Origin of the sequence: Bradyrhizobium sp. (genome assembly GCF_047605465.1) — a bacterium.
Taxonomy (GTDB): Bacteria; Pseudomonadota; Alphaproteobacteria; order Rhizobiales; family Xanthobacteraceae; genus Bradyrhizobium.
Genome location: NZ_JASGFS010000061.1, coordinates 1 through 40,671, shown reverse-complemented (window position 1 = coordinate 40,671; position 40,671 = coordinate 1). Strand labels below are relative to the sequence as shown.

The following is a 40,671-nucleotide window of genomic DNA, read 5'->3' as shown; positions in this document are numbered from 1 at the left end:
CTCGGCGGCATCGGCGCCTTGCCCTGCTGGATCAGCGCGGCACGTTGCGCCACCGCCTGCGGCACCGCCGGACCGGCCGGCGTCGCACGCCCGGCGACGGCCGGTGCCAGGCTTCCCGGCGCAACGGCCGCAGCGGGTGCAGGCGGACGGTTGATGACGTTGTTGATCACCGTGGTGTTGTGGATGTTCTGGTAGATGATGTTGTTCGGCGGCGGCGCGACATAGACCGGCGGCCTGAAGAACACCGGGATTGGCACGAACACCGGCTGCGGCAGCACGAACAGGCCGACCACGGGAAGCGGCGGCGGCAGCACGACGAAGTCCGGCGGCGGCGGCGGCAGATAGTAGATCGGCGGCGGCGGTGGCGGCGCGAAACCGAACACGGGATCGCTGAACATCAGCACGGGACGATCGACATAGACCACCTCGTCCGGCGGCGGCGGCGGCACGTCGTAGTCGATCATCGCGAAAGTCGGCGGCGGCTCGACCGGCGCAGTCAGGATCGCGAGGCGGCGGCGCGCATCGCCCGCATGAGGTCCGCGCGGATAGCGACGCAGATACGACCAATAGGCCTCGGGCGTGTCGGTGCGATAGGTCCGCCGCCAAGTGATGGCCTCGCGCCGCGCCGCCACGATCGCCATCACGCGCTTGGAGAGCGGGTCGCCGGGATAGGCGGCGAGAAACTCCTCATAGGCGGGCAGCGTGTCGCGCTCGAGCGCAGCGGCATAGGCGTCCTGCACGCCGAGATCGCGGATCGGCTTGTTGCGGAGCGCGGCGACCTGGTCCGGGCCCGCCTCGGGCGGCGGCGCGTCCGGGCCTCGCTCGAAGAAGCTGAACTGCGCGCTGATCTTCTGCTCGTCCCAGGGCACCTGCGCACCCTTGCTGTTCTCGTTGACACGCAGGCGAACGCGGTCGAAGACCTCCGGCAGCGACAGGCCGCCGGTGCGGATCATTTCGGCCAGAGACTGTGCGTAGATGCCGTAGGGGCCGGGCTCCTCGGGAGCCACCGTGCCGGGCGCCGCGTTGAAGGCGACCAGCATGTTCGGCTCCGGCTCGACCAGCGCGAGTCCGCTGGCGATCGACTGGCCACCCTCGACGAAGGGCTGCGCCCGGGCAGCGTCGAGCACCACGATGTTGGCCTTGAGCGGAATCGCGGCCAGCTGGCGGACATAGTCGCTGACGCGCAGGCCTTCGGTCGGAACGTCGGTGTCGCGCGCGATGTTGGAATCGACCGGGATGAAATAGTTCTCGCCGGCAAGCTGGATCCCGTAGCCGGCCAGGTAGATCATCGCGACGGTGCCCGGGCCGGAGGCCTGCGCCTTCTGGATGAAGTCGCGCAGGCTCTTGCGCAGCGTATCGCCGTCGAGATCGCGCGCGCCGACCACATCGAATCCCGCTGCCTGCAGCGTTTGCGCGATCAGGCCGGCATCGTTCGCGGTCGTCGCCAGCGGCGACTTGGCGTAGGCGCCGTTGCCGACGACGAGCGCGATGCGCTTTTCCTGCTGCTGCGCATGAGCCGCTTCCGGCGAGCCGGCGGCAACGAACAGGATCGGCAGGAGAAGGCAAATGAAGGTCTTGAGAGTCCCACGCATGGCTTGCTTGCCCGCAATTGTTGTTGAAACGCCAGCTCGCATGAGACGCACGGCCGGCTGAACGGCAGTTGAACGAAAGGCTGGGATTGAGGCGGCGGCATGGCGCCGGGCTCCGGCGTCAGCCCCGCGTCAGCTTCAGGATCACGACGGCGGCGCGCAGTTCACCCCTGCGCGACCAGCTCCACCGTTCCCGTCGCGAGCCGGTAGATGCCGCCCACGACCTTCAGCTTGCCCTGCTCCACGGCGGCATTGAGAATCGGCGCGGCCGATTTGAGCTTGGCGACGTTGTCCACGACGTTCTGCCGGATCGCACTGTCGAGCACCTCCCCGCCCTGCTGCATCGCCACCTTGGCCGACGGCGCGATCGCGTCGACCAGCGAGGGAATATGACCCGGGGGCGACTTGCCATCCTTGAGCGCCTTCAGCGTCGCATCGACCGCACCGCAACTGTCGTGCCCGAGCACGAGGATCAGCGGCGTGCTCAGCACCGCGACCGCATATTCCATGCTGGCGACGGTCTCGGTGCCGGCGAAATTCCCGGCGACGCGGCAGACGAAGAGATCGCCTCGGCCGGTATCGAAGGCGTATTCCGGCGCGATGCGAGAATCGGCGCAGCTCAGCACGGCCGCGAACGGATTCTGTCCGCCGGCCAGCGCCTCGCGCTCATGCTTGAAATCGTGTCGGCGCGACACGCCGCTGACATAGCGCGCGTTGCCTTCGATCAGGCGCTTCAGCGCCGCATCGGGCGCCACCACGTTCTGCGGCTTGGGGGGCGCCTTGGCTTCCTTCGCGAGCGCGCGACCAGTGAAGGCCACGCCGAGCGCGGAGGCGGCAAACAGCATCGCCGTTCGCCGCGATGGCGTCTTCCAGGTCCAATCGGATTCACGGCACGTGTCGCACATGTCCCGCCTCCTCCCAGCGCCACCGCTCGCTTCCGCGGCGGACGACCTGCATTCTCGCGATCATAGCTGCGATGGCCCGGCGAAACCAGACCGCCGCGCACGGCATGCGCCATGCGGCCGATCGTCGGTCAGAGCTGTTGCACGTCCACGACGCCGGCAACCGCCTTGATGGCGCCGGCGATCTGCGGCGACACCTTGAAACGGCCGGGCAGCTTCATCTCGACCTCGGTCTCGAGGTCGAGCATCATCACCAGCGAGACCTCGCCGTCGCCATTGGAGCGCGGCGCGATGCCGGGACTGCCGACCTTCGGCGCAGCGCCGTTGGCCGGAGCCATGTCGGGACCGGCGAGGCGCCTGGCGATCGACTCCAGAGGCTTGGTGTCGCGCAGGAAAATGCGCAGCCCCTTCTGGGTCTTGGCGGCCGCGTCGTCCAGCGGCTCGGCATGCAGCACGCGTGCGCGGACGTCTTCGCCCTGCAGCTCGGCCCCGAGCTGTAGCAGCACGGCGGCACCCGGCTCCAGCACGTCGCGATATTGCGCGAGGCCCTCGGAGAACAGCACCGCCTCGAAATGGCCGGTCGGATCGGACAGGCCCATGATGCCCATCTTGTTGCCGGTCTTGGTGCGCCGCTCCATGCGCGAGACCACGGTGGCCGCGACCTTGCCCGCGGTCGCCCCGGTCTTCACCGCGCGCGAGAATTCGGCCCAGCTCTGCACCCGCAGCCGTTTCAGGACGGTGGCGTAATCGTCGAGCGGATGGCCGGACAGGAAGAAGCCGATCGCGTCGTATTCGCGGCGCAGCCGCTCGGCCGGCAGCCAGGGCTCGACCTGCGGCAGCATGATGCTCGGCGCATCGGCGGAGCTGCCGAACATGTCGTTCTGGCCGATGGTCTCGGCCTGATGCGCGCGCTGGCAGGCGGCGAGGATCGAGTCCGCGCCGGCGAAGACGCGGGCCCGGTTCGCATCCAGCGTGTCGAAGGCGCCGGCAGCGGCGAGACTTTCGATGATGCGCTTGTTGATCGCACGCGGATTGACCCGCGCGGCGAAGTCGGCGAGCGAAGTGAACAGCCCGCGCTTGGTGCGCTCCTCGATGATCTGCTCGATCGCCTGGATGCCGACGCCCTTCAGCGCCGCCAGCGCATAATAGATGACCTTGTCGCCGACCTCGAAGGTCGCCCCGGACCGGTTGATGTTCGGCGGCTCGACCTTGATGCCGAGGCGCTGCGCCTCGGAGCGGAATTCGGAGAGCTTGTCCGTGTTGTTCAGATCGAGCGTCATCGACGCCGCGATGAACTCCACCGGGTAATGCGCCTTCATGTAGGCGGTGTGGTAGGACACCAGCGCATAGGCCGCCGCGTGGCTCTTGTTGAAGCCGTAGTCGGCGAATTTCGCCAGCAGCTCGAAGATGGTCTCGGCCTGCCCCTTCGGCACGCCGTTCTTCACCGCACCCGCGACGAAGATGTCGCGCTGCTTGTCCATCTCGGCGCGGATCTTCTTGCCCATGGCGCGGCGCAGCAGGTCGGCGTCGCCGAGCGAATAGCCCGACATCACCTGCGCGATCTGCATCACCTGTTCCTGGTAGATGATGACGCCGAAGGTCTCCTTCAGGATCGGCTCCAGCACGGGATGGAGATATTCGGGCTCCTCGTCGCCGTGCTTGCGCGAACAATAGGTGGGGATGTTCGCCATCGGACCCGGGCGATAGAGCGCCACCAGCGCGATGATGTCCTCGAAGCGGTCGGGGCGCATGTCGACGAGCGCACGCCGCATGCCCTGGCTTTCCACCTGGAACACGCCGACCACTTCGCCCCGCGCCAGCATCTGGTAGCTTTCGGCATCGTCGATCGGCAGCGTTGCGAGATCGATGTGGATGTCGCGCGGCTTGAGCAGCTTGCACGCGACGTCGAGCACGGTCAGCGTCTTCAGGCCGAGGAAGTCGAATTTCACGAGGCCGGCCGGCTCGACCCATTTCATGTTGAACTGGGTCACCGGCATGTCCGACTTGGGATCGCGGTACATCGGCACGAGTTCGCTCAGGGGGCGATCGCCGATCACGATGCCGGCCGCGTGCGTCGAGGCGTGGCGGGTCAGGCCCTCGAGACGCTGGGCGATGTCGAAGGCGCGCGCCACCACAGGGTCTTCGTCGCGGAAGGCCTGGAGCTTGGGCTCGCTCTCGATCGCGGCGGCGAGCGTCACCGGCGCGGCCGGGTTCTGCGGCACGAGCTTGGTGAGCTTGTCGACCTGGCCGTACGGCATCTGCAGCACGCGGCCGACGTCGCGCAGCACGCCGCGCGCCTGCAGCGTACCGAAGGTGATGATCTGCGCGACCTGGTCGCGGCCGTAGCGCTGCTGCACGTACTGGATCACCTCGCCGCGGCGGTCCTGGCAGAAGTCGATGTCGAAGTCCGGCATCGAGACACGTTCCGGATTGAGGAAGCGCTCGAACAGCAGGCCGAACTTGATCGGATCGAGATCGGTGATGGTCAGCGCCCAGGCGACCAGCGAGCCGGCGCCGGAGCCGCGGCCCGGTCCGACCGGGATGCCCTGCGACTTCGCCCATTTGATGAAGTCGGACACGATCAGGAAGTAGCCCGCGTACTTCATGCGCATGATGACGTCGAGCTCGAACGCCAGGCGCTTGTTGTAGTCCTCCTCGCTCGTGCCCTGCGACAGGCCATGGACGCGCAGGCGATTGGCGAGCCCCTCCTCCGCCTGCCGCTTCAATTCGGCGGCCTCGACCGCGGCCGCATCGGAGCTGCCGGCGGCGCCGACCGTGAAGAACGGCAGAATCGGCTTGCGCGTCATGGGGCGGAACGAGCAGCGCTCGGCGATCTCCACCGTCGAGGCCAGCGCCTCCGGAATGTCGGCGAACAGCACCGCCATCTCGGCGCGCGTCTTGAAGCGGTGATCCGGCGTGAGCTGCACGCGATCGGTCTCCGCGATGAGCCGGCCGCCGGCGATGCAGAGCAGCGCGTCATGCGCCTCGTAGTCGTCGGTCGCGGCGAAATACGGCTCGTTGGTGGCGACCAGTGGCAGGCCCTTGCCGTAGGCGATGTCGATCAGCGCGCTCTCGATGCGCCGCTCCTTGTCCAGACCATGGCGCTGCAGCTCGATGTAGAGGCGATCACCGAACAGGCCGGCGAGACGTTCGCAGCGCAGGGCCGCGACCTCGGCCTGCCCCGAGGCGAGCGCCAGCGAGATCGGCCCGTCCGGCCCGCCCGTCAGCACGATCAGGCCTTCGGTCTCGCCTTCGAGCCAGTCGAACTTGATGTGCGAAGCGTGGGTGTCGGGCGTCTCCAGGAACGCGCGCGAATTGAGCCGCATCAGGCTGCGATAGCCGCGCTCCTGCGCCGCCAGCAGCACCACGCGCGCAGGCGGCAGCGCGTTGCGCGCGTTGGGATCCTGATCGCCGAAATCGATCGCCAGCTCGCAGCCGACGATGGGCTGGATGCCGGAGCCCGCCATCTTGTCGGAGAATTCCAGCGCACCGAACATGTTGTCGGTGTCGGTCAGCGCCAGCGCCGGCTGATGGTCCTTCTTGGCGAGCTCCGCGAGCTTGGCGATCTTGATCGAGCCCTTGAGCAGCGAATACGCCGAGTGAACGTGAAGGTGGACAAATCCGGCGCTCGGCATGGTCGCGTAACGGCCTCTTGCAGGTGGGATGAAGCGGTCGCCGGCATCATGCGCTGGTCCGGCCGACTCGCATCACAATGGTGGGGTGTCGCAGCGGCAGAGTCCACGCCGGAGCGGCCGATCCGGCACGCCGTCCTGCTTTTCCCCAACAGCCCCCATCCCAACGGCACCCACGATGAGATCCCGGGAGGTCCCGACCATCGGTTTTGTAAACCGCAGGTCTAGAGCTGGGGAATCACCTGCGCCCAGATCGCGATCATCCCGACGAACAGCGTGATCGACGCCAGGGCGGCCGCTTCTTCCACGAAAATCCTGAACATGGCTTGCTCCATCGCTAGAACGTATGAAGAACATTGTTCTCATTTCGTTCTCGGGAGTCAAGCCGTCGCGGACATCGCCGAGGAGAATGGTTAACCCGCTGGATTCAAACAACAAAAAAGCCCCGGCCGGGGCCGGGGCTTTCGAGGCGCGCTTCCTGCGAAGCGGCTTATTTCAGTACTGGATCTCAGTACTTGGCGACGATCGGGCCACCGAACTTGTAGTTCAGGCGGACGAGGCCCATGTCGACGTCCTGGCTGACGTGAACCGGCAGAACGCCGACGCCGCCGGTCAGGTTCTGGTCGTTGCCGCCCAGGAAGATGTGGTTGTACTCAGCGCCGATCGACCAGTTCGGAGCGAAGCCGAACTCGATGCCCGCGCCGACCGTGCCGCCCCAACGGGTGTCGTTGGCCGAAGCCAGCGTCACGCCAGCGAGCGAGGCGTTGTACTTGGTGCCGACCACAGCCGCACCGCCCTTGACGTAGAGCAGGACGTTGTTCCAGGCGTAGCCGACCTGACCGGTGATCAGACCGAACGAATCGATCTTGGTGCTGTTGGTGAAGCCGGAGATCGCGCCGACGCTGCTGCCCGAGAAGTCAGCCCAGTTGCCCTGGCCTTCGAGGCCGAACACGAACTGACCGGACTGCCAGCGATAGCCGACCTGGCCGCCGACGGTGCCGCCGGTCGCGTTGTGCGAGCTGTCACGGCCAAAGCCGACGAGGTCCCAGCTCGCGTGCGACGAGCCGCCACCACCGTTGATACCGATGTAGAAACCGCTCCAGTCGTAGATCGCGGCAACCATCGCAGGCGCCTTGGTGTAAGGCCGCGCCGCGAGATCAGCAGCCACCGCCGGAGCAGCCGCGCTGAGCGCGACGAGGCTGGCAGTGACAAGCAACAAATTCTTCTTCATTTGAATCCCGTTCCAGTTTCTTTCAGAAGGCCCCCGGGCCATCGCGTTCTCTTAGCAGCGCTCGCTGGAATTGCTGTAACCTCGACGCAACAGTTGAGCCCAAAGGCCCTCGCTTCATTAATGAAAATTTAGTTCCGCGCGCGGGAAACCCTTTGAAACAAGAGTTTTCTGCAGTTCCAATGTGCTCGACGCATTTTGCGTGGCACATGTGCGTCGATCATCATCGCGCACATTCGCGTGAACGGAGAATCCTTGATGCGTGGATCTGTTGCATTCCCAATTGTCGCCACATTTGCACTCGCGTTCGGCGCAATTTCGCCGGCGCACGCCGTCGGAATCAATCATCCGTTCTGCCTGACGGGAGATGAATGGCCGGGTCTGAGCAATTGCCGATTCGACAGCTACGCGCAGTGCCAGGCCAGTGCATCGGGACGCGCGCTGAGCTGCATCGCGAATCCCTATTTCGCCGGACAGAGCGACGACCCCTACGCCTACCCGAATCGCCCGCGTCCGCAGCTCGGGCCGTTCTCGCCGCCCAATGCCGCATGGCCGCGATGACGATGCGCAGCGCCCTCCTCGGATTCGTCGCAGCCGGCCTGATCCTCGCGAGCGGACACGCCCGCGCCCAGACCTACGATCCCGACTATCCGGTCTGCATGCAGATCTACGGCCCGGTCGGCTATCTCGACTGCCGCTACGCATCGCTGCAGCAATGCCGGTTTCTCGCCGTCGGCCGCTCCGCCAGCTGCCTCGAGAACCCGTATTTCGCCGCGCGCAGGAAGGGCCGTCCCCTTCCCTCCGGCCGCGACGATCGGCGGCGCGCACCCCAGTAGCGGCCAAACCCAAATCGGAAGGCTGATATGCGCCCCGCCTCGCACCGAGGCTCCGGTGTTGACGCGGGCCGATCCGGGTCTAAGTACAGCGGACAAAGTCTGCAGGGGTGGCGACGTTCGCTGGGCTGGTTCCCGTTGACGCCACCAATGCAGGACACATGACGCCCTCGCCCCACGCGACCGCCGCCGCGCCCCCTCCCCATCTCGGAATCGTCCTCTTCTCGCTCGCGATGGGCGGGTTTGCGATCGGAACCACCGAATTCGCATCGATGAGTCTGCTGCCGTTCTTCGCAGCCGACCTCCGAATCGACGAGCCGACCGCGGGCTACGCGATCAGCGCCTACGCGCTCGGCGTGGTGCTGGGCGCCCCCATGATCGCCGTGCTCGGCGCGCGTTTCGCCAGGCGCACGCAGTTGCTGGTGTTGATGGCCGTGTTCGCGCTCGGCAACGGGCTCACGGCACTCGCGCCGAGCTACGGCTGGATGATCGCGGCGCGTTTTCTGTCGGGATTGCCGCACGGCGCCTATTTCGGCATTGCCGCGCTCGTCGCCGCCTCGCTCGTCCCGTACGATCGCCGCTCCCAGGCGGTCGGCCGCCTCATGCTCGGCCTGACCTGCGCCACGATCATCGGCGTCCCGCTGGCCAATCTGGTTGGGCAGGCGATCGGCTGGCGCGCGAGCTTCGGCCTCGTTTCGCTGCTGGCGCTGCTCACGGTGCTGCTCTGCGCGCTGTTCGCGCCGCGCGACCAGGCCGGCAGGTCGGATCCGTTGCGGGAACTCGGCGCCCTGAAGAGCGGCCGCGTCTGGATCACACTGGCGATCGGCGCGATCGGCTTCGGCGGCATGTTCGCGGTCTATACCTATCTCGCGACGACACTGATCGAGGTCACCGGTGTCAGCACCGCCGCCATTCCGTTCTTCCTGGCGATCTTCGGCATCGGGGCCACGCTCGGCAATCTGTTCGTGCCGCGCTTCGCCGACCGCGCGCTGATGCCGACGGCGGGCTGCATCCTGTTGTTTTCGGCGGTCGCGCTTCTGGTGTTTCCGCTCGCCGCCCGCAATCCCTGGCTGCTCGGCATCGACGTCTTCGCGATCGGCGCGGGCGTCTCGCTTGGAGCCGTCCTGCAGACGCGCCTCATGGACGTCGCGGGCGACGCCCAGGCACTCGCGGCCGCGCTCAACCATTCGGCGTTCAACACCGCCAACGCGCTCGGCCCGTTCCTCGGAGGACTCGCCATCCGCGAGGGGCTGGGCTGGACGTCGACCGGTCCCGTCGGCGCGGGCCTCGCGCTGCTCGGCTTCCTGATCTGGATCGTCGCCGCGCGCGATGCCGGATCCGCTCCAGCCAAGGGAAGCAGCACGGCTCCGCCGGACAACGCGCCCGTGCGGCCGGCACCGCCACTCGCACCGGCGCGCCACAGCCGATCGGATCGCCCCAAACATCCGGTGGCCTGAGGTCCGCCATCTGATCCAGAGCCCGTCGCCAGGCGTATATACGGAGAAGCAATTTCCGGAGAGCGCGATGGCCTATGTCGCCGGCTATTTCACCACGCTGATCGTCTTTGGCGCAGTCGACGCCGTCTGGCTGACCTTGATGGGGCCAGCGCTCTACCGTCCGACACTGGGAGACATTCTCCTGACCGACCTCCGGATCGGGCCGGCGATCGCGTTCTATCTGATCTATCCGGTGGGATTGCTCGTCTTCGCCGTTCTGCCCGGGCTGAGATCGGGTTCTGCGATGGCGGCCGCCGGATCGGCGGCGCTGTTCGGCGCGATCGCCTACGCCACCTACGACCTCACCAATTTCGCCACCCTGCGCAACTGGACGCTGCAGATCACCGTGCTCGACATCGCCTACGGCGCGGCCGCCTCGGCTCTTGCGGCCTATGTCGGCCTTCTGGTCGTTCGCGCCGTTTCCAATGCCTGACGGCTCACGCCGGTCGTGACGGCGTCAGCAGATAATGGCTGACGCCCCATTCCCGACCGGACGCATGACCGAACAGGCCCATCGTGGCGAGGAAGAACAGGCGCCATCGCCGCTGCCAAAGACGTGCGTCGTTGCCGTAAACCTGTTTCAGCACCTCGAAGATCTCGGTCCGGTTCCGATCGTAATTGGCCAGCCAGTCCCGGGCGGTCCTTTCATAGTGCCGGCCGTTCCATTGCCACTCGGCGCTCACGTCGAAGATGTCGTGATACTGCCGGATCAGCCGGTGGCTCGGCATGATCCCGCCGGTGAAGAAATGCTGCGCGATCCAGTCCGCGCGGTTCTCGGCGGAGAAACGGTAAGAGCCGGATTTGTGCGTGAAGACGTGCAGGAACAGCCGGCCATCGGAGCGCAGCGCAGCTCGCATGCGGGTCAGCAGCGGCCGCCAGTTGACCATGTGCTCGAACATCTCCACGGAGACCACGCGGTCGAATTCTCCGCGCGGCACGAATTCGTTCATGTCGGCCGTGACGACGGAGAGATTGCGGATGTTCGCCGCATCGGCCTGACGAAGGATGAAGTCGCGCTGCGATGCCGAATTGGAAACCGACGTGATGCGAGCACCCGGATAACGCCGCGCCATCCAGAGCGACAACGAGCCCCAACCGCAGCCGAGTTCAAGGATATCCTGCCCATCCGCCAGCCCGGCGTGCCCGGCGGTGACGTCGAGCGCACGTTCCTCAGCCTGCGCCAGCGTATCGCGATCGTCGTCGTAAAGGCAGCAGGAGTATTTGCGCTGCGGACCGAGGATCAGTTCGAAGAACCGCGCCGGAATCTCGTAATGCTGCGTGTTGGCCTCGGCGGTATTGATCGCAATCGGCAGCGCCGCCATCGCGCGCGAGAAGCTTGCATCCGACCCGCCCGGAGATTGCGCCAGATGGCGCCGGGTACGTTCGACCATGCGGTTGATGACCGCAGCGCTGACGCTGTCGGGCCACGGCAGCGTTTCGCCGAGCCGGATCGCGGTTTCCGTCAGTGTCAAACTAGCCTCCTGCAGGCGCTTTCGGTGGCCCCGGAAAGAATACGTTCGTGCTCATCTGGTATCTGCGAAAGGCCTCACCGCGAGCCGCCAGCATGTGCTCTTCCAACGGCGGAATGCCCGACACATGGACGAGAAGCCAATACATGCAGAGCGGCGCTCCAAGCGCGAAATACCCCCAGGGGTTGTTTCCCGCGAGGTCGATGGCCAGGACGGGATAGGCCAGCCACCCCAGCCATTCGAAGAAGTAATTGGGATGACGCGACCATCGCCAGAGCCCCGCGTCGCAGACCTTTGCCTTGTCCGCCGTAACCTGACGAAACCGCCGAAGCTGCTCGTCGGCGATCGCCTCGCCGGCAATCGCCACGACGGAGATCAGGATCGCGATCGCGGTCTGCGGCAGCGGCATCGAGGCGGGAGCATTGGCCGCGAGCCACATCGAAAGCGCGAGTGGAATGCTGACGATCGCCTGCTTCTGCAGCAGCCAGAACATGCGCGGTGACGCCTCCGCGCCCCACTCCCGGATGAGCTTGGCATAGCGGGGATCATCCGTGATGCCGCGCGTGCGGCGCGCGATGTGCGACCCCAGCCGAAGCGACCAGATCGCAGCCATGGCGGCGACCAGGTAGGCATGAAGATGCATGGGCCACGTCGTCACTGCGCCGACAAGGCCGACGCAGCCGAGCCCGAACGTCCAGATGGTATCGACCCATCCCGAGTTTCTCGACCCGCGCCAGACCAGCCAGGCCATCGCCATGATGATCGAAAGCGCCGCCGAGAGACCGATCAGGCCGAGGATGAATTTGGAAGCCGTCATTCGTTGTCCCGGGGCGGATGGTTTCTACAGCCGTTGGCTTGCTTCACAAACGAACGAAAGGCTGCAACAGCTTGCCGAGCCAGCCACGCAGCTCGAGATCGCCCTGCATGGCCACGAGGCAGATGCACTGGTCTCCCTGCTCGACAAACGGAGTGTGATCGACGGTGTCGTCCGCCTCGTCGAAGTCACCCGGACCGTACCGTCCGAAATCGTGACGGAAGGCGCCTTGCAGCACGCAGGTCCACTCGATCCCGGAATGACCGTGATGGGGCAGCGATGATCCCGGCGCGGCCTTCAGCATGAACACGCGCGTTCCCTCGCTCTGAGGAACCTCAACCTTCCTCCAGTAGACGCCAGGGCCGATCCATCGCCATGGTCCGACGTCGTAGGGCGCGAGCACGCCGGGGCAATCCGGTCGCGCTTCGCGGATGACTGGCGCCGGCGGAGCGGCCTCGTCCAACCGCGCGAGCGCGTCGTCCAGCGCGCCGGACCGCGAAGCGGCCGGCAACGTTCGCTCGACCAGTGTGCCCGCGACCTGTTCGAACGCCGCGACCTTCGCACGGCAATTCGGGCAGAGCGCAACGTGAGCGGCGACCACGACGCTGCGCGGCTCGTCAAGAGTCCCCGCTGCGAAGGCAGCCAGCGTTTCGTCACCCGGGTGATGCGTGATCGTCATGAGTTCTCACCAAGGAAATCGCGCAAGCGCGCCATGGCCAACCGCAACCGGGATTTGACTGTCCCAAGCGGGATGCCGAGCTTCCTGGCGATATCGCCATGGGCGTTGCCTTCAAAGAACGACAGTTCGACCACCCGGACCTGTTCTTCCGGCAGACCGTCCAGCGCCGCCCGCACGCGGCTTTCGCGTTCGACGGCCTCGAGCGGCACGTCGGGCGGCGCGGTCTCGGCCGGCAGCATCAGCTCGTACACCTGATGAAGCTGGGCGCGCTGATCCCTGCGAAACCGGTCGATGCGAAGGTTCCGGGCGATGGTGAAGATCCACGCGGACACGGTGGCACGCCCGGGATCATAGCTGTCGGCCTTCCGCCAGACGGTGATCAGCGTTTCCTGCGCCAGATCCTCGGCCATCTCGCCGGTCGCACCACCCTTGATCAGCACCGCCTTGATCCGGGGCGCGTAGAAATTGAACAGCTCCTTGAAGGCCTCGCGGTCGCGACGCGTCGCAATGGCCCGAACGAGGTTGGCGGCCTCCTGCGACGCGATCGGTTCAGCCTCGTAACGCATGGTGGCCTTCGGCCGACTGTCCCATCGTCGCCGTCTCTCCCGTGGTACCGGCCGACAATCGCCGTACCCTAGCCTAGCTGCTGCACCGGTGGTTTGCATACACCCCGATACGTTCGCCATTCGGCTTTGGATCACCGCCGCAGACGTGATCCAAAGCCGCGTCTCATCCGTATCTGTCATCGGCCGCGGGAATCAGCGGATCGAAGGGCATGACCACGAGGACGGCGCGGATGCAAAGCGAGCGCGGAGCGCGAAAGCGGATTGCGGTTGTTGGAACCGGCATATCCGGGATGTCTGCGGCGTGGCTCCTGAGCCAGCGGCACGACGTGACCGTCTACGAACGGGACGCGCGGCTGGGCGGCCACTCCAATACCGTCGAGGTCGACACGCCTGACGGGGTCGTTCCGGTCGATACCGGCTTCATCGTCTACAACGAGAAGACCTATCCCAATCTCACGGCGCTGCTCGCCCATCTCGGCGTGCCGACGCACCCGTCCGACATGTCGTTCGCGGTCTCCCTCGAAGAAGGCGAGCTGGAATATTCAGGAAGCAGTCTCAATGGGCTGTTCGCCCAGCGCAGGAACGTGTTTCGTCCGCGCTTCTGGTCGATGCTCAACGATCTCTGGCGCTTCTATCGCGAAGCGCCGCGGGATCTGTCGTCCCTCGACGATCTCTCCTCGTTGGAGCAATATCTCGACGCCGGCTATTACGGCGAAGTTTTCCGGAGCGACCATCTCCTGCCCATGGCCGCCGCGATCTGGTCGGCGTCGCCGAGCCTCATGCTGCAATATCCGGCGGCGTCGTTCATTCGTTTCCACGACAATCATGGGCTGCTGCGCCTGCGCAATCGACCGCAATGGCGGACGGTGATCGGGGGTAGCCGCGTCTATGTCGGCGCGCTGACCCGCCGCTTCGGCGACGCGGTCCGTCTCGCGCGAGGCATCCTGGCGATCCGGCGCCTGCCCGACAGTGTCGAGGTCATGGACTACGACGGTCACACCGACCATTTCGACGACGTCGTCATCGCCACGCATGCCGACCAGGCTCTGGCCTTGCTGGAGGAGCCGACGGCACGGGAGCGGAGCCTGTTGGGGGCGTTCCGCTACAGCCGGAATCGCGCCGTCCTCCACAGCGACACCGCCCTGATGCCCCAGCGCAAGGCAGCCTGGGCAAGTTGGAATTACATCGGCGGCAGAGGCACCACGGAGCAACCCACCGTGACCTACTGGATGAACGCCCTCCAGCATCTGCCGACAGCACAAAACCTGTTCGTGACCCTGAACCCCCTGGTCGAACCCAGGCAGATCCTGCACGAGGAATATTACGACCATCCGATCTTCGACACCGCGGCGATGAGCGCGCAGCGTGGATTGTGGTCCCTGCAGGGGCAGGACCGCCTGTGGTTCTGCGGTTCGTATTCCGGCGCCGGCTTCCATGAAGACGGCCTGCAATCGGGCCTCGCCGTCGCCGAGGCACTCGGCGGCGTCCGGCGGCCATGGCAGGTGGAAAACGAGTCCGGCCGCATCTACATCGACAATGCCATCCGTCACCAAAACGGACAGATCGCCGCATGACGTCGACTGCGTGTCTCTACACCGGCCAGGTGGTTCACCGCCGTTTCGAGCCCAGGCAGCATCGCTTGCGCTTCCGGGCATTCTGGATGTTGCTCGACCTCAACGACATCGACAGCCCTTCGCGACATCTCAGATTCTTCTCGCGCAACCGCTTCAATCTCACCAGCTTCTTCGATTCCGACCATGGCGACGGCAGCGACCTTCCGCTATCGCAGCAGGCTCAAGCCCTCCTCAGACGCGCCGGGTGCCAGACGGACCAGCTCACGATCAGGCTGCTCTGCATGCCGCGGATCCTGGGCTACGGCTTCAATCCGCTGAGCGTCTATTTCTGCCACAGGCCCGACGCTTCGCTCGAAGCCATCATCTACGAGGTCCACAACACCTTCGGCGAGCGGCACAGCTACGTGATACCCGTCCGCGGCGACGCGACCGATATCGTCGAACAGCATTGCCTCAAGGAGTTCTATGTCTCGCCGTTTCTCGGCATGGACATGTCGTATGGATTTCGTGTCAGGCCTCCGGCCGCGGAGGTGAGGGTCGCCATTCAAGGCAAGGAAGACGGCAAGACCGTCATCGCGGCATCGCTGCAGGGAACGCGGCAGGATCTGACCGACCGCGTCCTGATCTCGGCTCTGGCCCGCCACCCCCTGCTGACGCTGAAGGTCATTGCCGGAATCCACTGGCATGCGCTGCGGATGGTGCTCAAGGGATTTCGCTTTCACGGGCGCGCGCAGGCCGTGCCGGGCATGGCGAAACAATCCACGGCGGACAAGTGAGACCATGACGGGTGGCGCCCCCGGACATGGTGACGTCGCCCTCGCATGTGCACCGGCGCGTCCGGTCCGCTCCCCGATCTGGTGTCAGGCATCGAGAACGCCAGCCGGCTTGCGGCCGGGCTCGCACCGACCGACAGGATATGACGGTCAGGCGCCCTTGACCGGCGTGTAGATCACAAGCTTCAGCGCCGGATCGTCGTTCGCCTGGAAGCTCGTGTGCTCGAAATGCAGCACGCCCAAGGTGGGATGAGACATCGTCTTCAGCCCCGATGCGGTGCTGCGGATTTCGTGTGCTTCCCACCATTTGACGAATTCCGGACTGCCCTGCCGCAACCGCGTCAGCAGTTCGGCGAATGCGGGATCACCGGCCCAGACGTCGTGGGTGGCGCGGAACATCGCGACCATGCGTTTGGCGACGTCCGCCCAGCCCGCGCCATAGGCCTTTCGCGTCTGCTTGTTCGTCATCATCAACAGCATCGTGTTGCGGTCTTCCTCGGGCAATCGCCCGAAGGCGAACACCTGCTCGGCGGCACCATTCCAGGCCAGCACGTCCCAGCGCCGGCCGGTCACGTAGGCCGGATGCGGCAGGCTGTCGATCAGCCGCAGGATCGCCGGCGGCACGATCTCGGGCGTGAACGCCCGCCTGTCGCCGTCGCGCGCCAGGGCCTTCAGATGCGCATGCTCGGCCTTGTTGAGACGCAGTGCACGCGCCAGCGCATCGACCGTCGTCACTGACGGGCTGACGGTGCGGCCCTGCTCGAGGCGGATGTACCAGTCGACGCCGATGCCCGCGAGTTGCGCCACCTCCTCGCGGCGCAGGCCCGCGGTACGCCGCCGCCTGCCGGCGGGAAGCCCGACGGTCTTCGGCAGCAGCTTTTCGCGGCGGGACCTGAGAAAGTCGCCGAATTCGACGCGGCGTGGGTCGGCCATGGCTTGCTCCCGCGATGGAGGGTCGATGGAATACTAGGATAATACCAGGCCTTCTTGTCCGCTCCAAGGCGGCGCATATGGGCTTCACCCGACCTTGAGGTGACCATCATGAAAGCTGCCGTTCTCAAATCCTTCGGATCGCCGCTCGCGATCGAGACCGTCCCCGATCCAGTGCCGGGCACCGGCGAGGTGATCGTCGACGTCGTCGCGACGCGCGTGCTGTCCTACGCCAACGAGGTCTTCAGCGGCGCGCGCAAATACGCGCTCGACCTGCCAGTCATCCCCGGCCCCGGCGGCATCGGCAGGGTCCGCGCGATCGGGCCGGATGCGACCAGGCTTGCGGTCGGCGACTGGGTCTTCTGCGATCCCACCGTGCGCGCCCGCGACGACGTGATATCGCCCGACATCACGCTGCAGGCGTGGAGCGCGCGCGACGAAGGTGGCCTACGCCTGCAGAAGCACTTCCGTCACGGCTCCTTCGCCGAGCAGATGATGGTGCCGACGGAGAACGTGAAGCGCCTCGGCACGATCACGTCCGAGCAAGCCACGCAATGGTGCGCGCTCGGGACGCTGCTCGTGCCCTATGGCGGCTTCCTCGCCGCCAGGTTGCAGCCCGGCGAAACCGTGCTGGTGAGCGGAGCCACCGGAAATTTCGGCAGCGCCGCCGTGTCGGTCGCGCTCGCGATGGGCGCCGCCTGCGTGGTCGCGCCCGGCCGCAACGATCGCATCCTCGCCGACCTCGTCCGCCGCTTCGGCGACCGGGTGAAGCCGGTGAAGCTCACGGGCAACGAGAATGACGACCGCGAAAGCATGAAGCGCGCCGCATCAGGTCCGATCGACTGCGTGTTCGACATCATGCCGCCGTCGGTCGGCACGACCGTGGTGCGCGCGGCGATCATGGCGGTGCGTCCCTACGGGCGCGTCGTGCTGATGGGCGGCGTCGGCATGGCCGGCGGCGCGGGCCTCGACCTGCCCTACCCCTGGATCATGCGCAACTGCATCACCATCCACGGCGTCTGGATGTATCCGCCGGATGCCGCAGGCCGCCTGATCGCGCTGGTACGCGCCGGGTTGCTGCGGCTGGAGGAGTACGAGGCCACGGCCTTCGACCTCGACCATGCCAATGACGCGGTGGCTCACGCCGCTGCCAATGCCGGGCCGTTCAAACTGACGGTGCTCAGGCCCTGACACGCGGCAAGCCGCGGCGATGCGCCATTGCCGCGGCTTTGCTCGTCATTTCAGACGGCTGGCGCGCGTCACCCCGATCAGTAGCCGGCAACGGCCGGCTACTGTGCATGGGGTTGTTTTCGCGATTTTAAGTTGGGACAGCCTGGGAAGGCATCGACGCGCACCTCTCCCCGCCGGGGAGCGGTGGACCGAGCCGCAAGAGGCGGTTCGACAAATGCGCCAGTTACTCGAGCTCGATGACCTGGCCGTTGGACAGCGAGACGCGGCGGTCCATGCGGCCGGCGAGCTCCATGTTGTGGGTCGCGATCAGCATCGAGACCCGGGTCGCCTTCACGAGCTGCATCAGCGCCTGGAAGACGTGGTCCGCCGTGTGCGGATCGAGGTTGCCGGTCGGCTCGTCCGCCAGCAGCACACGCGGCGCATTGGCCACCGCACGCGCGATCGCGACACGCTGCTGCTCACCGCCCGACAGCTCTGCGGGACGGTGCGTGATGCGGTCGCCGAGCCCGAGATAACCCAGGATCTCCTTGGCGCGCTTGACGCATTCGGACTTCTTCAGGCCGCGGATCATCTGCGGCAGCATGACGTTCTCCAGCGCCGTGAACTCCGGCAGCAGCCGGTGCGACTGGTAGACGAAGCCGATATCGGTGCGGCGAAGCTGGGTGCGCTCGATGTCGGGGAGCTGCGAGGTCGGGGCGCCCCCGACATAGACCTCGCCGGAATCGGGGGCCTCCAGGAGGCCTGCGATATGCAGCAAAGTCGACTTGCCCGAACCGGACGGTGCCACCAGCGCCACCGACTGCCCGGCCCACAGCGCGAGCTTGGCGCCATCGAGGATGGTCAGCGGCGCTTCGCCTTGAAGGTATTGCCGCTTTATCTCGTGGAGATAAAGAACCGGCACATCTTCCGCCCCCTGCTGCTCCATCAGCCCCTCACTCGTACCGGAGCGCTTCGACGGGATCGAGGCGCGCGGCGCGCCAGGACGGATAGAGCGTCGCAAGGAACGACAGCGTCAGCGCCATGATGACAACCGCCGTGGTTTCGCCGACGTCAATCTCGGCGGGCAGCTTCGACAGGAAATAGAGCTCCGGCGAGAACAGCTCGGTGCTGGTGAGCCAGGACAGGAATTGCCGGATCGATTCGATGTTGAGGCAGATCACAAGCCCGACGAAGAAGCCGACCAGCGTGCCGACCACGCCGATCGAGGCACCCGTGATCAGGAAGATGCGCATGATGGAGCCTTGCGAGGCGCCCATCGTGCGCAGGATCGCGATGTCGCTGCCCTTGTCCTTCACCAGCATGATCAGGCCGGAGACGATGTTCAGCGCCGCGACCAGCACGATCATGGTCAGGATCAGGAACATCACGTTGCGCTCGACCTGGAGCGCGTTGAAGAAGGTGGAATTGCGCTGCCGCCAGTCGACCAGGAACACCGGGCGCCCGGCGGCCTCCGTCACCGCCTTGCGGAACGCGTCGATGCGATCGGGGTTCGTCGTGAACACCTCGATCGAGGTGACGTCGTTGCTGCGATTGAAATAGGCCTGCGCTTCGGCGAGCGGCATGAACACGAAGCCGAGGTCGTATTCGGACATGCCGATCTCGAACACGGCCACGATCTTGTACGGCTTGATCCGCGGCGTCGTGCCCATCGGCGTGACGGCGCCCTTCGGCGCCACCAGCGTGATGCTGTCGCCGGCGTGCAGCGACAGCTGGTCGGCGAGGCGCCGGCCGATCGCGACACCCTGTCCGTCGTCGAAGCCCTCGAGCGAACCCTGCTTGATGTTCTTGGCGATCGAGGTGAGGTTGTTGAGGTCGTCGGAGCGGATGCCGCGCACCAGCACGCCGGAGGCGTTCCACGGCGAGGACGCCAGCGCCTGGCCGTCGACCACGGGCGCGGCAAGCCGGATGCCCTGCACCTGGCTGATGCGGTCGGCAACTTCCTTCCAGTCGGTCAGCGGAGATTCCAGCGGCTGCACCAGGATGTGGCCGTTGAGGCCGAGGATCTTGTCGAGCAGTTCCTTGCGGAAGCCGTTCATGACGGCCATGACGATGATCAGCGTGGCCACGCCCAGCATGATGCCGAGGAACGAGAACCCGGCGATCACCGAGATGAATCCCTCCTTGCGGCGCGCCCGCAAATAGCGCGCCGACAGCATCCACTCGAAGGGCGCGAAAGGCGCGGTGTGTACAGGTTCGGTCATGGCCTCATCCATCGCTCGATAATCCCATGATTCGGGGTCAATTGTGGCCGGATTGGCGGCCTCGATATCGGGCGATGAACAATATTCAGCCGGCGAGGCGCGCGACCACGTCGGCGGGAGACAGATTCTCGCGAGAACCGTCGCTGCGACGTTTGAGCTCGATCTTGCCGTCGGCAAGCCCCTTCGGCCCGATCATGATCTGCCAGGGAATGCCGATCAGGTCGGCTGCGGCGAATTTGGCGCCGGCGCGCTGGTCGGTGTCGTCATAGAGCACGTCGACGCCCTTGGCCGAGAGCTCGGCATAGAGCTTCTCGCAGGCCGCATCGACCGCCGCGTCGCCCTGCTTGAGATTCAGCACCACCGCCCGGAACGGTGCCACCGCTTCCGGCCATTTGATGCCGGCATCGTCATGGCAGGCCTCGATGATGGCACCGAGCAGGCGGGAGACGCCGACGCCGTAGGAGCCGCCGTGGATCGGCACGTCGACGCCGTCGGGGCCCGCCACCAGCGCCTTCATCGCGTCGGAATATTTGGTGCCGAAATAGAAGATCTGGCCGACTTCGATGCCGCGGGTGTTCACGCGCTTGTCGGCGGGCACTTCCTGCTCGAAGCGCGCGGCGTCGTGGACGTCTTCCGTCGCCGCATAGACCGAAGTCCATTGCTTGATGATCGGCGTCAGGTCGCTGTCATAGTCGACGTCCTCGCCCGGCACCGGCAGGCCCAGCACATCGCGGTTGATGAAGACGCCGGATTCGCCGGTCTCGGCGAGCACGATGAATTCGTGGCTGAGATCGCCGCCGATCGGGCCGGTCTCGGCGCGCATCGGGATCGCCTTCAGCCCCATACGCGCGAAGGTGCGCAAATAGGCGACGAACATCTTGTTGTAGGCGATGCGGGCGGCGGCTTCGTTGAGGTCGAAGGAATAAGCGTCCTTCATCAGGAATTCGCGACCGCGCATCACGCCAAAGCGCGGACGCTGCTCATCGCGGAATTTCCATTGGATATGATAGAGATTCAGCGGCAGGTTCTTGTAGGACTTCACATAGGCGCGGAAGATCTCGGTGATCATTTCCTCGTTGGTCGGTCCGTACAGCAGTTCGCGCTTGTGACGGTCCGCGATGCGCAGCATCTCCGGACCGTAAGCATCGTAGCGGCCACTCTCGCGCCAGAGGTCGGCGAGTTGCAGCGTCGGCATCAGCAGTTCGAGCGCACCGGCGCGGTCCTGTTCCTCGCGCACGATCTGCTCGATCTTCTTCAGCACGCGAAAGCCGAGCGGCAACCACGCATAGATGCCGGCGGCCTCCTGCCGGATCATGCCGGCACGCAGCATCAGCCGATGCGAGACGATCTCCGCCTCTTTCGGATTTTCCTTCAGGATGGGCAGAAAGAACCGCGACAACCGCATGGAGACACTCGAGGAATCAGTAAGGGGTTGCAGTGAAACCGGATTGGGAGCGAAAACACAAGACCGGGAATGAGGAAAAGCCGCTAACGCGTCGGAATTCCTGTCATTTTTCCGTCGACTTCAGGTTCCGCTCGAACCTTCGATCTCAGGGCGGCGCGACCTCGAGTTCGTCTTCGAGCGTGATCTTCTCGAAATCGGTCACCAGTGCGTCAATCCGCACATGCCAGCGACCGGCGAAGGGCAGCTCGACGCGGCGCAGATGCCAATAGCCGTCCGGTCCGAGTTCGGCGCTCCGTTCCATCGGCTCGATGCCGCGTTCGGGCAGGCTCAGGGTCAGCGTCACCTCCTTGGCGATCAGCGGCGCCGCGTCAGCTGTCATGAGCTGGAGCACGAAATCGTCGAGGCCGGCCTTGCCCGGCGAGACCAGGACCTGGAACATTGCCTTGTCGGTGTGAATGTGAAGCGCCAGCGGCGTCTCCGGCATGATGGTCCGCGGCGGCGGCGTGAAGCGCCATCCGGCCACGACGGCGAAGATGCCCAGCGCGATTACGCATTCGAACTGGATCGACCGCTTCAAGGCCGGCGCGGCCTTGATATTCCCTGCCAGAGCCGGGGTCAGGCGAAACCGATTGAGCGCAGCGAGCGCGAGCAGCGCGAGGACCAATACGAGCTTGACCACGAGAACGAGGCCATAGCGGGTCTCGATCAATGCCGACCATTTCTCGACCTGGATGATCGCAATGGCAAAACCGCTCAGCGCCAGGACCGCGACCACCGGCATCGCGATGCGCGAAAAACGGTTCACGATCGGCAAGGCCGGCGCCGCCGGTTTCGACACCAGCACGGCGAGCGGCGCGAGTGCGCCGATCCAGAAGGCGACTCCGAGGCCGTGAACGAACATCGCCGGCCGCGTCAGCACCTCAGGGGACGCCGTCGCGGCGTGCCCGGTCATCGCGAGCGACAGGCCGACGCCGACGAAGGCGGCGGCCGCAATGACGCGCGCACGCCATGCGCTGACCAGCGCCAACCCGGCGAGCAGCATCGCGGCGATCGCGACCAGCAATGCCGGGCCGGCACTGGTCGCGAACGCGATCTTCCAGGGAGCGACGGTCGCAAGCGCCGGCAGCGGCAAGCCGAGAAGATCGAGGCCGAGCGCGCCAAGTGAAGCAATGCCACCTGCAAGACCGATGGCGAGCGCTACGCGCGGCACGGTCGTTCCCGCCGTTGAGCCCGCAATCCAGCGAGCGAAGAACGCACCGCCGACGCCGACGAAGAGCCCGAGATAGAGGCCGACCCGCGCCAGCCAGATCAGGCCGTTCACCCCGCCATCTGAAGTAGCCTGCGGCTTCGTGGCGGTCGGCGCGCCGACCGAGAAGATCACCGATCCCGCAACGGGATGGCCATCCTGCGAAATCACACGATAGCTCACCACCGCGGTGCCCTCCGGCAAATCCGATGGCATCGCGATCGAGAGGGTTTCGTTGGCGACGCTGACGCGCGCGTCCGCTCGCGCCCGGCCCGCACCGTCGATCAGCCGGACCGCGCCGGGCGTCACGGCTTCGTTGAAGCGCAGTTCAACCGCCTTCGGCGCACTCTTGAGGATGCTGCCGCTGGCGGGGTCGACCGAGACGAGCGCCGCATGCGCCGACGCACCGGTCGCGAAGCCGACAACGAATAGCAGCGTCGCGAGCGCGGCGAGCAGGCGCATCAGGACTTCGGCAAAAGCTTCACGCCAGGCGCCGGCGATTTGGATTCAGGCGAATGCCCAGCTCCCTCCGGCGGAATTTCGATCCAGCGGCTCACGCCGGTCTCGCATTCCTGAACGACCGGGAAATACAAGGTCGTGTTCGGCTTGAGCGTGTCGGTCAGCACGGTGTGCATGACGAACTCGTCATAGTTCTTGTCCGACAGCTTGCCGCCGGACCAGACCACCTCCTTGGCTCCGGAGGAAAGCTTGTTACCGTGATAGTCGTACTCGCTGGCATATTTGCCTTCGACGACATCAACGTTCCAGCCCGCCTTCGGCATCGGCTTCACCGCGATCACGCCCTCGGGAATCTGCACGCGGACCTTGACCGTGGGCGAACCCGCGCAGCCATGCGGCACGGCGAAAACGGCCTTGTAGGATGCTCCAACCGTAGCCTGCTTGGTCTCGAGCGTGATATGCGCCGCCGCCGGCGAAGCGGCGAAAGCGGCTATCAGGATCAGGCAGGATCGTCTCGACATGTTCGGCCTCTTCGATATCGTCATTTGATCAGGATCGGCGATTCCACGCTGACGTGATCCGCCTCGGAGATCGAAATTCCGAGCCCGAGCATCCAGCGTCCCGGCGTCAACTGCGCCACCTTCACGCGCCAGGCATCATCGCCATCGCGCGCGGCCTCGACCGGGGCGAGCTTCTTGCCGGTCTGCGTGTCCACCAGTGTGACCGAAACGGCTTTTGCCGTGAGCGGCGCCTCATCCGTCGTTTCGAGCTGGATGGTGATCTCGACCGGGCCGGCACGGCCCGGCGACACCGTGACGTTGGCCATCGCCTTCGCGGTATGAAGATGGGTGAAGAAGCTGTCGTCGTCGGTCGCCGCTGCGAGCGGCGCTGCCGACAGCGACAGCAAAGCTGCCGCTCCGAGCGCAAGACCCTTGATGATCCGAGGCGTGGTCATGGGAGACTTGATCGCCTTCATCACATTTTCATTCCCGAGTGATCCGGCGTTTTCTTCATTTCCATGTGACCGGATTGTCCGGCATCGCCCGGCGCCTGCGCGCCGACGCCCTGGACGTCGAGGGAAATCGCGACCTTGCCGGCCTTCTCGAACTGCAACGTGACCGGCACCTTCTCGCCCTGCTTGAACGGGCCCTTCAGCTCCTGGAGCATCAGGTGGTAACCGCCCGGAGCAAGCTTGACCGTCTTGCCGGGTTCGATCACGAGCCCCTTGTCGAGCGCGCGCATTTTCATCACGCCGTTGTCCATCGCCATCTCGTGGACCTCGGCCTTGCCGGCGATGTCGGCGGAAACAGCGACCAGCTTGTCCGCCGCCACCCCCTTGTTCTCGATGGTGAGATAGCCGCCGGCGACTTTCGCACCGCCGGGCGTCGCCCGGCTCCACGCCTGCGAAATGACGAGGTCGCCCGCCTTGACGTCGTCGGCGCGCACCGGCGCGGCTAACATCACAGCCGAGAGCGCTGCGAGTGCGAGGATGTGTGAGAGCTTTTTCATGTCGTTTGCCTTTCTTCTCGTGATCGTCATCGCTCCGCCCGTCAGAACGTGTACTTGCCGGCAAGAACGAAAGTTCGTCCCGGGAACGGGTGGAACAGGAAGTACTGCTCGTTGAAGAGATTATCGATGCCGAAATCGAACGCGAAATTCTTCGTCGCGTTGTAGTGGATCTTCAAGTCCACAACGAAAAAGTTATCGAACGCACCATAGACGTGCGAGACGATGTCGGTGTTGTCCAGCGTGGAATATTGCTTGCCGCTGTAGCGCGCAGCGACCGTGTAGGCCCAGCTGTCGTTCGGCCGATAGGTGACGCCGAACCTGGCGCGCCAATCCGGGACGTAAGGCACGCGCTTGCCGACGACCGTGGTCGGCAGACCGGTGAGCGGATTGGTCCCGGCCCAGCTCGCATCCGCCAGGATCCTGGAATCGACATAGGTCACGCTGCCGAACAGCTGAAGACCGGAGACGAGGACATTGTCCTTCTCCGCCGACAGCTCCACGCCCTGCATCCGGATTGCGTCGAAGTTGCTGATCACCGTGGTCGGCGTCTGCGCCTGCGTCACCGGATTGGTGACGAGGTTGGTTTGAGAGATGATCGCGTTGTTGGTGTGCTCCCGGAACACGGTCAGGCGAACGCGACCGTCGCTCCATTTGCGCTCGATGTTCAACTCGCCGGTGAAATCCTGCTCAGGGAGCAGGTTCGGATTGGCGACCGTCGCCACACCTCCGACCGTCAGGTTTTGATAGAGCTCCATGACGGTGGGATAGCGGTAGGCTTCACCGAAATTCGCGGTGATGTTCCAATCCTTGTTGGGATCGAAGGACAGCGAGGCCTTCGGCGAGAAGTTGGTGGAGGACAGACCCGGCTGCTGGATCGTGGCTACGGACGTGATCGCGCCGGCGCTGCTCGTCGTGGTGCTGATGTTGAACCCGTCCTGCGCCCGCCATGTCTCGAGCCGCCCACCGAGCGTCAGCTTCAGGTTGGGCACGATCTTCCAGGCATCCTGAATCCAGAGTGCGCCGGTGCGGGTCTCGCCCTCACCTTGCGAGTAGAGTGAACCGGTGCCGGTATCGCTCGTCGTATTCCAGACCGATGATGCGTAGACGGGGCTTTCCAGCCGGTAGCGATCGCCGTGCAGGCCGAAGCTGACTTCGTGCGGTCCGTCATAACCGAACGGCCGCCAGATGCCCTTGGCGTCTGCGTTCTGCCAGTTGGTACCGTCCATCCGCGTGATCTTTCCATTCAGGGAATAGCCGACGCCGGTCGGCGTGACCGTGAACGGATTGAGCTGGATGTCCTGCAGATAGTTGTAGCTCGAGGCCGACAGGTCGAAATCGTAGGTGCCCTTGGTATCGCTCTTGACCGACACGGCGTTGCTGATGTGGGTCTGATCCCAGACATATTTGCCGGACGCAAAGCCGGACAGGCCCGCGAATGTGGCAGCACCGGTTGCCGAAGACTTCAGATAGGTCTGGGGATCGGAGACCTGATGGTTGTTCCAGACCCCGAACGAATAAGTCGCCTGCACCTGCGCCGTCACGTCATAGGCAAGGCGGATGTTGCCGGAGGTCTGCTGCGAATGGGCGAGAATACCGGTCCCCACCACATTGGCCGCAACACCCTGCTTGTTCAGCGCGGGAAACGCGCCGGTGGTGCCCGCCGGAATCGTTCCGTTGGTGGTGTAGGTCAGCGGCTGCTGGTAGCTGTCGAGATAATTGGCGCTGACCAGCCATGACAGGGCACCGTCGCGGTTGCCCGCGGCCGCGCTGGTCTGGCTCGTCACATAGGTATCCTTGGTGCCGTATTGATTCCACGGCATCACCGAGACCGTCTCCTTGGCGACGGCAAACGGCTTGTCCGGCATCTTGGACGAAATCAGCAATACGCCGCCGATCGAATTTCCCGGATAGGCCGCGGCGAAGGGGCCGTTGAGGAAATCGATACGGCCGATCGCTTCGGGGGAAATCAGGTTCCACTTCGGCGAGGCGCTGGTGTTGTTGTTGCCGATCAGCGCGGAGATCAGGAGATCGTCGTAGTAGATCAGCGTCCGGGAGCTGGAATTGACGCCCCAACTGCGGGTGGCCAGCACCGCCATGTTGTCGCCGTCGTTGCGCTTCCGCACGAACAAACTCGGCATGTATTTGATGGCATCCTCGGGGTCCTTGAGATTGATCGTCTCGTCGACCTCCTTGGCGGTGATGCTGAAGGATCGTTGCGGCAGTTGATAGCGCGCCACGGCCGCCGGGGCGTCGAGCGAAGGATGTGCGCCGCCCGCCCCTTCCCCGCCGACGGCAACGGGAGCTGCGCGCTCCGCCATGTTGGCCGGCTTTGCAGACGGATTCCTGGCACCGGCCGCCTGCACCACGGGCTTGCGGGTTTTGGGCTTGGCTGCAGCGGGAGCCTCGACGGTCACCGCGGGCAACGCCCTTTCGCTGCTCTGGGCAAGGACTCCGCTGCTGGACGACGCAAGCAGCGCGGCCTGAATGGCAACGATGCTCACGCCACGGCGGGCATGACAAGGTAACATGGGCACTTCCTGACGCCGGCTTTCTGTCCGGCCATTCGACAGCATCAATCGCCGGCGGACGGCCGCGGCGATCACGAGGGTCGTCAGGAAACTTGCGGAGGTGCGCGTGCCTGGGCGCTCGAGCCCCTGGGGGCCATGACAGCGGACGCATCCGCCGCATGCCACACCACGCGCTCGGCGTGGCGGAAGGGAATGGAGAACGGAAGCTGCGGCGGCGAATCGAGCGACGCGTTGGCTTGCGCCAGGCAACAGAGCGCACACGATCCGGTATGCGCCATCGGCGCGCCGGTCTGGTCGTTCAGTCCACCCTGCTCGCTGATGCTGTGGCAGATGACGCCGGCCTGGAGCGGATCGGCAACGGCCTGCCCTGCCGCCCAGCACGCGGCAATCGGCGCCAGCACCTGCATCACCAATGCGAGCAGGACGATGGGAAGGAATTTTTGCAGCCGTGCGCGCATCCGCCGAACCATTCGTTCGTCTGCTAACTAAACACCGCGTCGCCCCTGAGTCGAGGTCAGTTCCGACGCTTGATCAGCCCGGCGCAAATTTCCCGAAAACTGTGCCCGCCGCGCCCCATCGGGACCGACGTCCGGCTTTTGAGGCAACCGGTCAATCCTGACCCATCCACATATTTCTTATATTTGTCATATGGTTACAAGGTAAACAGCCCGATCATTTCGTCAACTGCTCGAATTTTGAACAATCGTTGCCGAAAATGATGACAAGCGAGAAAAGTTGATCTAGCATCCTCTTGCTCAGGCTGGCCGCGAGGTCGAAGTCTGGTGGTCCAAGTCTCGGGAGGAGCCCCTGACGCGCAGCATGCAGCGTCGCCCCGCCAATCAAGAGCAAATCTTAGAACGGGGATAATAGGGTCGACACAATTTTTGAGCGGGGCCAGGGCCCCGCTCTTTTTTTGCCTCCATGGGCTCTCCGCCGATGAGCGATTCCGCCAATCCGATCGAACTGAGCTTCGAGCTTGCGGCCTCGCGCTGCGCGGATCTCACGCCTTCCGTCTATCAGCGTCTGTTCAGCATGCATCCCGAAGCGCAGGCGATGTTCCGCTCGCAAGGCAGCGGGCTCGTGCAGGGATCGATGCTCGCGCTGACGGTCGAGGCAATCCTCGACTTCGCCGGTCCGCGCAGCGGGCACTTCCGGCTGATTGCCTGCGAAGTCGCCTCGCACGAGGCCTACGGCACGCCGCGCGAGCTGTTCATCGCGTTCTTCATGGTCATCAGGGATACGCTGCGCGATCTGCTCGGCGATGAATGGTCACCCGACATCGCGCGGGCCTGGGACACGCTGCTCGCCGAGATCGACGCTTTCGCCGTCGCTCCGACATAACGCTTTGCGGTGCACCAACGCGCCGCGGGATCAATTCGCGCGATTGCAGATTGAGTGGCGTGAACTCCTCGATTGTGAGACACTTTCCGTATCGGCTGTGCAAGCAATGACGCGCCGACGAAAAAACATATGGGAGCGAGCGATGTCCGGGACGAAAGATTTCTCGACGACGAGGCGCGATCTTCTACAGGCGGTAGCGACCGCCGGCGCCGCGACTGCCATCCTCGGCAGCATGGGCATAAACCCCGCACTTGCAGCCGAAATGGGACGATCCGAGAAGCCGCTGAAGGCGGCGTTCTCCAATGCGGGCCTCCAGGCGACCTGGTGCGCGCAGGGCAAGCAGGCCGCGGAATTCTGGGGCAAGCTGTTCAATGTCGAGGTGACCTGGTTCGACGGCCAGCTCGACGCCGTGAAGCAGCGCGCGGCGATCGACAACATGGCCTCGCAGAAGTGGGACTTCGTCGCGATCCAGGCCTTCGGCATCGGCACCCTCACCCAGCCCGTGCAGAAGATGATCGACGCGGGCACGCCCGTGATCGACATGGACACGCTGATCGCACCGCTCGACCAGATCAACGTCCACTCCTTCCTCGCTCCCGACAACGAGTTCATGGGCGCCTCGGTGACGCAGGCGCTGTGCAACGCCATGGGCGGCAAGGGCAAGATCATCATGACGCAAGGCGCGCTCGGCCACACCGGCGCGCAAGGGCGTGCCAAGGGCTTCAACTCGGTCGTCAAGCAGTTCCCGAACATCGAGGTGCTCGACACCCAGCCGGCCGACTGGGACGTCTCGAAGACCGCCCGGCTCTGGGAAACCTACCTGACGAAATATCCGCAGATCGACGCGGCCTTCTTCCACAATGACGACATGGCGCTCGCGGCCTACAACATCATGAAGGCGCGCAACCGCACCAACATCCTGATCGGCGGCGTCGACGCCATGCCGCCGGCGATCCAGGCCGTCAGCGAAGGCCGGATGTTCGCGACCGTGCGCAATCCGTCCTGCCGCATCCATGGCGGCGCGATCATCGCGGGCGTCGCGGCCGTGGCCGGCGGCGAGAAGAGCGGCCAGGGCATCCCAAAGAACGTCGTCACCGACGGCCCGGTCGTGACCAAGGCCAATGCTCCGGGCATGCAGTGGATGGAAGACCATTTCCTGATCTGATCTTCCATGCCTGAGGGACAACGGCCCATCCTGGAACTGCAGGGCATCACGAAGAGCTTCGGCGGCGTCGAGGCGCTTCGTGGTGTCGACTTCGCGCTCTATCCCGGCGAGATCCACGGTCTCGTCGGCGAGAACGGCGCCGGCAAGAGCACGCTGATGAAGATCATCGCCGGCGTGCACACCGAATTCTCCGGACGCTTCCTGATCGACAGACAGGAGACGCACTTCCGTTCGGCCCGCGATGCGCGTGCCGCCGGCATCGCCATGGTGCATCAGGAACTTAGCGTCGCGCCCGATCTCACGGTCGCGGAGAACGTCTTCCTCGGCAATCAGCCGACCAACCGGCTCGGCCTCGTGCAGTGGCGCCGGATGGCGCGCGAGGCCGGCGAGCAACTCGCCCGCTTCGGCATCGACGTCGATCCGATGTCGCGGCTCGGCGATCTGCCGATCGGGATGCAGCAGCTCATCGAGATCGCGCGTGTGCTGTTCTCCGGCGCACGCATCGTCATCCTGGACGAACCGACCTCCGCGCTCTCCCCGCCCGAGGTCGAACGGCTGTTCGCGACGCTGCGGCGGCTGCGCGAGGAAGGCACCGCCATCGTCTTCATCTCGCACTTCATCGAGGACATTCTGCGGGTGTCCGACACGGTGACCGTGTTCCGCAACGGCCGGAAGGTCGCCGAGACCGCGGCCTCCGCGACCAGCAAGGGCGCGCTGATCGAAGCCATGATCGGCCGCGGCGGCGAGGCGCTGGAGCACAGCTACAGCGACGATCTGATGCTGCCGCAGCCGAGCGCCAGTTCCGTCGTGCTCAGGGCCGACCAGCTTTCGCTCGCGCGAAGCCTGCAGGACGTCTCCTTCGAGGCGCGTGCCGGCGAGGTGCTCGGCATCTACGGCTTCATGGGCTGCGGCCAGCAGGAATTGTCGCGCATCCTCTTCGGCAAGCTGAAGCCGGACGCCGGCACCCTCGCCGTCGAGGGGACGCCGAGGACCTTCGCCAGCACCGCGGCGGCACGGCGCGCGGGCGTGGCGCTGGTGCCCGAGAGCCGGCGCGCCATGCTGTTCCACCAGGAGCCCGTCTACAAGAACATCTCGATCAGCATCCTCGACCGCATCTCGGCACTCCTGCTCAAGCCGGCGCAGGAGCGCGACATCGCCAAGCGCCAGGTCGAGCAACTCCAGATCAGGCCGCCGGTGGTCGGCCTCGACCTCGGCATGCTCTCGGGTGGCAACCAGCAGAAGGTCGCGCTCGCGAAATGGCTGACCTATCCGCCCAAGGTGCTCGTGCTGTGCGAACCGACCCGCGGCATGGACGTCGGTGCCAAGAACGACGTCATCAACATCGTGCGCGATCTCCGCGCCAAGGGCCTCGCCATCATCGTGCTGTCGACCGAGCCGGAAACGGTGCTGTCGCTGGCCGACCGCATCCTGGTGCTCAAGCGCGGTGCGGTCGTGCGCGAATTCAGGAACGAGCCGGTCAGCAAGGACCGCCTGCTGGAGGCGGCGTGACGGAGAAGCACAATGGCGAGCAGTGAGACGGCTCCGGCGGCGGGTCGGCAGGCGGGGGGCCTTGCACCCTTCCTGCGCTCGCAGATGCGCAATATCGCGCCGTTCCTGACGCTGATCTTCCTGTCCGCCTTCTTCGCCTTCGCCAGCCCATCCTTCGCGACGCTGGACAACCTCGGCAACATCCTGACCCAGGTCTCGGTCACCGGCATCATCGCGGTCGGCCTCACCTTCGTGATCCTGTGCGCGGAGATCGACCTGTCGATCGCCAGCATCGCCAACGTCACCGGCATCGCGGTCGCCTACTTCACGCTGCAGGAGTCCTACGTCAACATCGCCAATCTGCCGCTGCCGGGCGCCGTCGCGATCCTGCTCGCCATCCTGCTCTGCGCCCTGCTCGGGCTCGTCAACGCCCTCGGGCTGACCGTGATCGGCATCCCCTCCTTCATCATGACGCTGGCGATGATGCAGATCGCGGCCGGCATCTCCGCGCTGCTGGTGCGCGGCCAGATCGCCTACAAGGTGCCCGACCTGATCGCGACGCTCGGCTCCGGCTCGATCGGCGGCATTCCCTGGATCGTCATCGTCGCCGCGGTGATGCTGCTCGGCGGCCATCTGGTGCTGACCTACACGCGCTTCGGCCGTTACATCTACATGGTCGGCGGCAATCGCGAGGCGGCCGAATATTCCGGCCTCAACGTCAAGCTCATCCTCGGCGCGGTGATGGTGATCTCGGCCGTGTGCTCCGGCATCGGCGGCATGCTCGGCGTCGCCCATTTCGGCAGCGCGCAGCAGAACGAGTTCGACACCTACCTGCTCGACTCCATCGCCGCCGTCGTCGTCGGCGGCACCAGCCTGTTCGGAGGCCGCGGCGGCATCGGCAATACCATCGTCGGCCTGTTCGTGCTCGGCGTGCTCAACAACGGCCTCGACCACGTCAACATCGACAGCTTCCTGAAGATCCTGATCCGCGGCCTGATCCTGCTGGCGGCCCTGATCATCAACGTCTACGCGCAACGGCTGAGGGAGAAAGCGGCGGACTAGGCCCCGTCCGCAAAAATCGCGAAAACAACCCCATGCACAGTAGGAAGCATTGAAGCATTCGGCGCGGCCTGTTCGCCCCATTGCCTGAACAGGATTTGACACGTCGGGCAAAACAGGAGCACGGTGGCATCATGGTCATCACCTGTCGGGTGGACCATGGACTCCGACCTGGCGACGTCGTTGAGCGAAGCCGCGCGCTTTCAAACCTTCCCTGACGGTCGCGCATTCGTCGAACAAAAATGTCATCTCGGTGGTGGAGGAACGGTCATGCGAGCCTCGTCACTCATCTACGGCGCACTGGCGGCCGCGGTCATCTCACTTGCACCGGCCAATGCGCAGAAGACCACCCCAAACACCACGGACCCGGTCAAGCGCGAAAAACCCCTGAGGCAAGCGAAAGCCCAGGCACCAGCGCAGGTCTACTGCAAGGCCAGCTTCCCCTGCCGCGCGGTGATGAAGGGCTGTCATCTCGAGCATAACGGTCCGGGGGGATTCAACGAGGAAGTCTGCAACTGACCGACCGGTCCCATCCGACATCACGCGGCCGAGGATCAGTGAACGGTTTTCGTTTCCATTTGCGTTCCGCGACAATCCCTCTCCCGTCATTGCGGGCGTTGAGAGGCAATCGAAAGTAACGCCGCAGGCGCACTCCGCGTCACCCGGCTCTGCTCGATCATTCCTGCCGCCAATCCCGCAGTTTTCGCGCGGCGTTCGTGACATCCGCGATGGCCGGAAATGCGCCCGTCTCCACCATCATCGCGCGTGCCAGCCTCACGGCGCGGGCCTCGCTGATCGCACGCTTCTGCGGATCCTCGATCAGTTCGAAATCGATGTTGTGGGCGAGACCGAAGATGCGTCGGATGGTCTTGGCCGCGGCAAAGCCGACCGTGTCGGCGAAGAGACGCTGCATGTAGGCTTGCCGCTCGGCCTCCAGCCGTGCGGCGCCCTTCTCCCCGGGAAAGAGCGAGACGGGATAGGCATCGCCGGCCGCACCGTCGCGCCAGAGATCGAGGAATTTGCGGGAAAAGCCGTCCCACACCTTCTCGACCGTCTCGAGAACCCAGGCCTCGAACGCGCGTCGCTCGCCCGGCGAGCGCTCGTGGCCGGCGGATGCGAAATAGGCCATCAGGAGGTTCGCGATGACCGCGCCGATATCGAACCCCATCGGGCCATAGAACGCGAATTCGGGATCGATCACGCGGGTCTGGCTGTCCGTCACCATGATCGAGCCGGTGTGCAGGTCGCCGTGAAGCAGCGCTTCGGGGCTCGCCAGGAACTTCAGCTTCAACCGGGAGATCGCGACGTGGAGATCCATGTCCTCACGCAGGCCGGCGGCCAGACCGTCGAGCTGAGGCGAGGTCCAGCGGTTCTGCTCGGCGATACGATAGGGGTCGGTGAAGATCAGGTCTTCCGTGATCTTGCACAGCGCATGATTGCCGGCGAAGGCCGCGATCCCCTCCTTCTTTCCCGCAGCCGGAAGCGCGAGATCGGAGGTGAAGAACAGCGTTCGCGCCATGAAAGTGGTGATGTCGTCGACGAAGCGCGGATACTGGGTCCCCGCCACCATTCCCTTGCGCATGATGATGTGGGGTTCGAGCAGTTCCATCACGGTCAGCGCCAGCGCCTCGTTGTGATGCAGCAGCGCCGGCACCAGGCCGGGCGCGAGTTCTGCCTGCTTCGACAGAGCCAGATATTCGTAATGGGCGCGCGACAACGGCAGCGGCCAGCTTTCGCCCACGAGACGGACGTAAGGCAACGCCTGTTTGACGGCGATCCCGCCGCGGGCGCCCTTCACGATGAAGACGAGGTTGAGATTGCCGTCGCCGACCTCGGCGACCGACCATGAGGCGGGCCCGCCGCCAAGCGCCGCCGCCAATTCCGGAACGCCTGCGAGATAATCCCGCAAGGCCGCCTCATGCAGAATCCGATAGTCCCCGGGCCGGCCCTCGGTCATGACGATCCCATCCCACGACAAGGCGCGATGAGATCGCGCTCTGGTTTGCTATTCGAGCATGATCGTCCCGGAAAACCGCGTCGCACTGGTCCGGATCATGCCCTTGGCACGGCCGGATCGTTACTCCCGCTCCAGGAAGCTCGAGCCGATCTCGGCCTTTCGTTGGATCGGATCGTAATCACAATAAACGCTGTCCGCCACCAGCGTGTAGCTGGCACTGACGGTGTTTTTGTCGAGCTTGACGGAGTTCAACCCGATGATCGCGGTGCTCTTGCCGCCGTTCCATTTGAACGGCGTCGAACTCTGCGCCCGCTCGCAGGCGACGACGGCCTCATTGAAAACGTAGCCCTCGACGAACGCCTTGAGCGTTCGCACCTGCACAGCCATCTTCCATTCGACATAGCCGATGGCGCCGATCCCGGCGACGATCAACACCAGAAGCGCAATGACCATCCTTTGAAAAGTCATTCGTTCCCCCCGAAAAATATTGCTGAAAAGACAGAACAACGATGGTGCGCCCATCCCCCGCTTGCGGGACAGGACCGGGACCAAGGTATCTCCGAAATCGCGAACTCCCAAGAGAGGAACGCCCCCACCCGCGATGGGCCGGCCGGCGGATTCGCCGGGTGCCGGCGACTGGATCGACGCCGACCAGGCTGGAAACCCGCACCGGGAGATGGCACTGTTGGTGGCATGAACGGCAATCGGTCACGCGTTTCCGCGAAATTTAGCACCACCCATTCGGTGGCGGGTTAGCGCGCGTTCCCTGTGTTCACGCCCCCGCCCTGGAGGCGGCTTCTGTATCCGTCTCCGACTCCACGATGATGGAGACAAGAATGCTCGCAAAGCCGATCACGGTCAGGCGCGCCAGGGCCGATGATTCAGCGGCCGTCCATGACATCACGTTACGGGCGTTGCGCGAAACCAATGCCAGGGACTATCCGGCGTCGGTGATCGACCGACTTGTTCTGACGTTGCCGGAAAGGGTCGCGTCGACCCTCGATACGGGTCACGCCTTCGTTGCCGTCGTCGAGGGCCGGGTCATCGGGACCGCAAGCCTCAGCGGCGATAGCGTCAAATCCGTCTTCGTCCACCCCGACTACCAGCGCGGCGGCGTCGCAACGAAGCTGATGGATGCGGTCGAAAACGCCGCCCTGGCTCAATCCATCGGTGCGTTGCATGTCCAGTCTTCGATCACCGCACAGCCGTTCTATGCGAAGCGAGGCTTCAGGACTGTTCGGGAAGAGGTCTACGACGAGGAGCGGACAATCGTCATGTCGAAAGCCATGTCCGGCACGTCGTCCTGACGTCGGGGGCCTTCACCGCAGGAGGGGCGCCGAAGGGCATCCCGCTGAAAAGCAATCGCGGGGCGGCCCCGATCCGCTTCAGGTCTGATCTCCGCCACGCGTCAACCGACGCGCTCCGGCAGGCTGCGCGGCCGTGCCCCAATGGGTCCGCGAGCTAGAACGGCATGCCCATCAATTTCGACAGACGTTCGATCTGCAGATATCCGGCGTGATAGGCCACCATGCCGAGACCATAGACGATCGCCGAGATGATCGTGGTCCAGATCAGCTTGCCACCCATCCGCGTCAGGATCGGTGCACCGGGATCGGTGCCGGGCGCACCGACGCCGTCTTCGTGCTGGCTGCGCACGCCGAACGGCAGCGTCACGAACAGCGCGATCCACCAGATGACGAAGTAAATCGCGATCGCAGTTGAGATCTGGACGGCCATGATCCGACCTAGGCCTGCTCGATTTCGACCAGCGCGCCCGAAAAATCCTTCGGATGCAGGAACAGCACCGGCTTACCGTGGGCGCCGATCTTCGGCACGCCGTCGCCGAGCACCCGCGCGCCCTCCTTCACCAGCGTGTCGCGCGAGGCGATGATGTCGACCACCTCGTAGCAGATATGATGGATGCCGCCATCGGCATTGCGTTCCAGGAATTTCGCGATCGGGGAGCCCTCGCCATAGGGCTCGATGAATTCGATCTTGGTATTGGGCAGCGTCACGAACACGGTAGTCACGCCGTGCTCGGGCAGCGCCACCGCTTCCGAAATCTGGGCTCCGAACGCCGCGCCGTAGATCTTCGCAGCCTTGATCGCATCCTTCGTGGCAATCGCCACATGGTTGAGCCGACCCAGCATCTTTCTCTCCCTCAGAGCATGATCCGGAGACGCGCGAAGCGATCTTCCGGGAGGACCATGCGCCTCAACTAGACTGTCAGCACATGTACCAGACAGGGGGGCTTTTTACCCCAATGTTCGTTGATGACCGCACGGACAGCGCGTCGCACCGACTCGGCCAGCGCATCCGGATCGCGCCGGCGCGCCCGCGGCAGGCCCTCGATGGTGGAGACCACCGCGTCGAAGACGAGGTCGTCGAAGGGCTCGCCGGCCCTGTTCTTCTCGGGGATACCGACGAGATCGACCTCGGGATCGTCGGCGAGCTCGCCCTGCTCCGTCATCGCGACGGCCACGAAGGCGCAGCCGGAAAATGCCATCCGCCGCCGTTCGACCACCGCGCGGGACTTGGAATCCTCCAGAATCGTGCCGTCCTTGTAGAGACGGCCCGAAGGCACTTCACCGATGATGCCGGGATCGCCGGGACCGAGCTTGACGAGGTCACCGTTGCGGCAGACCAGCACACGCGGCACGCCGGCCGCGCGCGCGAGCTTGGCGTGCTCCTGCAGATGCAGGGCCTCGCCATGGACGGGAATGAGGAGCTGCGGCTTCGTCCAGGCGATCAGGTCGCGCAATTCGTCGCGGCGGGGGTGGCCGGACACGTGGACCAGATGGTCGCGGTCGGTGATGATCTCGACGCCCTGCAGCATCAGATTGTTGATGATCGAGCCGACCGCCTTCTCGTTGCCCGGGATGGTACGCGAGGAGAAGATGACGCTGTCGCCGCGGTTGAGCGTGATCTCGGGATGGTCGTCGTTGGCGATGCGGGCGAGTGCCGCGCGCGGCTCGCCCTGGCTGCCGGTGCAGAGCGCCAGCACCTTGTCCTGCGGGAGATGGCCGTAGACCTCCGGCGAGCGGAAGTTCTGCACGCCCTCGAGATAACCGCTCTCGCGCGCGACCTGCACCACGCGTTCCATGGCGCGGCCGACCACGACGACCTCGCGGTCGGCGGCCCTGGCCGCGTCGGCCACCGCCTTGATGCGGGCGACGTTGGAGGCGAAGGTCGTCACGGCGACGCGGCCCTTGGCCGCCTTCACGAGATCGATGATGGTCCTGGCGACCTCGGCCTCGGACGGCGAGCGTCCGTCGCGCACGGCGTTGGTGGAATCGCCGATCAGGGCGAGCACGCCTTGCCCTCCCAGCTCGCGCAACCGCTTCTCGTCGGTCGGCCTTCCCAGCGTCGGGGTCGGATCGATCTTCCAGTCGCCGGTGTGCAGCACCGTGCCGGCCTCGGTGTGGATCGCGAGCGCGTGCGCTTCCGGAATCGAATGCGCGACCGGAATGAACTCGACGTTGAACGGGCCGACATCGACGCGGCCGCCGGACGGGATCACCGTCACCGGGATGTTCGGCGCGTTGCGCTCGGCGGCGCACTTGGCCTCGAACAGCGCCGCGCTGAACTTGGTCGCGTAGATCGGGCACTGCAGTTTCGGCCAGAGGTCGATGATCGCGCCGAAATGGTCCTCGTGGGCGTGGGTCAGCACCAGGCCCATCAGGTTCTTGCGTTCCTTCTCCAGGAAGCTGATGTCGGGCATGATCAGGTCGATGCCCGGCAGGTGCTCCTCGTCGCCGAAGGAGACGCCGAGATCGACCGCCATCCAGGCGCGTTGATGGCGGTTGCCGAGGCCATAGATCGACAGGTTCATGCCGATCTCGCCGACCCCGCCGAGCGGCGCAAAGACCAGTTCGTCGGGCCTTGCCATCAGGCAGCTCCTACGGAGGCGACCGGCCCGAAGAACACGTCGCCCGCGGCCACGGGCACGTAGCGGCCCTCGACGGTGCGGACGATCAGGCAGCCGGTATCGTCGATGGTGTCAAAAATGCCTTCCAGCGTCATCGTTCCCGTGTTGATCGCGACCCGCTCGCCAAGACCCGCGGCACGTTCCAGCCAAAGCCTGCGGATCTCGGCAAAACCCCGGCCATTGTCCCAGATGCCGCGAAACTCGACCCAGGCGTCGGACAATGCCGAAAACAGCTCTTCGGCACTGATCTGGACCCCCAGCGCGGCCAGCGACACCGCGGGCGTCGGCGTGCCTTCCGGTGCCGCCACGACATTGGTTCCCATGCCGACGACGACGGCCAAGCTGTTGCCGATGAGCTCGGCCTCGAGGGCGATGCCGACGAGCTTCCTGCCGCCGGCAAGCACGTCGTTGGGCCATTTCAGGGCGTAGCGCGGACGGCCGGGGCCGAGACGCAAGGCGGCTTCGAGGCTGACCTTCTCCAGGGCGGCCTCCTCGGCGAGCCCCGCCGCGAAACCGAGCGTGGCCGCAACGGCGGGCGGCACGTCCATGACCTCGAGAATGCTGGCCGCGAGATTACCGCGCGGCGCGATCCAGGCGCGCTGGCGGCGGCCGCGGCCCGCGGTCTGCTCCGAGGTCACGAACCACATCGGACCGCGCTCGCCGGCCCGGGCGCGTTCCATCGCTTCGGTATTGGTCGAGCCGGTCCGTTCGAAAGCGGCGAGCCGGTAGCCCGCCGACGATGCGCGAGGACCGAGCGCGAAGCTCATCCTAGAACAACGACTTTGCCGCGGCCGAAGCCACGCTCACCACCGGGCCCGCGAACAGCGCGAACAGGATGTTGAACAGGCCCGTAACCGCCAGCACCGTCCGCACCTCGAAACGCACGGGATCGACCTGGCCGGCCGGCTCGTCGAAATACATCGTCTTGACGATGGTGAGATAGTAGTAGGCGCCGACCACGCTGCTCAGCACGCCGATCACGGCGAGCGTGAACAAATTGGCCTTGATGGCCGCGACGAAAACGTACCATTTGGCGAAGAAGCCGGCGAGCGGCGGAATGCCGGCCAGCGAGAACAGCAGCATCGCGAACATGAAGGCGAGCAGCGGATTGGTCCGCGACAGGCCGGCGAAGTCGCTGATCTGCTCGACGGCCTGGCCGTTGCGCTTCATGGCGAGGATGACCGAGAACGAGCCGAGGGTCATCGCGACGTAGATCACGATGTACATCAAGACGCCCTGCGCGCCTTCGACCGTGCCGGAGGCAAGGCCGACCAGCGCGAAGCCCATGTGGCCGATCGAGGAATAGGCCATCAGGCGCTTGATGTTGGACTGGCCGATCGCGGCGAAGGAGCCGAGCGCCATCGAGGCGATCGCCACGAACACCAGGATCTGCTGCCACTGGGTGACGATGCCCGGGAACGCGGTGAGCGTGACGCGGGTGAAGACCGCGAGCGCGGCGACCTTCGGCGCGGACGCGAAGAAGGCGGTCACCGGCGTCGGGGCGCCCTCGTAGACGTCGGGCGTCCACATGTGGAACGGCACGGCCGAAACCTTGAAGCACAGGCCGGCGAGCAGGAAGACCAGGCCGAACACCAGGCCGATATTCGACACGGTCGCGGCCGCGGCGATGCCGGCGAAATTGATCGTGCCGGTGAAGCCGTAGACCAGCGAGGCGCCGTAGAGCAGCATGCCCGACGACAGCGCGCCGAGCACGAAATACTTCAGGCCGGCTTCGGTCGACTTGGCGTTGTCGCGGTTCGAAGCCGCCACGACATAGAGCGCGAGCGACATCAGCTCGAGGCCGAGATAGAGCGAGATCAGGTCACCGGCCGAGATCAGCACCATCATGCCGAGGGTCGAGAGCAGCACGAGGATCGCGTATTCGAAGATGCGGCGCGAGGGATCGGACAGGAACTCGGTCGACAGGACGAGCGTCACCGCCGAGCCGACCAGGGCCAGGATCTTCATGAAGCGGGCGAAATCGTCGACGATGAAGCTGCCGCCGAAGGTCACCTGCTTGCCGGCGGGCTGCAGGTACACGAGCACGCCGACGACGACCAGGAGCAGGACCGCCAGCGTCGTGACCGTCCTCGTCGTCCCCTGCCCGCGATAGGCGCCCAGCATCAGGAGCGCCATGGCCCCGATGGCGAGCACCAGCTCGGGCAGCACCGGCGCCAGTTGATATCCTGCAGTCTCAAAGCTCATGGCGATATCCTGATCTGCCCGCTCACTGGAGCAGTGCGGCGGCCTTCACGGCCGTCACCGCGGTGTTGTAGTTGTTGACGAGTTGCTGGACCGAGGCGGCCGACATGTCGAGCACCGGCTTCGGATAGACGCCGAACAGGATCGTCAGCGCGATCAGCGGGAACAGCGTCACGCATTCGCGGAAGGTCAGATCCTTGATCGTCATCAGCGACGGCTTGACCAGCGCCCCGAACACGACCTTGCGGTAGAGCCACAGCGCATAGCCCGCCGACAGGATCACGCCGAAGGTGGCGAAGAAGGCGGTCGGGATCGAGGTCTTGAAGGTGCCGAGCAGCGTCATGAACTCGCCGACGAAGCCGGAGGTGCCGGGCAGACCGACATTGGCCATGGTGAAGACCATGAAGGTCAGCGCGTAGAGCGGCATCCGGTTGACGAGGCCGCCATAGGCCGCGATCTCGCGGGTGTGCATGCGGTCGTAGACGACGCCGACGCAGAGGAACAGCG

General features: G+C 65.2%; 39 protein-coding genes. 13 read left to right on the top strand and 26 right to left on the bottom strand.

The window, feature by feature from the left end:
- From QM712_RS29920 to QM712_RS29905, 4 genes are all read right to left on the bottom strand, one after another.
- Nucleotides 1-1,592 (bottom strand): caspase family protein (locus tag QM712_RS29920; RefSeq protein WP_415026747.1); only part of this gene is annotated, 1,592 nt, incomplete at its 3' end.
- A gap of 161 nt (nt 1,593-1,753) precedes the next feature.
- Nucleotides 1,754-2,494 carry a carbonic anhydrase gene (locus QM712_RS29915; RefSeq protein WP_415026746.1) on the bottom strand — a complete coding sequence of 247 codons (741 nt, stop codon included), beginning with the start codon at nt 2,492-2,494 and terminating at the stop codon, nt 1,754-1,756.
- A gap of 128 nt (nt 2,495-2,622) precedes the next feature.
- On the bottom strand, nt 2,623-6,126 hold the full coding sequence (gene dnaE / locus QM712_RS29910; protein WP_415026745.1) for a DNA polymerase III subunit alpha: 3,504 nt from the start codon (nt 6,124-6,126) through the stop codon (nt 2,623-2,625).
- Between the two features lie 505 nt (nt 6,127-6,631).
- Nucleotides 6,632-7,354, bottom strand: coding sequence for an outer membrane protein (locus tag QM712_RS29905; RefSeq protein WP_415026744.1), 723 nt, complete (start codon nt 7,352-7,354; stop codon nt 6,632-6,634).
- A gap of 255 nt (nt 7,355-7,609) precedes the next feature.
- Here QM712_RS29905 and QM712_RS29900 point away from each other — a divergent pair, with 255 nt between their 5' ends.
- The 4 genes from QM712_RS29900 to QM712_RS29885 all read left to right on the top strand — a co-directional run bounded on the left by QM712_RS29900 (nt 7,610) and on the right by QM712_RS29885 (nt 10,113).
- Nucleotides 7,610-7,912 (top strand): DUF3551 domain-containing protein, encoded by a 303-nt coding sequence (locus tag QM712_RS29900; RefSeq protein WP_415026749.1) that lies wholly within the window; start codon nt 7,610-7,612, stop codon nt 7,910-7,912.
- A gap of 2 nt (nt 7,913-7,914) precedes the next feature.
- Nucleotides 7,915-8,187 (top strand): DUF3551 domain-containing protein, encoded by a 273-nt coding sequence (locus QM712_RS29895; protein ID WP_415026743.1) that lies wholly within the window; start codon nt 7,915-7,917, stop codon nt 8,185-8,187.
- Nucleotides 8,188-8,345: 158 nt separating this feature from the next.
- A complete protein-coding gene (locus QM712_RS29890) occupies nt 8,346-9,641 on the top strand; it encodes an MFS transporter (RefSeq protein ID WP_415026742.1) in 1,296 nt (431 codons plus the stop codon).
- Between the two features lie 67 nt (nt 9,642-9,708).
- The gene (locus QM712_RS29885) at nt 9,709-10,113 is read left to right on the top strand and encodes a DUF2177 family protein (protein WP_415026741.1); all 405 of its coding nucleotides are present in this window, start codon (nt 9,709-9,711) and stop codon (nt 10,111-10,113) included.
- 4 nt (nt 10,114-10,117) lie between these two features.
- On the opposite strand, the gene QM712_RS29880 is transcribed toward QM712_RS29885, so the two are convergent.
- From QM712_RS29880 to QM712_RS29865, 4 genes are read right to left on the bottom strand one after another with little or no spacing between them, the layout of a single operon-like run.
- A complete protein-coding gene (locus QM712_RS29880) occupies nt 10,118-11,152 on the bottom strand; it encodes an SAM-dependent methyltransferase (protein ID WP_415026740.1) in 1,035 nt (344 codons plus the stop codon).
- A 1-nt stretch (nt 11,153) separates the two neighbouring features.
- Nucleotides 11,154-11,966: a DUF1295 domain-containing protein gene (locus QM712_RS29875; RefSeq protein ID WP_415026739.1), complete on the bottom strand. Its 813-nt coding sequence runs from the start codon at nt 11,964-11,966 to the stop codon at nt 11,154-11,156.
- Between the two features lie 43 nt (nt 11,967-12,009).
- Nucleotides 12,010-12,642, bottom strand: coding sequence for a ChrR family anti-sigma-E factor (locus QM712_RS29870; RefSeq protein WP_415026738.1), 633 nt, complete (start codon nt 12,640-12,642; stop codon nt 12,010-12,012).
- Nucleotides 12,639-13,388, bottom strand: coding sequence for a sigma-70 family RNA polymerase sigma factor (locus QM712_RS29865; RefSeq protein ID WP_415026737.1), 750 nt, complete (start codon nt 13,386-13,388; stop codon nt 12,639-12,641). Before QM712_RS29865 ends, QM712_RS29870 begins: the two co-directional genes overlap by 4 nt.
- Nucleotides 13,389-13,438: 50 nt before the next feature.
- Here QM712_RS29865 and QM712_RS29860 point away from each other — a divergent pair, with 50 nt between their 5' ends.
- Nucleotides 13,439-14,782, top strand: coding sequence for an NAD(P)/FAD-dependent oxidoreductase (locus QM712_RS29860; RefSeq protein ID WP_415026748.1), 1,344 nt, complete (start codon nt 13,439-13,441; stop codon nt 14,780-14,782).
- The gene (locus QM712_RS29855) at nt 14,779-15,558 is read left to right on the top strand and encodes a DUF1365 domain-containing protein (RefSeq protein ID WP_415026736.1); all 780 of its coding nucleotides are present in this window, start codon (nt 14,779-14,781) and stop codon (nt 15,556-15,558) included. The genes QM712_RS29860 and QM712_RS29855 overlap by 4 nt, the downstream gene beginning before the upstream one ends.
- A gap of 147 nt (nt 15,559-15,705) precedes the next feature.
- On the opposite strand, the gene QM712_RS29850 is transcribed toward QM712_RS29855, so the two are convergent.
- The gene (locus QM712_RS29850) at nt 15,706-16,488 is read right to left on the bottom strand and encodes a helix-turn-helix transcriptional regulator (RefSeq protein ID WP_415026735.1); all 783 of its coding nucleotides are present in this window, start codon (nt 16,486-16,488) and stop codon (nt 15,706-15,708) included.
- Nucleotides 16,489-16,596: 108 nt separating this feature from the next.
- Between QM712_RS29850 and QM712_RS29845 the strand changes: the two genes are divergently transcribed.
- Nucleotides 16,597-17,676 (top strand): zinc-binding dehydrogenase, encoded by a 1,080-nt coding sequence (locus QM712_RS29845; RefSeq protein ID WP_415026734.1) that lies wholly within the window; start codon nt 16,597-16,599, stop codon nt 17,674-17,676.
- Between the two features lie 223 nt (nt 17,677-17,899).
- Here QM712_RS29845 and QM712_RS29840 read toward each other — a convergent pair whose 3' ends face one another.
- From QM712_RS29840 to QM712_RS29800, 9 genes are all read right to left on the bottom strand, one after another.
- Nucleotides 17,900-18,601, bottom strand: a complete 702-nt coding sequence (locus QM712_RS29840; RefSeq protein WP_415026733.1) for an ABC transporter ATP-binding protein — start codon at nt 18,599-18,601, stop codon at nt 17,900-17,902.
- Nucleotides 18,602-18,608: 7 nt separating this feature from the next.
- On the bottom strand, nt 18,609-19,889 hold the full coding sequence (locus tag QM712_RS29835) for a lipoprotein-releasing ABC transporter permease subunit (protein ID WP_415026732.1): 1,281 nt from the start codon (nt 19,887-19,889) through the stop codon (nt 18,609-18,611).
- Nucleotides 19,890-19,962: 73 nt separating this feature from the next.
- Complete coding sequence (gene proS, locus QM712_RS29830) at nt 19,963-21,282, bottom strand: proline--tRNA ligase (RefSeq protein ID WP_415026731.1); 1,320 nt, start codon at nt 21,280-21,282, stop codon at nt 19,963-19,965.
- Between the two features lie 145 nt (nt 21,283-21,427).
- Nucleotides 21,428-22,990 (bottom strand): copper resistance CopC/CopD family protein, encoded by a 1,563-nt coding sequence (locus tag QM712_RS29825; protein ID WP_415026730.1) that lies wholly within the window; start codon nt 22,988-22,990, stop codon nt 21,428-21,430.
- Nucleotides 22,990-23,508 carry a YcnI family protein gene (locus QM712_RS29820; protein ID WP_415026729.1) on the bottom strand — a complete coding sequence of 173 codons (519 nt, stop codon included), beginning with the start codon at nt 23,506-23,508 and terminating at the stop codon, nt 22,990-22,992. Before QM712_RS29820 ends, QM712_RS29825 begins: the two co-directional genes overlap by 1 nt.
- A gap of 20 nt (nt 23,509-23,528) precedes the next feature.
- Nucleotides 23,529-23,942, bottom strand: coding sequence for a hypothetical protein (locus QM712_RS29815; RefSeq protein WP_415026728.1), 414 nt, complete (start codon nt 23,940-23,942; stop codon nt 23,529-23,531).
- Between the two features lie 20 nt (nt 23,943-23,962).
- Nucleotides 23,963-24,496: a copper chaperone PCu(A)C gene (locus QM712_RS29810; RefSeq protein ID WP_415026727.1), complete on the bottom strand. Its 534-nt coding sequence runs from the start codon at nt 24,494-24,496 to the stop codon at nt 23,963-23,965.
- 41 nt (nt 24,497-24,537) lie between these two features.
- Nucleotides 24,538-27,024, bottom strand: a complete 2,487-nt coding sequence (locus tag QM712_RS29805) for a TonB-dependent receptor domain-containing protein (RefSeq protein ID WP_415026726.1) — start codon at nt 27,022-27,024, stop codon at nt 24,538-24,540.
- A gap of 83 nt (nt 27,025-27,107) precedes the next feature.
- The gene (locus tag QM712_RS29800; RefSeq protein ID WP_415026725.1) at nt 27,108-27,482 is read right to left on the bottom strand and encodes a DUF2946 domain-containing protein; all 375 of its coding nucleotides are present in this window, start codon (nt 27,480-27,482) and stop codon (nt 27,108-27,110) included.
- A 478-nt stretch (nt 27,483-27,960) separates the two neighbouring features.
- On the opposite strand from QM712_RS29800, the gene QM712_RS29795 reads away from it, so the two are divergent.
- The 5 genes from QM712_RS29795 (at nt 27,961) to QM712_RS29775 (ending at nt 32,596) form a co-directional block, all read left to right on the top strand.
- Nucleotides 27,961-28,365 (top strand): globin, encoded by a 405-nt coding sequence (locus QM712_RS29795; protein ID WP_415026724.1) that lies wholly within the window; start codon nt 27,961-27,963, stop codon nt 28,363-28,365.
- Between the two features lie 142 nt (nt 28,366-28,507).
- Nucleotides 28,508-29,530: a sugar ABC transporter substrate-binding protein gene (locus tag QM712_RS29790; protein WP_415026723.1), complete on the top strand. Its 1,023-nt coding sequence runs from the start codon at nt 28,508-28,510 to the stop codon at nt 29,528-29,530.
- A gap of 6 nt (nt 29,531-29,536) precedes the next feature.
- A complete protein-coding gene (locus tag QM712_RS29785; protein ID WP_415026722.1) occupies nt 29,537-31,039 on the top strand; it encodes a sugar ABC transporter ATP-binding protein in 1,503 nt (500 codons plus the stop codon).
- A 12-nt stretch (nt 31,040-31,051) separates the two neighbouring features.
- Nucleotides 31,052-32,080 carry an ABC transporter permease gene (locus QM712_RS29780; protein ID WP_415026721.1) on the top strand — a complete coding sequence of 343 codons (1,029 nt, stop codon included), beginning with the start codon at nt 31,052-31,054 and terminating at the stop codon, nt 32,078-32,080.
- Between the two features lie 156 nt (nt 32,081-32,236).
- The gene (locus QM712_RS29775) at nt 32,237-32,596 is read left to right on the top strand and encodes a hypothetical protein (RefSeq protein ID WP_415026720.1); all 360 of its coding nucleotides are present in this window, start codon (nt 32,237-32,239) and stop codon (nt 32,594-32,596) included.
- Nucleotides 32,597-32,753: 157 nt separating this feature from the next.
- Here the strand turns inward: QM712_RS29775 and mtnK are convergent, their stop codons facing one another.
- Both mtnK and QM712_RS29765 read right to left on the bottom strand, forming a co-directional pair.
- Nucleotides 32,754-34,034, bottom strand: coding sequence for an S-methyl-5-thioribose kinase (gene mtnK, locus QM712_RS29770; protein ID WP_415026719.1), 1,281 nt, complete (start codon nt 34,032-34,034; stop codon nt 32,754-32,756).
- Between the two features lie 120 nt (nt 34,035-34,154).
- Nucleotides 34,155-34,586 (bottom strand): hypothetical protein, encoded by a 432-nt coding sequence (locus QM712_RS29765; protein ID WP_415026718.1) that lies wholly within the window; start codon nt 34,584-34,586, stop codon nt 34,155-34,157.
- 284 nt (nt 34,587-34,870) lie between these two features.
- Between QM712_RS29765 and QM712_RS29760 the strand changes: the two genes are divergently transcribed.
- Nucleotides 34,871-35,341 carry a GNAT family N-acetyltransferase gene (locus tag QM712_RS29760; RefSeq protein ID WP_415026717.1) on the top strand — a complete coding sequence of 157 codons (471 nt, stop codon included), beginning with the start codon at nt 34,871-34,873 and terminating at the stop codon, nt 35,339-35,341.
- Between the two features lie 154 nt (nt 35,342-35,495).
- Here QM712_RS29760 and QM712_RS29755 read toward each other — a convergent pair whose 3' ends face one another.
- From QM712_RS29755 to QM712_RS29730, 6 genes are all read right to left on the bottom strand, one after another.
- On the bottom strand, nt 35,496-35,771 hold the full coding sequence (locus QM712_RS29755) for a DUF1467 family protein (protein WP_415026716.1): 276 nt from the start codon (nt 35,769-35,771) through the stop codon (nt 35,496-35,498).
- Between the two features lie 8 nt (nt 35,772-35,779).
- A complete protein-coding gene (gene mce / locus QM712_RS29750; RefSeq protein ID WP_415026715.1) occupies nt 35,780-36,184 on the bottom strand; it encodes a methylmalonyl-CoA epimerase in 405 nt (134 codons plus the stop codon).
- Nucleotides 36,185-36,252: 68 nt separating this feature from the next.
- A complete protein-coding gene (locus tag QM712_RS29745) occupies nt 36,253-37,923 on the bottom strand; it encodes a ribonuclease J (RefSeq protein WP_415026714.1) in 1,671 nt (556 codons plus the stop codon).
- The gene (locus QM712_RS29740) at nt 37,923-38,729 is read right to left on the bottom strand and encodes a biotin--[acetyl-CoA-carboxylase] ligase (protein WP_415026713.1); all 807 of its coding nucleotides are present in this window, start codon (nt 38,727-38,729) and stop codon (nt 37,923-37,925) included. Before QM712_RS29740 ends, QM712_RS29745 begins: the two co-directional genes overlap by 1 nt.
- Nucleotide 38,730: 1 nt before the next feature.
- Nucleotides 38,731-40,167: an NADH-quinone oxidoreductase subunit NuoN gene (gene nuoN, locus QM712_RS29735; RefSeq protein WP_415026712.1), complete on the bottom strand. Its 1,437-nt coding sequence runs from the start codon at nt 40,165-40,167 to the stop codon at nt 38,731-38,733.
- Between the two features lie 22 nt (nt 40,168-40,189).
- A partial coding sequence (locus QM712_RS29730; protein ID WP_415026711.1) for a proton-conducting transporter membrane subunit occupies nt 40,190-40,671 on the bottom strand: 482 nt, incomplete at its 5' end.

Coding starts and splice junctions, on each gene's coding strand:
- QM712_RS29915 (WP_415026746.1), bottom strand. CDS start 2,494: ATGTGCGACACGTGCCGTGAATCCGATTGGACCTGGAAGACGCCATCG.
- dnaE (WP_415026745.1), bottom strand. CDS start 6,126: ATGCCGAGCGCCGGATTTGTCCACCTTCACGTTCACTCGGCGTATTCG.
- QM712_RS29905 (WP_415026744.1), bottom strand. CDS start 7,354: ATGAAGAAGAATTTGTTGCTTGTCACTGCCAGCCTCGTCGCGCTCAGC.
- QM712_RS29900 (WP_415026749.1), top strand. CDS start 7,610: ATGCGTGGATCTGTTGCATTCCCAATTGTCGCCACATTTGCACTCGCG.
- QM712_RS29895 (WP_415026743.1), top strand. CDS start 7,915: ATGCGCAGCGCCCTCCTCGGATTCGTCGCAGCCGGCCTGATCCTCGCG.
- QM712_RS29890 (WP_415026742.1), top strand. CDS start 8,346: ATGACGCCCTCGCCCCACGCGACCGCCGCCGCGCCCCCTCCCCATCTC.
- QM712_RS29885 (WP_415026741.1), top strand. CDS start 9,709: ATGGCCTATGTCGCCGGCTATTTCACCACGCTGATCGTCTTTGGCGCA.
- QM712_RS29875 (WP_415026739.1), bottom strand. CDS start 11,966: ATGACGGCTTCCAAATTCATCCTCGGCCTGATCGGTCTCTCGGCGGCG.
- QM712_RS29870 (WP_415026738.1), bottom strand. CDS start 12,642: ATGACGATCACGCATCACCCGGGTGACGAAACGCTGGCTGCCTTCGCA.
- QM712_RS29865 (WP_415026737.1), bottom strand. CDS start 13,388: ATGACAGATACGGATGAGACGCGGCTTTGGATCACGTCTGCGGCGGTG.
- QM712_RS29860 (WP_415026748.1), top strand. CDS start 13,439: ATGCAAAGCGAGCGCGGAGCGCGAAAGCGGATTGCGGTTGTTGGAACC.
- QM712_RS29855 (WP_415026736.1), top strand. CDS start 14,779: ATGACGTCGACTGCGTGTCTCTACACCGGCCAGGTGGTTCACCGCCGT.
- QM712_RS29850 (WP_415026735.1), bottom strand. CDS start 16,488: ATGGCCGACCCACGCCGCGTCGAATTCGGCGACTTTCTCAGGTCCCGC.
- QM712_RS29845 (WP_415026734.1), top strand. CDS start 16,597: ATGAAAGCTGCCGTTCTCAAATCCTTCGGATCGCCGCTCGCGATCGAG.
- QM712_RS29840 (WP_415026733.1), bottom strand. CDS start 18,601: ATGGAGCAGCAGGGGGCGGAAGATGTGCCGGTTCTTTATCTCCACGAG.
- QM712_RS29835 (WP_415026732.1), bottom strand. CDS start 19,889: ATGGATGAGGCCATGACCGAACCTGTACACACCGCGCCTTTCGCGCCC.
- proS (WP_415026731.1), bottom strand. CDS start 21,282: ATGCGGTTGTCGCGGTTCTTTCTGCCCATCCTGAAGGAAAATCCGAAA.
- QM712_RS29825 (WP_415026730.1), bottom strand. CDS start 22,990: ATGCGCCTGCTCGCCGCGCTCGCGACGCTGCTATTCGTTGTCGGCTTC.
- QM712_RS29820 (WP_415026729.1), bottom strand. CDS start 23,508: ATGTCGAGACGATCCTGCCTGATCCTGATAGCCGCTTTCGCCGCTTCG.
- QM712_RS29815 (WP_415026728.1), bottom strand. CDS start 23,942: ATGACCACGCCTCGGATCATCAAGGGTCTTGCGCTCGGAGCGGCAGCT.
- QM712_RS29810 (WP_415026727.1), bottom strand. CDS start 24,496: ATGAAAAAGCTCTCACACATCCTCGCACTCGCAGCGCTCTCGGCTGTG.
- QM712_RS29805 (WP_415026726.1), bottom strand. CDS start 27,024: ATGTTACCTTGTCATGCCCGCCGTGGCGTGAGCATCGTTGCCATTCAG.
- QM712_RS29800 (WP_415026725.1), bottom strand. CDS start 27,482: ATGCGCGCACGGCTGCAAAAATTCCTTCCCATCGTCCTGCTCGCATTG.
- QM712_RS29795 (WP_415026724.1), top strand. CDS start 27,961: ATGAGCGATTCCGCCAATCCGATCGAACTGAGCTTCGAGCTTGCGGCC.
- QM712_RS29790 (WP_415026723.1), top strand. CDS start 28,508: ATGTCCGGGACGAAAGATTTCTCGACGACGAGGCGCGATCTTCTACAG.
- QM712_RS29785 (WP_415026722.1), top strand. CDS start 29,537: ATGCCTGAGGGACAACGGCCCATCCTGGAACTGCAGGGCATCACGAAG.
- QM712_RS29780 (WP_415026721.1), top strand. CDS start 31,052: ATGGCGAGCAGTGAGACGGCTCCGGCGGCGGGTCGGCAGGCGGGGGGC.
- QM712_RS29775 (WP_415026720.1), top strand. CDS start 32,237: ATGGACTCCGACCTGGCGACGTCGTTGAGCGAAGCCGCGCGCTTTCAA.
- mtnK (WP_415026719.1), bottom strand. CDS start 34,034: ATGACCGAGGGCCGGCCCGGGGACTATCGGATTCTGCATGAGGCGGCC.
- QM712_RS29760 (WP_415026717.1), top strand. CDS start 34,871: ATGCTCGCAAAGCCGATCACGGTCAGGCGCGCCAGGGCCGATGATTCA.
- QM712_RS29755 (WP_415026716.1), bottom strand. CDS start 35,771: ATGGCCGTCCAGATCTCAACTGCGATCGCGATTTACTTCGTCATCTGG.
- mce (WP_415026715.1), bottom strand. CDS start 36,184: ATGCTGGGTCGGCTCAACCATGTGGCGATTGCCACGAAGGATGCGATC.
- QM712_RS29745 (WP_415026714.1), bottom strand. CDS start 37,923: ATGGCAAGGCCCGACGAACTGGTCTTTGCGCCGCTCGGCGGGGTCGGC.
- QM712_RS29740 (WP_415026713.1), bottom strand. CDS start 38,729: ATGAGCTTCGCGCTCGGTCCTCGCGCATCGTCGGCGGGCTACCGGCTC.
- nuoN (WP_415026712.1), bottom strand. CDS start 40,167: ATGAGCTTTGAGACTGCAGGATATCAACTGGCGCCGGTGCTGCCCGAG.